The organism is Nonomuraea antimicrobica (genome assembly GCF_039536965.1).
Lineage (GTDB): Bacteria > Actinomycetota > Actinomycetes > Streptosporangiales > Streptosporangiaceae > Nonomuraea > Nonomuraea antimicrobica.
On the sequence record NZ_BAAAZP010000022.1, the window covers coordinates 57342 to 115012 of the forward strand.

The window sequence follows — 57671 nt, forward strand, 5'->3', positions numbered from 1 at the left end:
TCGTCAGGGCCGTACCGGACATCAGGCGGGAGAGCGCCGCGACCGCGCGGGCCGTGGCGAGCGTCCAGGCGGTCAAGACGAATGAGGACACGCTGGTGGCGCGGCGGCTCAAGCTGTTCAGGGAGGCGGCCGACGCCGGGGGCGACTGCGAGGCGGTGCTGAGCGCCCGCTCCGCGCTGGACGAGGGCGAGATGGCCAACAAGCACCATCTCGACCACGCGCTCATCTGGGCGCTGCCGGTCTTCGGATTCATCGGCACCGCGCTGACGATGGCCGCGATGGTGGGCTCGTTCTCCAACGCGCTCGACAGCCAGGGCGACACCGGCGTGCTGATCGCCGCGCTCAAGCAGCACGTGCTGCCCGAGCTGGCCTCGGCGTTCGGCGTGACCATGATCGCGCTGTTCCTGAGCGTGCTCGCGTTCGGCGCCATGAGCCTGGTCGAGCGGGCCGAGCGGGCCGGGGTGGCGGCGGCCGACGAGGTGTTCCTGGTCTACCTCGCGCGGCTGCCCACCCGGCAGGCCGGCCCGCTCGCCCAGACAGGTCCCGATCTGAAGGGGCTCACGCACGAGCTGGCCATGTCCAGAGGCCGGACGGAGGAACTGGTCAAGGGGCTCGACGCGCTGCGCACCGCGGTCGAGCGGCTCAGCGCCGTGGAGAGCCGTCCGCAGCGGTACACGCTGGTGAGGGAGCAGTGAGGAAGCGGGCCGTCAGGTCGTTCGCGCCGCCGCTCGACCTGCGCTTCATCGACCTGTTCATGGCCATCGTGCTCGCGCTGTCGTTCGTCGCGATCATGCTGACGGTCGTGACGCGGATGCTGCCGACGGATGACGCCACGCCGACCCCGCGCGAGCAGAAAAGCGTGGCCCAGCTCGAACGACAGCTCGACGCCGCCGTACGGGCCCAGCGCGCGGCGGAGGCCGAGCTGCGCGCGACCCAGGAGCAGATCGCCGAGCAGACCGCCTTCGCCCTGCCCTGGTGGCTGATCGGCTTCTGCGCACTGCTCGGCATGCTGGCCGTGTTCATGAACTGGCGGGTACGGCTGTGGAACAAGGGCAGCCTGCCGCGGTGGTGGACGTGGTTGCTGGTGACGCTGGTCGTGGTCGTGGTGACGGTCGTGATCCGCTCGCTGAGCGACGGCCAGGGCTACCTGCTGCTCGCCGAGATCCCCTGGTGGGCGGCCGACGTGCTCTGCCTGGGGTTGCTGCTGGTCGCGTACGTGTTGATCTCCGACATCCGCGACCGGCACCTCACACTGGGCAAGATCAGGGGCCGGTTCGCGGTGGACCGGTAGGGCGGGAGGCTGTTCAGCCGAACGTCACTCCAGTCACACCTTTACCGGATAGCGTCGCGATCATCCCCTTACGGATGGAGATGTGATGTTGCGTCGAGCCCTGGGCGTGCTGGTCGCCGCCGGAGCCCTGCTGCTGACGGCCCTCCCCGCCGCCGCCACGGCCGTCGAGCCCCTTCCCCGTGCCCACGCGCACAACGACTACGAGCACGAGCGCCCGCTCCTTGACGCGCTCGACCACGGCTTCACCAGCGTCGAGGCCGACATCTACCTGGTGGACGGCGAGCTGCGCGTCGGGCACGACCCCGAGGACCTGCGCCCTGGACGTACGCTTCAGTCCCTCTACCTCGACCCGCTGGCCCGGCGCGTCCGCCACGGCAGCGTCTACCCCGGCAGCCGCCAACAGCTCCAGCTCCTGGTGGACATCAAGAACAACGGCGCCGCGACCTACACCGAGCTGGACAAGGTGCTGCGGACCTACGACAAGATGCTCACCACCTACCACAAGGGCAAGGTCAAGCCCGGTGCGGTGACCGTCGTGATCAGCGGTGACCGACCGCGCGAGCTGATGGCGGCCCAGGAGCGGCGCCGCGCCTTCTACGACGGCCGCCTGTCCGACCTCGGCCAGGGCAACCCGGGCCTGATCCCGCTGATCAGCGACAACTGGACCAACCACTTCACCTGGACCGGCGTGGGCGAGATGCCGGCCGCCGAGCGGGACAAGCTTCGCCAGATCGTGGCCACCGCGCACCGCGACGGCCAGCGCGTACGGTTCTGGGCCACCCCCGACGCGGCCGGCCCGGCGAGGGACGCGCTCTGGCGCGAGCTGGTCGCGGCCGACGTCGACCACGTCAACACCGACGACCTGGCGGGGCTGGAGCAGTTCCTGCGCGCCAACGACCGGACGGACCGGGCACCGGCCTAATCTGATCGCATCTGCGGCTTATCCCGGGTATGGTCCGGAACCAGACTGGCCGCGGGACTTCGGTGCGACTTCCGGAAACCGCCTTTGAAGCGATGCTTCGCAGCTCGTGCCCTCATTCCCCGGCCAGTCCGCGACCCCGGGGGAGCCGATGGAGACCTTTGCCGACCTGATCGAGTGCGAGGACGTCCTGCTCTTCGCGAACGCGGCGATCACCTCGACCGGCCAGCGCGAGTTCCACAGCGCGGCCGGCGAGCAGCGGCTCTCCCTCGGCTTCCTGCACGACTACGTGCACGGCAACTACCCCGACCTGTACGCGGCGACGCTCGCGCTCGACATCAACGAGCACAACGCCGCCCTGATCATCGCCAACCTGCTCGGCAGGAAGGGCGGCGCCGGCGACGCGCGGCTGATCGCCTGGCGGCTGGGGCGCATGAGCCCGCCCCGGGTCTACCGGCTCTTCGAACGACTGCGCCGCGAGGGCGTCAACAACCGGCGCACCCGGGCGCTCGTCCGCGACTGGCTGGCCGCGCGGCCCGACCCGGCCCTCGACGCGGTCAAGTACCGTACGGCGATGAAGTCGGCCGTCCGGCACGCGCACCTGCGCCTGCCGGGCGAGCTGGGTGACTTCCTGTTCGCGCCGTTCCGCCGCACCCGCTACGACACGCCCGTCCTGGAGGCGTGGCGGCGGGCACACTACGACAAGGCCGCCCTGTACGAGCTGCCGTACACGGTCGCCGAGGGCTTCGCCGCCCGCCACGGCATCGGCCGGGCGATCTTCCTGGAGCGCATCGCGCCCCGGCTGACCCGGCTGGAGCGGCTGCGGCTGGCGGAGTCGGCCGAGCGCGACGGCGTCCGCACCGAGGTGGACCTGGCCGCGATGCCGCTGGTCAGGGTGGCCTCGTACGTGCTCTCGCTGGCTGCCGGTGTGCGGGAGCGGCGGCGGGACGAGCTGGTCGCGGCGCTGCGGGCGGCGGCGGCCAGGACGGCCGGGGCCCGGGCCGGCACCTGGGGGGACGTGGCGGCGGTGCTGGACGACAGCTTCTCCTCGTTCGGCTCCCCGGTGAAGCGCCGCCGGCCGCTGGCCGTCGCGCTGGCCTGCCACTACCTGCTGGAGGCGCTGGCCGGGTCGTACCGCGATCTGTGGCTCTCGGGCCGCGCCGACCCGCTTCAGGCGCGTCCGACCGGGCCCACGCGGCTCGGGCGGCGGATCCTCGACGGGCTGGAGGGCCGCCCCGACATGCTCGTCATCGTCTCCGACGGCTGGGACAACGCGCCGCCCGGCCTGGCGGCCGAGGTGTTGCGCGTCTGGCGGCGCAAGCTCGACCCGGCGCGCGAGGTGAGCATCGTGCACCTGAACCCGGTCTACGACGCCGAGCAGTTGGAGGTACGGCGGTTGTCGCCGGTGGTGCCGACGGCCGGCATCCGCGACGCCGAGGATCTGCCGGCCCTGGTGGAGCTGGCCAGGTTCGCCGAGGGGCGCACGGGGCCGGCGGAGCTGCGGGCCTACCTCGCCGACCGGACCGCCGACCGGACCGCCGACCGGGGGGTGCGGGGGTGATCGACCTCACCGGGCTGGACACCCGGCCCGCGCAGACCTGGGGCGCGTTGCGGCTGGTGCCGCTCGTGCGCCCCGTGCCCATCAAGGACCTGCGGCTGCACGCCAAGGTGTACGGCGACGAGCTGAGCGTGGTGTCGCTTCCCGACAGTTCGTACTACACCGCGTACGTGCCGCACGCCTTCGTCGCGTCGTGGACCGGCGACGGCAGCCCGGCGGCGGCGTACGGCACCCAGCTCGGGCAGCCGCTGCGCCACGTGGGCATCAGGACGCGGCGCAGGATGGCCCGCAGGGCCGACAAGAACCGGCTCAGGTTCCTGCCGCTGCACCTGGCCGTGGAGGGTTTCCTCGCGCTGCACTTCGGCGGGCCCGAGATCGCGTGGGAGGAGTGGTCGCGTCAGGCGGTGGCGCACGGCCTGTCGCCTCGCGTCGAGGCGGCCTACACCGGTGCGGAAGTGCGCGGGCTGGACGACGCGCTCAAGGTCTTCGAGATCTACCCGGGCCAGTGCGGGCTGTTGCTGTACGCCGGTGACACGCTGGCCAGCGCCTTCGTGGTGCCGCATCCGGAGGACTACCGGGCGCTGCACCCCACGCTCGTCCGCGACCTGTACGGCGAGCTGGTCCACGACTACGCCCTCTTCTACCCCGTGAGAGACCTCCCCGCGATGATCGACGAGAGGGCGGTCTCGTCGCCGGCCGACCTGCGGTCCGAGGCCGAGCGCGCGGAGCGCGACTGGGCCGGCTTCCACGACTCGGTCATGGCGGCCGGGCTGCTGCGTGCTCCCGCGCGGGTGGAGGAGGTCTACCGGATGGGCCGGTTCACGCTGAGCCGGTTCCTGCCCTCGTTCGAGCGGAAGGCCGAGAACCACATCGGCGAGACGATCACCGATGCGGAGGGGCGGCTGGCGTACCTGAAGACGTTCAGGCTGTCGGAGGCGCAGGTCCGGCGCGGCCACCTGCTGAGCGAGCTGGCCGCGCACGGCTGGAACCTGGCCGACACCGCGGCCGCCCTCCGGATCAGCGAGCCGATGCTCGGCTCGCGCCTGGCGCGGGCGGGGTTCGGGCACCTGCTGCGGCAGGACGTCCTCGACGGCTACCGCAGGGCGCTCAATGAGCGCACCCGGCGTACTCGTCGAGGCGGCGCAGCATCGCCACCAGCATGAGCGGGAACATCACCACGTGCGAGACCAGCATCAGCGTGCCGCTGTCGATGCCCCCGAGCCACAACAGCGGAAACAGCGGCACGGCCGGTGCGAACATGACGGCGCACATCTCCAGCGTCGGCGCCCAGCGGTGCCCGCGGACGCGCATCCACACGGCCATGCCGACGGACATGTTGAAGGCCATCGAGAGGTACCACAGCTCCGGCTGCCCGGTGTGGGAGACGCCGAGGCCGACGGCTGACTGGAGCTGGCCGAGGGCGAACATGCCGACGAACATCGCGATGATCATCTCGACGTAGTGGAGGGCGAACTTGCCCCAGCGGCGACCGGGTTTCGTCGTTGTCGTAGTCATGCTCCGACTGTGTCCGGCGGGGGTGCGCGGGGCCAAGGAACGGGGGCGAGTAGGTCCGGAAACCTGGGTTGTCGGTCCATCGAGCCCGCACCTACAGTCGGTGCCATGGACCGACGACGGGTCGTGGTGGTGGCGTACGAAGCGGCCGAGTTGCTCGACATCGCCTGCGTCACCTCGACGCTGGAGAGCGCCAACTGGCACGGCGCGCTGCCGTACTACGAGTACCGCGTGGCCACCCTCGGCGGCCGGGCCGTCACCACCGGCACCGCGATCGACCTCAACGCCCAGCTCGCCCTCGAACGGATCACCGGGCCGCTCGACACGCTCGTGGTGTCGGGCGGGATCGGCAACGAGGACGCCGCCGCCGACCCGGTGATCGTGAGCCACGTCCGGCGGCTGGCCAGGGAGAGCCGGCGGGTGGCGTCCGTCTGCACGGGAGCGTACGTGCTGGCCGCGGCGGGGCTGCTCGACGGCCGGCGCGTCACCACGCACTGGCACCAGGCGCAGACTCTGGCCGCGCGCTTCCCCGACATCGTCGTCGATCCCGACCCGATCTTCATCAGAGACGGCAACATCGCCACCTCCGCGGGCGTCACCGCCGCCCTCGACCTCACCCTCGCCTTCGTCGAGGAGGACAACGGCGCCGAGCTGGCCCGTACGGTGTCCCGGCACCTGGTCACCTACCTGCAGCGGCCCGGCAACCAGGCGCAGATGAGCATGTTCGTCAACGCGCCCTCGCCGGCCAACAGCCTGGTCAGGCGGACCGTCCAGCACATCGGGGCCAACCTGCGCGCCGACCTGAGCACGCCCGCGCTGGCCGCCGAGGCGGGGGTCAGCGAGCGGCACCTGACCCGGCTGTTCCTCAAGCACCTGGGGCAGACGCCCGGCCGCTACGTCCGGCAGGCCCGCACCGAGGCCGCCGCCCACCTGCTGGCCTCCACGTCGTTACCGATGGCCGCGATCGCGGCGCGGTGCGGGCTGGGCACCGCCGAGACGTTGCGGCAGGCGTTCATCGACAGGTACGGCATCCCGCCCTCGCGCTACCGGCTGACGCAATCGGTGAGTTGACGTGGGTTCTGGCTAGTGTGTCTGCGATGAACGGTGACCGGGTCATAGGCGGCTACACGCTGCGTCGGGCGCTGGGCCGGGGCGGCATGGGAGAGGTGCACCTCGCCGCCACGCCCACCGGTGGCCTGGCCGCGGTCAAGCTCATCCATCCCGAGCTGGCCCGCGACCCGGCGTTCCGCCGGCGGTTCGAGCGCGAGGTGGCGGCGGCCCGGCGGGTGGCCAGGTTCTGCACCGCGCCGGTGCTGGACGCCGGCATCGACGGCGACGTCGCCTATCTGGTCACCGAATACGTCAAGGGGCCCGACCTGGCGCAGGCCGTACGCGAGCAGGGGCCCCTGTCGGGCGGGAACCTGGAGGCCCTGGCGGTGGGCATCGCGACCGCGCTGAGCGCCATCCACGGCGCGGGGGTGATCCACCGCGACCTGAAGCCCTCCAACGTGCTGCTCTCGCCGCTCGGGCCCAAGGTGATCGACTTCGGCATCGCGCAGCTCGTGGACCACGACAGCCTGGCCAGTCAGGCGATACTCGGGACGCCCGCGTTCATGGCGCCCGAGCAGGTGCGCGGCGAGCCGCTCACGCCCGCCGCCGACGTGTTCGCGTGGGGTGGCGTGATCGCGTTCGCCGGGACAGGGCGGCTGCCGTTCGGCGGCGGGGCGCCTGCGGAGGTGCTGTACCGGATCGCCCACGATGAGCCCCGGCTGGACGGGCTGGACGAGGGGATCCGGAGCGTGGTCGAGCGGGCGCTGGCCAAGGACGTCCGGCGGCGTCCCACGGCGCAACAGCTTCTGGGTGAGCTGGTGGGCGGCACTCGCCTGGCCACGGCGACCGAGGTGGTGGAGCGCACGTGGACGGGGACCGTCCCTCCGGAGCCGGCCCCCGCCGCCCAGAGCCTTCCGACCGCCCAGAGCCTTCCGACTGGCCAGGGTCTTCCGGGCGGCCAGAGCCTTTCGGGCGGCCAGGCCGTCCCTCCTGCGCGGCGTCCGGTGAGGCGGCGGTGGTGGCCGTGGGCGGCGGGGGCGGGTGCGGTGGTGGTCTCCCTGGCCACCGTCGTGGCCGCGACCATGCCGGGGACCGGGCTCGGGATGGGGACGCAGACCTGGCCGTACGAGGCCGGGTTCGCCGACTCCTGGGCCGTCGGCGCCTCCGACGCCGGCAGCGCCGACCTGTCCGGCTCCGCGTACCAGCTCACCGTCAAGCCCGGGTGGCGCCTGTGGAAGTCGGCCCCGGTACGCGCGCCCGAGAACGGCGTGATCATCAGCGCGAACGCCACCCTGGAGGAGGGCACCGGGGAGTACGGTGTGTGGTGCCACGGCTCGGCGGGCTCGGGAGAGCGCTACGAGTTCGGGGTGAGCGGCACGGGCCAGGTCTCGATCGTCAAGCGCCGCACGGGCACCGAGGGCAAGGCGCTCTACGGCCCGGCGCGGGCGCAGCGGGCGGCCGTCGATCGCATCGTGGCCGAGTGCGGCCGGAGCGGGAACGAGGTGACCCTTCGCCTGTGGTTGAACGATCGCCTGGTCACCGAGGTGTCCGACGCCGAGTCCCCGTACGCGCCCGGCGAGGTGGGGGTGCACGCGGCCTCGGGCGCCACCGAGAGCAGCGCTGCCGGGTCCACGCGCGTCCGCTTCGAGTCCTTCGCCGTCAGACCGGCGAACGGCACGTGAGGCCCACCATCGGCACCATCGGCACGGTCGGCACGGTCGGCATGGTCGGCACGGTCGGCACGGTCGGCACGGTCGGCAGCGTGGGGCCGGGTGGCCGCGCGGTGCGGCTGGAGGGCCGGTGAGCACCCGGTTCGGGGTGCTCGGGCCACTGCGGATCGAGGGCGGCCAGGCGCCCGGCCCGGCCAAGCACCGGACGTTACTGGCCGCGCTGCTGCTGTCGGCGGGCGAGCGGGTGCCGGTCGACCGGCTGATGTCCGTGGTGTGGGACGACCGGCCGCCCGCCTCGGCGGAGTCGGTGCTCAGGGTGTACGTCAGCGCGTTGCGCAAGCTCGTCGCCGGCATCCGTACCGTGCCTGGCGGCTATCTCCTCGACGTGGATCCGGACGAGGTCGACAGCCACCGCTTCGGCCGGCTGGCCGCGCAGGCCAGGCGGGAACGGGCGGAGGGATCGGCGGCGCGGGCGGCCGAGGGGTTCAGGGCCGCGCTGGCGCTGTGGCGCGGCCAGGCGCTGGCGGACGTCGAGTCTTCGGTGCTGCGCCGGGCGCACGGGGTGCCGCTGGAGGAACTGCGCCTGACCGTGCTGGAGGAGCGCGTGGAGCTGGACCTGCGTCTGGGCCGGGGCGCGGAGGTCGTGGGCGAGCTGCGGGCGCTGACGGGCGCGCATCCGCTGCGCGAACGTGCCTGGGTACGCCTCATCGAGGCCCTCCACCAGGCCGGGCGCAGGTCGGAGGCGCTGGGCGCGTACCAGGAGGCGCGGCGGACGCTGGTGGAGGAGCTGGGCCTGGAGCCGGGTGCGGAGCTGGCCGCCGCGCACGGGCGGGTGCTGAGCGACGGCCCTGCGCCGGACGCGGGAGACGCCGGTCAGGCCGAGCCGGTCAACGAGCTGCCGCCGGATATTTCCGACTTTTCCGGGCGGCGGCCGGTGCTCGACTGGATCGCGCGGGTGGCCGGTGAGCGCGCTTCCGCTCCCGTTCATCTGGTGCTGCACGGGCCGCCGGGCTGTGGGAAGTCGGCGGTCGCCGTACACGCCGCCACCTCGCTGCGCTTCCCTGACGGCCGCCTCTACGCCTCGCTCGGCGCCCGGCCCCCGAGCGCCGTTCTGGAGGATCTGCTGCGCTCGCTCGGCTGTCCGGACGGCGCGGTGCCGTCCGGGCTGGACGAGCGGGTACGCCTCTACCGCAGCACCACGGCCCGCAGGAGGCTGCTCGTGGTGCTGGACGACGCCGCCGACGAGGCCCAGGTACGCCCCCTGCTCCCCACCGGGCCGGGCAGCCTCACCCTGGTGACGAGCCGGTCGCCGCTGGCCGGGCTGGAGGCGGCGCGGGCGTACGAGCTGGGGCTGCTCGACGAGGACGAGGCCGTCGCGCTGCTCGCCGGGGTGGCCGGGCACGAGCGCGTGGGCGCGGAGCCCGAGGCCGCCCTGCGGATCGTCCGGCTCTGCGGTCACCTGCCCCTGGCCCTGCGCATCGCCGGGTCCCGGCTGGCCAGGAGGCCGGGCTGGACGCTCGGCCATCTGGCGGGCCGGTTGGGCGACGAACGGCGGCGGCTCGACGAGCTGAGCGCCGGCGACCTGGCCGTACGGGGGAGCCTCGCGCTCGGCTATCAAGGGCTGCGCGACCCCGAGCGGCGGCTGCTGCGCTCGCTCGGCGCGCTGTCCGCGCCCGACGTCGCGTCGTGGGTGTTCGGGGCGGACCTGGAGCCGCTGGTGGCGGCCGGGCTGCTCCAGCCGCGCGGCCTGGACGAGGCCGGTCAGGAGCGGTACGGCTGGCACGACCTGACCCGCCTCTACGCCGCCGAGCGCCTGGCCGAGGAGGACGGCGGCCCGGCCGGGGTGCTGGCGGCCCGCGCGGGCGAGATCCTCGAACGGACCCGCCAGGCCAGGGCCGCCCTCCTCCCGGCCGAGCCCGGCACCGGCCGCACAGAGGTCCTCCCGTCCGAGCCCGGCACCGGTCGTGCGGAAGCCGTCCCGTCCCCGGCCGAGCCCGGCACCGGCCGGATGGATGTCCTTCCTTTCCGGGGCGAGCCTGGCTTCGGGGGCCGGGGGAGTCTGGAGACGGGGTGGTTGCGGCAGGAGGCGCGGTGGCTCAGCGCTGAGCGGCGCTTCCTCGTGGCGGCCGTCGAGGACTTCTCCCGAGCGGGCCTGTACGAGGCCGCATGGCGGCTGGCCTTCTACCTGACCCCGCTGTTCGAGCTGGGCGCGCACCGCGACGACTGGCACGCGACCGCGGCCACCGGCCTCGACGCGGCCAGGGCGGCCGGTCACCGCCACGGCGAGGCACTCCTGCTGCGCGGCCTGGCCGACCTGCACCGAGCGGAGGGCCGTATGGAGTCGGCCGCGGCGGCGCTGCGGGCGGCCCAGCCGCTGGTCGAAGGGCTGGAGCTGGCCCGCGTCACGCTCAGGCTCGGCCTGGTGCAAGCGGGCGGGACGCGTGCGCAGGCGATGGAGGCCGAGCGGGCGTTCGTCCGGGCGCTGCGGGTCTTCGAGGAGGCAGGTGACCGGCGCGGGCGGGCGGACGCGTTGCGCGCGCTCGGAGCCCTGCGCGGCGACGCGGGCACGGTAGAGGAGGGCCTGGCCGCCTACCGGGAGCTGGGCGACCCGCGCGGTGAGGCGGAGGCGCTGCTGGACCTGGCGCGGCTGCATCGCGCCGCCGGCCGGTACGAGCGGGCCCGCGACTGCGTGGAGCGTCGGCTGGAGATCAACCGCCGGCTCGGCGACCGGCTGCCGGAGGCGACGGCGCTGCTCGTACGGGCCGGGATCGAGTTGGACCTCGGCGATCCCGCCGGGGCGGCCGATACCCTCGCGCGTGCCAGGGCAGAGTTCGACCGCCTTGGCGACCGGCAGGGCCGCGCCGAGGCCGAACGTCTCGCGTGGGAGGCCGACAGGCGGCGCGGTCGGCGTACATAGCCAACCAATAGCGGACTATACGAATACTGAAGGTCACCTCCGTAGGGTGGAGACATAACCCCCGACAACGAAGGTGACCACATCATGCGAAAGACGTTCGTGCTGGCTGCCGCGGCCGTCGCGCTGGCAGGTTGCGGCCTGGTCCCGGGCGGGCAGGGCGGCGGCGGCGAGGAGAGACAGTCGCAGACCGCGGCGGCGGCGCGGCAGCCCACCCCGGAGGACACCCCGCCGATGGCCAAGGCGACGCCGGTGCAGACCGCCCCCGCGCAGGACGGCAAGGCCATCGCCACCCGCGAGGCCAAGATGGGCGCGGGCGGCTCGTACGGCACGGCGCGGGTGGAGATCACCGCGCTCAAGCGCCAGGGACGCACCCTCAGCCTCAACTTCACGGTCGCCGCGACCGACGGCACGGTCAACCTGCACAACGGCATGGGCACGGGCCCGTTCGACTTCACAGTCTCGGCCGTCTCGCTGATCGACCCGGTCAACGCCAAGCGCTACCGGGTGGCCCGCAACGGCACCGGCGCGAACGCGGCGTGCGTGTGCTCCGGGACACAGGGCCAGTTCCTGAAGGCCGGGGACGCCTCGACGCTCTACGCGGTGTTCGCGGCCCCGCCCGCGGACGTCACCAAGCTCAACGTCGAGATGCCGATGGTCGGCGTGTTCACCGATGTTCCGATCTCTTAGCGTGGCGCTGGCCGTCGTCCTGTCCCCGACGCCCGCGCCGAGCGCTCCGGCGGACGCGACCGGTGTGATCGAGGACCTCGTGCTGCCCGTCGAGGACATCGTCGGCGAGGTCGAGTCGATGGACGGCACCGAGAGCGAGAGCAAGCAGGACCGCCAGGTGACGGTGGCGGTGACCAGCGACGTGCTGTTCGCGCTGGACAAGTGGCAGCTCACCGGCGAGGCCAAGGAACGCCTGGCGAAGGTGGCCGGGAAGGTGAAGGCCGAGGGCGCGGGCGGCGTCGTCAAGATCGAGGGGCACACGGACGACCAGGGCACGGACGCCTACAACCGCACCCTCTCCCAGAAACGGGCGCAGGCCGTCGAGGAGGTGATGCGCGGGCTGCTGGCACCGGCCGGGGTGACGCTGCAGGCCCAGGGGTACGGCGAGAGCCGCCCCAAGCTCCCGAACATGGTGGACGGCGAGCCTGTGGAGGGCAACCGGGCCAAGAACCGGCGCGTCGAGATCGTCTTCACCGCCAAGCAGTGACCGCCCCGGCCCGCGGGCTCTGCCCGAGGCCGTCGGGAGCTGGGGCGCGGGCTGCGGCCGGGTGGTCAGTCGCCCGGGAGGCGGCCCAGGGTCACCGTGTAGGTGACCTGGTTCCCGTCCGGCTGGATCACTTCGACCTGGACCCGGTCCCCGGGCTTGAGCGCGGTGATGGTCTCGGACAGGGCCGCCATGGTCGGCGTCGACTTGCCGTTGATCGAGATGATCACGTCCCCTGCGCGGATGCCGGACTTCGCGGCGCCGCTTTCCGGCTCCACGCTGGCGACCCCCACGCCCACCGGCTGGCCGTCCGTGCCGATGACCGTGCTGCCGCGGATGCCCAGCGCGGCCCGGTGGGTGTTGGTGACCTTGCCCTTCTGGACGATCTGGCCGGCGATGTCGGTGGCGGTGTTGCTCGGGATCGCGAACCCGATGCCCGGCGCGGCGCCCCCGCCCAGTTGGGGATCGGTGGCCGCGAGCGTCGGGATGCCGATCACCTGGCCGGACAGGTCCACGAGGGCCCCGCCGCTGTTGCCGGGGTTGATCGCGGCCGAGGTCTGGATGGCCCCGGCGATGGTGGCGCCGGGGGAGCCGGGGTTCTGCGGCTCGGTGACCGTACGGCCGAGCGCCGAGACGATGCCGTTCGTCACGCTGCCGGACAGCCCCAGCGGGTTGCCCATGGCCAGCACGATCTGCCCCACCCGCAGCTTGGACGAGTCGCCGAACCGCGCCGGCTTCAGCCCGTCGGGCTTGTCCACCTTGATCACCGCCAGGTCCCCGGCGGGGAACGACTTGACCAGCCTGGCCTGCCGGGCCGGGCCGCCCGTGGCGGCGGTGACGTTGAGCTGGTTGGCCTCCCCGATCACGTGGGCGTTGGTGACGATGTGCCCGTTGCGGTCGAACACGATGCCGGAGCCCAGCCCGGTCTTCGTGTTGATCTGCACGATGGACGGCAGCACCTCGGCGATGACGCTCTCGTACGCGGACTCCAGCGACCCAAGGGAGCCCGTCGGAGCCGCGGAGGTGGGTGAGGGAGAGGCGGCGTGCGTGGTCGTGGTGCGTGCCACGGACGGCGTGGCGGTGCCCGTGGAGATGGGAGACGGCCCGCAGCCGGCGAGCAGTGCGGCGATGGTGGCCAGTCCCGCGGCGATCTCCCTCATGGGCAGGTCTCTGCCCAGCTCAGCGGGAAAGATACGTTTCCCGTACGTTTCGCCTGCTCAGCTTGCCGGTCGGCGTACGGGGCAACGACTCCCTGTACTCGATCACCCGGGGATGCTTCATCCTGGCCAGCCGGGGCGCGCAGTGCCGCAGCAGTTCCGCGGTGAGGTGCTCCCCGCCGCGGACCCCGGCCGCCGGCTGCACGAGCGCCACCACCTTGTGCCCCCACTCGGGGTCGGGTACGCCGATCACCGCCACGTCGGCCACGGAGGGGTGCTCCATCAGCGCCGCCTCGATCTCGGCCGGGTAGATGTTGACTCCGCCGGAGATGATCAGGTCGGTCCGGCGGTCCAGCAGGAACAGGTAGCCGTCCTCGTCGAGATAGCCGATGTCGCCGGGCGTGTAGTCGGGCCCGCGCATGGCGGAGGCCGTCTTGCCGGGGTCGCGGTGGTACTCGAAGCGGTTGATCCCGCCGATGTAGACCAGGCCGGGCGAGCCCCGCGGCGCCTCCTCGCCGTCCTCCCCGACGATCGTGAACGACATGCCCTCCAACGCCCGGCCGACCGTGCCGGGCCTGGCCAGCCACTCCCGCGAGGACACCATGGTCGCCACGGCCGCCTCCGTGGAGCCGTAGTACTCCCACAGCACCGGCCCCAGCCAGTCGATCATCGCCTGCTTGGTGGCCGGCGGGCAGGGGGCCGCTCCGTGGTAGAGGTGGGTGAGGGACGACAGGTCGTACGACTCGCGCCCCGGCACCGCCAGCAGCCGGTGGAACATGGTGGGCACCATGAACGCGTTCGTCACCCGGTGCCGCTCGATCAGCTCCAGCGCGGCGGTGGCCTCGAACCGCTCGGGTGCCACGATCGAGTGCCCGAGCTGCAGCGCCATCATCGCCTGCCCGTACGGCGCCGAGTGGTAGAGCTGCGAGCACACCAGGTGCACCCCGCCCGTCGGCAGCCCGAAGTGCCGCCAGCTCTTGCGCATCAGGATCGGGTACAGCTCCTCCGGCGTCAGGTCCAGCAGCCGGCGGCGCACGCCCTTCGGACGTCCGGTGGTGCCCGAGGTGTAGAGCATCATCGATCCGGCCCGGCGGTGGTCGGGCGGGGTCGCCGGCCGGCCCGTCACCAGTTCGTCCACCGTGAGGGTGTCAGGCGAGATCACCGTCTCCGCGCCGCAGTCGCCGACGATGTAGTCGATCTCCTCCTCGGTGGAGTGCCAGTTGACGGGGACGAGGTAGGCCCCGATCTGGTACGTCGCCAGCATCGTGGTCAGGGCGTCGACCCCGTTCTTCAGCACGGTCACCACGCGGTCGCCCGGCCGGGTTCCGCGGGAGGTCAGGCCGTTGGAGGCGCGGTTGACGCGGTCGAGCAGCGCGCCGTAGGTCGTGCTGCCGTCGCCGAGGAGGGCGGGGCGGTCAGGGTCGTGGGCCGCGATCTCGTAGAAACCCCTCATACTCGTGGACCTTACAGAACTTCATTCTGCTGGGGGAATAGCGGAATTATCCCGCTCTTTGGTGACGTAACCTCAAGGCCATGGCGGACGACGGCGACCAGAAACGTACGCAAGACGCACCTACCACTCCGTTCCGCAAGATCGTCCTGCCGCCGGAGGAGCCGCCCAAGAGCTCACGACCACCGGGGCCGTCCGGCCCGGTCACGCCCCCGGGTCACCCCGTCGACCAGCCTCCGCATCCTGGCCAGGGCGCGGGTCCTCGCCAGGCGATGGGGCCGATCCAGGGTCCGGTGCCGGGTCCGGGCCCGGGTCAGGGGCCAGGTCCGGGTCCCGGGCCGGGGATGAGGGCCGGTGGTGGGCCGGGGCAGCAGATCGCGCAGTCGCTGCAGCGGTCCATGCCGCAGATCCCGCCGCCGCCCCCGGCCCGCCGTCTGGGTGACATCCCGGTCAGGGTCGTCTATCTGGCCGGTGCCGTCGTGGCCACGGTCGTGGCCGTGCTGGCGGTCTTCGTCGTGTTCTCGGGCGACGTGCCCACCCGGCAGGGCTCCTCGGACCAGGTCGTACGCGTCGCGCCCGCGCCCTCGGCCAGCCCCACCCCTTCGGCCAGTCCGACCCCGTCCGAGACCCCGATCGCGCTGCCGCCGGTGCCGGAGAGCAAGGGCTACGCGACGTTGTCCGGCAAGGCGTCCGACGTCACCGGGACGATCACCGACGACAACGTCGGCATCACCTACCCGAGGCTGGACGCGCCGTGGCAGGCCAGGTCGTTCCCGCCGTTCTCGATCGCGCAGCGGATCGGCGAGGTGGCGGTCCCGCACACCGTGATCGCCTCGGCCATGTTCCCCGGCGAGTCGCCCGCGCAGAAGCCCGACTCGAACGCCGACTACCGCGAGATCGCCGCCCAGGCCGCCCGCTGGAGCCTCAGCACGCAGTTCCCCGAGGGCGCCACCCTCGACGAGTGGACCGCCTCCAAGAAGGTCCCCGTCGGCGAGGGCTGGACGCTCGGCTACAAGGTCACCTACACCTTCGACGGCGCGGAGCAGGAGGCCCAGGCCCTGGTGGCGGTGGTCGAGGTGGGCAAGACCAAGCCGGCGATGCTCGTGGCCTCGATCCCCGAGACGAACAAGGCGCGCTGGCGCGACCTCAACACCCTGGCCGCCCGGGTTCGTCCCATCTAGGCGAGGGATATGCCAGAAGCATCCTCTAGAATATGGTTCTGGGTATGACGCGGACCTGGCTGGAGGATGAGCAATGGCGATCGGGTTGAGCGAGGAGCACGAGGCGCTCCGCGAGTCGGTGAGCGGCTGGGCCGAGCGGAACCTCCCCTCGGAGCGGGCCCGCGCGGGTTCTGAGAGGCGTCCCGCGTTCTGGCCGGGCCTCGCCGAGCAGGGCCTGCTGGGCCTGCACCTGCCCGAGGAGTACGGCGGCTCCGGCTACGGCCTGCTGGAGGCGGCGGTGGCCGTCGAGGCGCTGGCCGAGCGGGTGGCCCCGGGGCCGTACGTGCCTACCGTGCTGGCCAGTGCCGTGATCAACGCCTCGAAGCGGCCCGAGCACCTGGAGTCGTTCGCCGACGGCACGCTGACCGCCGCCGTCGCGCTGACCGGTGCGCTGACCGGCACTCGTACGGAGGACGGCGCGCTCGTCGTCTCCGGCACGGCCGAGCCCGTGCTCGGCGGCTCGCTGGCCGACGCGCTGGTGTTGCCGGTCACCACGGTCGACGGCGAGGAGTGGGTGCTCGTCGACGCCTCCTCCGCCACCGTCACCGAGGTCAGGTCGCTCGACCTGACCAGGCCGGTGGCCAGGGTCGAGCTGTCGGAGGTAGTCGTGCCGGCCGAGGGCGTCCTGGGCGGCGTGGAGAGCGCCGACGTCCGCAACCTCGCCGCGATCCTGCTCGGGGCCGAGGCGGCGGGCCTGGCCTCGTGGTGCGTCACGGCCGCCGCCGACTACGCCAAGGTACGCGTCCAGTTCGGCCGCCCGATCGGCCAGTTCCAGGGCATCAAGCACAAGCTGTCGCGCATGCTCGTCGCACTGGAGCAGGCCCGCGCCACTGTCTGGGACGCCACCCGCGCCCAGGGCAAGGAGCTGGAGTTCGCCGCCGCCGTGGCCGGGGTCATGGCCCCCGACGCCGCCGTGCTGTGCGCCAAAGACGCCATCCAGACGTTCGGCGGCATCGGCTACACCTTCGAGCACGACGTGCACCTCTACTACCGCCGCGCGCTCACCCTGCGCGCCCTGCTGGGCCCGTCGGCCGAGTGGGCCGCCACCGTGACCTCGCTCGCGTTGCAGGGCGTCTCCCGCGAGATGGAGATCGACCTGCCTGAAGACGCCGAGGGACTGCGCGAGTCGATCCGCGCGGAGATCGCCGAGATCGCGCTGCTGGAGGGCAAGGAGCAGAAGCGGGCCCTGGCCGGGCGCGGGTTCGTCATGCCCCACCTGCCCAGGCCGTGGGGCCGCGCCGCCAAGCCCTTGGAGCAGGTGCTCATCGCCCAGGAGCTCAAGGCCGCCAAGGTACGCCTGCCCGCGATGATCATCGGTGCCTGGGTGGTGCCGTCCATCGCCGCGTACGGCACGCCCGAGCAGCAGGAGCGCTTCCTGCCCGCGACGCTGAGCGGCGAGCTGATCTGGTGCCAGCTCTTCTCCGAGCCGGGCGCCGGCTCCGATCTGGCCTCGTTGCAGATGAAGGCGGAGAAGGTCGAGGGCGGCTGGAAGCTCAACGGCCAGAAGATCTGGACGTCCGTCGCCCACGTGGCCGAATGGGGCATCTGCATCGCCCGCGACTCCAACGAGGGCTCCAAGCACGAGGGCATCACGTACTTCCTGGTGGACATGAAGGCCCCGGGCGTCACCGTCAGGCCGCTGACCGAGATGACCGGCGAGAACCTGTTCAACGAGGTCTTCCTCGACGACGTCTTCGTGCCGGACGACCTGGTCGTGGGCGAGGTCGGCGCGGGCTGGAAGGTGGCCCGCAACACGCTGTCCAACGAGCGCGTCTCCCTGTCGTCCGGCTCGGGCGGCAGCGGCGCGTCGGTGCCCGACCTGCTGGGCCTGATCGGCCGGCTGGGCCGGGAGCTGACGCCGGTCGAGGCGCAGCGGGTGGCCGAGGTGGTCGCCGAGGGCCACTCGATCAACGCGCTGTCGCTGCGGGTGACGCTCAAGCAGCTCGCCGGGACCGAGCCGGGCGCGGACGCCTCCGTACGCAAGCTGCTGTCCACCTCCCACGCCCAGCACGTCTCCGAGACCGCGGTCGAGCTGCTCGGGGCCGCCGCCGTGACCGCGGCCGACATGACGCTCGGCGACGCCGGCTACTGGACCAGGGCCGTGCTCGCCACCAGGGCGATGACCATCTACGGCGGCACCACCGAGGTGCAGCTCAACATCATCGGCGAGCGCATGCTGGGCCTGCCGCGCGACCCCGAGCCGGGCAGGTAGCGGCCTATCCCGTCGCGGGTCGCGGGGGGATGGGCGGGCCGTTCTCGTCGGGGACGGGGCGGCCGATCCTGATCTCCCCGAGGCAGGCGGCAGGGCCGCCGGTCGTGCGGACGGCCAGCTCGCCGCCCTCGCCGTGGACCTGGGTGAACGTCCTGCCCAGGTCCCTGCCGGCGGGCGCCTGGGCGACGCCGAGGCCGAGGCGTACCGACAGGTTGGTCTCGGCGCCGTTCAGGTAGGAGAGCTGCACCGTGTACTCGCCGCCCGCCAGCGGGTACGGGAGCCGGAAGCGCACCTCCTGACCGCCGACCGGCACGCAGGACGAGCCCTGCGGGATCGTGACCCCCTCGACGGCCACCGGGCGCAGGCGTCCCCTGGCGTCGAACACCATCGGGTTCGGCAGCGGGCCGGACAACCGGCGGACCCACGTCACCGGCCACGGGTCAGGCACGCCGAGCACCTTGGAGTGCAGCGCGTAGTCGTGGAAGAAGGCGGGGGCGGCGACCTCGGGCGGCACGTGCGTGTCGAGCACGACCGTGCCCTCGGGCACGCGGGACAGCGCGAGCCTGGCCGTCTCCACGTAGCCGCGTACGGTACGGCCCAGCGGCCGATCGGCGTAGGCGGCCACCGACCAGACCGAGCCCGCCGTGACGGCGGCGGCCAGCGGCACCCACGCCCATCTGAGGCGCGAGCGCGGGCGCAGCCACGGGCGCTCCTCGCCGTCGAGCGGGATGAAGGCCAGCCCGATCACCACGGACACGACGGTGGCGGTGGCGGCCAGGTAGCGCAGTTCGTGGCCGAGCACGTCCGGCCCGAGCAGCTCGATCCGGCCGAGCAGCACCGGCACCACGTCGGCCAGCAGGAAGTAGCCGAGCAGCACCAGCCACGCCAGCCAGGCCCGCCGCCGGTAGAGCACCGACACGGACACCACGACCGCCGCCACGCCCAGCCCGGCCCACACCAGCGGCTCCGGCGTGGCCGCCATCGCGTAGTCGTCCCCGATCGGCTGCCACCGCCACGGCCCGCCCAGCGCCGACGGCACCAGCCCGCGCGAGCCCAGCAGCCACGCGAACGCGCCCGCCACCCCGGCCTCCGGCAGGCCCGGGGTCTGCGTCGCGTCGTTGATCTGGACGGACCCGTACAGCCCGGTGAAGAAGATCCACGAGTACGCCGCCAGGATCACGGCGTACGGCACCCACGCCCGCCACAGCCGTCTCCACCCGGGCGTCAGCCAGATCGCGGTGATCACCAGCATCAGCACGGGGACGAACGCCGCCTTGACGAAGAACAGCAGCCCGAACACCGTCCACGCGCACGCCGCCACCACGTGCCGCGTCCGGCCCTCGCGCACGTAGCGGACGTGGGACGACAGCGCCATCGGCAGCGCCAGTTGCAGCGGCAGCGTCTCCAGCACCGCCGCCCACCACGACAGGGACGGGATCGTCATCGGCGTCACGAGGTAGAGGCCGAGCGGGACCAGGATCGCGGGCCGGGCCCCGAACAGCAGCCGGAGCAGCCGCAGCAGCGCCAGGCCGGCCGCCGCCTGGAGGGTCATCGTCGTCGCGTGCGCGAGCAGCTCGTTGTAGCCGCCGAGGCGGGCCATCGCCCAGGAGATGCCGAAGCCGCCGGGCAGCAGGTGGCCGACGTCGACCCACATGAGGTAGTCCCAGGTGAGCGGGCTCTCCTGGGCCCTGATGAGGTAGTGGAAGTCGTCCTGGCGGAAGTAGGTCCGCCTGACCAGTTCGAACTTCCAGACGAGCTGGAGCGCCACCATCGCCAGGCCGGTGGCCAGCACCGCGTCACCAGCGCGTAAGCGGGGACGCGCCCCTTCGACCGTCATCGCCGTCATCGCCCCGTTCCTCCCGCCGCAGCGTAACAAGCCGCCCCGCTCCGCCGTCCCGCCGTGCGTCGCCTGATGGTGTGCGGTCGGCTGCGTGGCGTGCCGGGGACAGGGGTGGTTGTGGTGTTATGGCGGGATGCCGTACACGGCCCGCGCCGGGCTCGCCGCCGCCCTTCTCGGGCTGGTCCTCGGCTGCCTGGCGCTCGGGCCCGCCCTGGGGTGGGGGTTCACGCTGCTCCAGGACATGGTGTTCGTGCCGGAGCCGGAGTTCTCCAGGTTCACGTTCGGGCTGGCGGGCGGGGCGGCGCGGGTGGTGCCGAGTGACGCCGTGGTGACCGCGCTGGCGTACGTGCTGCCGGCCGAGCTGGTGCAGAAGCTGATCCTGCTGGGGATCTTCGTGCTGGGCTGCTCGGGGGCGGCGCTGCTGGTGCCGTCCGGGTCGCTGGGGCCGCGGCTCGTGGCGGGGGCGTTCTACGTGTGGAACCCGTACGTGGCCGAGCGGCTGCTCATCGGGCAGTGGGCGCTGCTGCTCGGGTACGCGGGGCTGCCCTGGGTGGTGCGGGCCGTGTGGTCGCGGCGGCGGGTGGTGGCGGCCATGGTGCCCGCGGCGGTGGGCGGGTTCGCGGCGATGACAGTTACCGCGATCACGGCGCTCCCGGTCGCCGCACTGAGCGTCCCGTCGGGTGCCGGGCCCGACGCTCGACCAGGGGCCCGGCTCGCCGCGCTGCCGCGTCGGCGGGTCGTGGTGTGGGTGGCGGTGGTGCTGGGGATGTTCAGCCTGCCGTGGCTGGTGCCGACCGCGCTGCGGCCGTACGGGATCGAGGGCGATCCGGCCGGTGTGGACGCGTTCGCGGCGCGGGCGGACACCCCGTTCGGTGCGGTGGGCAGCCTGCTGTCGCTGGGCGGGATCTGGAACGCCTACGCGGTCCCGCCCGGCTACGAGAGCGTGGTGGGGGTCGTGGCCAGGCTGGCGCTCACGCTCGCCGGGGTCGTGGCCTTCCTGCGGGCGGACGTCCCGTACAAGAGGGGGCTGGCCGTGGCGGCGGGGATCGGGCTCGGCGTGGCGTGCGTGGGGGTGAGCGGGCCGGGCCGGGAGGCGTTCAAGCAGGTGGTGGGGCTCTGGGGCGGGTTCGCGGTGTTCCGTGACGCTCAGCAGTACGTCGCGCCGCTGGCCCTGGCGGCGGCCGTCGGGCTGGGCCTGCTGGCCGAGCACGTGGCCCGCCGCCGGGTCTGGGTGGCCGCGCTGGCGCTGGTGCCGGTGGCCGTGCTGCCGACCATGGCGTGGGGCTCGCTCGGGCGGCTCGGGTCGGTCTCCTACCCGCAGAGCTGGACGGCCGCCCGCGAGGTCATCGCGCGCGATCCCGCGCCGGGTGACGTGCTGGTGCTGCCGTTCGAGTCGTACCGGCGTTTCCCGTGGAACGGGGGGCGGGCGGTGCTGGATCCCGCACAGCGCTTCTTCGCGGTGGCGGGCCGCCGGGTGGTCTCGAACGACGCCGTACGGGTGGGCGACCTGGTCGTGGGAAGCGAGGACCCACGGGCGCAGGCGGTAGAACACGTACTACAAGAGCCGTCGCCGAACCTGCCGGGAGCGGGGTTTCTGTACGTCATAGTCGACGCGGGGACCGGGGAGGAGCGGGAGCGGTTCGCGGGGTGGCTCCGGGCTGCGCGCCTCGTGGTCGAGGGGGATGACCTGCGACTGTACCGATTCGACGGTCCGGTGGCGGGGGTTTCGCCCCAATAGGTAAGCTCATCAGCGGCTTTGTTAAGCTTTCGCAGAGCTACTTCCCAGTAGCAAGAATTGGTTCTAAGTTGGGTGACGCCCGCACCACTCGCCCGCTCCCGGAGGAACCCCCGTGATCAAGATCCTCTTAGCAGCGATCATCGGCGTAGCCGTGGCGGCACTCGTGGCGACGGTCACCACCGTCACGTTCACCGGCGCCACCGCCACGCCGGTCAACCAGCCGCTCTACAACTACGGCGACCGGTAACCCGAGCCGACATGCCGCCCTCTCCACTTGGGGACGAGGGGACGAGCCGACGACCACTGCTGGAGATCGTCATTCCCGCCTACAACGAGGAAGGACGACTCCCCGGGGGGCTCCTGCAGATGTGCGCGAAGCTCGCCCGCCTGCCGTTCCCCACCTCGGTCATCGTCGTGGACAACGCCAGCACGGACCGTACGGCCGAGATCGTCAGGACCTGGCCGCGCGGCCAGGTGCCCGTCCGCCTGGTCCAGTGCGCGATCCCCGGCAAGGGCGCCGCCGTGCGCGCCGGGCTGCTCGGCACGAGCGCTCCCTTCGTCGGCTTCTGCGACGCCGACATGGCCACCGACCTGGCGGCCGTCGACGTGGCGCTCGGCCTGCTGCTGTCCGGTGAGCGGGTGGTCATCGGCTCCAGAGGGCACCGGGGCTCCCACGTGGAGAACCGGCACAGCCGGGTCCGCGAGCTGGGCGCCTTCGGGTTCCGTGCGCTGGCGCGCGTGCTCGTGCCCGGGGTGAGCGACACCCAGTGCGGCTTCAAGTTCTTCGACGGCGCGATGGCCCGCGAGATCGCCGCGCGGCTGCGTACCCCCGGCTTCGCCTTCGACGTGGAGTTGCTCGCGCGCTGCGCCGAGCGGGGCGCGCGGGTGCGGGAGATCGCCGTGCGCTGGCGTGACATGCCCGGCTCGCGCTTCTCCCCGGCCCGGCACACGTTCGGCATCGTGCTGGAGCTGGGGCGGATCTGGCTGCGGCTGCGCGTCCCTTCCCGGCCCGCCGCGCATCCGGCCTGGGAGCCGCCGCTCGACCCCGTCGGCTCTCCGTGAAGATCGCGGTCGTCAACTGGCGTGATCCCTGGCATCCGCGCGCGGGCGGCGCGGAGACGTTCGCCTGGGAGTTGGCCCGCCGCTTCGCGCGGAACGGCCACGAGGTGTGCTTCGTCACCGCGCGGGCCCCGGGGCAGCGGCGGCGCGAGAGCGTGGAAGGCGTCCTGTTCGTGCGGATGGGCGGGGTCCTGTCCGTCTATCCGCTGGTGCTGGGCTGGCTGCTGCCGCGTGGGGGCCGCTTCGACGTGGTGCTCGACTGCCAGAACGGGATTCCGTTCTTCACCCCGTGGGTCGTGCGGCGGCGTACCCGGGTGCTGTGCGTGGTGCACCACGTGCACGACCGGCAGTTCGGGGTGCATCTCCCGCGCTGGATGGCGGCCTTCGGGCGGTTCCTCGAAGGGCCGGTGTCGCGGTGGAGCTATCGGCGGCACGAGAGCGTGGCCGTCTCGCCGTCCACGGTGCTGGCCATGCGGGAACGGCTCCGCTGGCGCGGCCCCGTGCACATCGTGCCGAACGGGGTGACCGTCGCCGCGCCCGCCGACCTGGTCAGGAGCCCGGTCCCGCGGCTCGTCTGCCTCGGGCGGCTGGTCGCGCACAAGCGCGTGCACCTGCTCATCGACGCCGTGGCGGAGCTGCGCAAACGCCGGCCAGGACTGGTCGTGGACGTCGTCGGCCGAGGGCCGGAGGAGGCGGCGCTGCGTTCCCGGCTGCCCGAGGGAGTGATCCTGCACGGCTACCTGCCGGAGGAGGACAAGGCGCGCGTCGTCGCGCGGGCGTGGCTGCACGTGAGCGCCTCCCAGGGTGAGGGGTGGGGGCTGAGCGTGCTGGAGGCCGCCGCGCTGGGCGTTCCCACGGTGGCCTTCGACGTGGACGGGCTGCGCGACGCCGTACGCCATGGGGAGACGGGCTGGCTGCTGCCCGAGGGGACCGACCTGGCCAAGGGCATAGCCGCGGCACTCGATGATCTGGACCACACTTATACCGTGAAATGTCGGGAATGGGCGGGCCGTTTCTCCTGGGACCGCAGCGCTGACCGTCTCACCGCCCTCATGCTCGGCCACGACCACGACAACGACCACGGCCCCGGCTGGGAGCAGGAGCAGCGGTGAGCCGGGTCAAGGCCCTGCTGCCGACCGACAAACTCGTGGCGGGCCGGCGTACGGGCGGCGGGCGGCCGGTCGGCGAGTCCGCCAGACGCCGGCTCTGGCTGCTGCTGTGCTGCTTCGGCTTCGGCCTGCTGGCGTTCACCACCAAGCCGGGCCACCTCATCTCCGACACCAAGATGGACCTCGCGCTCAACCCGCTCGGCTGGCTGGAGCGCGCCGCCCACCTGTGGGACCTGCAACACTTCGGCCAGCTCCAGAACCAGGTGGCCGGCTACGTCTTCCCGATGGGGCCGTTCTTCGCCCTGGGCGACCTGGCCGGCGTCGAGCCGTGGGTGACGCAGCGGCTCTGGCTCATGCTGCTGTTGTGCGTGGCCTTCCTCGGCGTGGAGCGGCTGGCCGGGCGGCTCGGCATCGGCACGCCGGGCACCAGGATCGCCGGGGCCCTGGCGTACGCGCTGGCCCCGCGCGCGCTGTCGATCCTCGGCGAGATCTCCATCGAGTGGCTGCCCGCCGCGATGCTGCCGTGGGTCCTCCTCCCGCTGCTCACCGCCGCGGAGACGGGCCAGCGCGCCCGCGGGGCGATCAGGTCGGCGCTGGCGGTGGCGCTGTGCGGCGGCGTGAACGCGGTCGCCGTGCTGGCCGTGCTGGTCGCGCCCGTGCTGTACATCCTGACGCGGCCGCGCCCGGTGCCGCGCTGGCGGCTGCTCGGCTGGTGGTCGGCGGCGGTCGTGGTGGCCACCCTGTTCTGGTCGCTGCCGCTGGTGCTCGTGGGCCGCTACGCGTTCTCCTTCCTGCCGTACACCGAGACCGCCGAGACCACCACGGCGGTCACCTCGCTCACGAACGTGCTGCGCGGCGCCTCCGACTGGGTGCGTTACCTGCCGCTGAACGGCGTCTTCGAGCAGCCGCCCGGGTTCGCGATCGCCACCTCGGCCACGATGGTCGTGGTCACCGGGGTGATCGCGGCGCTCGGCCTGGCCGGGCTGGCCCGCGGTGACCTGCCCGCCAAGGGGTTCGTGGTGGCGCTGTTCGTGGTGGGCGTGGCGGCGCTGGTGGCGGGGCACGCGAGCGTGCTGGAGCCGGTCGTGGCCGAGCCCGTGCGCTGGCTGCTGGACGGCCCGCTCGCGCCGCTGCGCAACCTGCGCAAGTTCGACCCCCTCGTCCGACTCGCGCTCGCCTTCGGCCTGGCCCACCTGCTGGTCAGGGCCCGGATCCCGGTGCGTACGCTCACGGCGGCGGCCTGCGCCGCGCTCGTGCTGCCCGTCTTCAACCAGGGCCTGGCCGCGCCCGGCGACTTCAAGGAGGTGCCCGCGTACTGGCGCGAGGCCGCGGACTGGCTCAACCGCAACGCCGGCGACGACGGCGTGCTGATCGTGCCGGGCGCCAAGTTCGCCGAGTACGCCTGGGGCCGCCCCATGGACGAGCCCATGCAGGCCCTGTCGCTCTCCCGCTGGACCACCCGGCAGATCACGCCGCCCGGCTCGGTCGGCCTGACCAGGCTGCTGGACGCCATCGACCAGCGGCTCACCGCGGGCCACGGCTCGGCGGGGGTGACCGACGTGCTGCGCCGCCTCGGCGTGCGCTATCTGCTCGTCCGCAACGACCTGCTCAGGCAGAACCTCCAGGGCGCCTGGCCGTCGCGGGTCTTCGAGGCGCTGCGCGAGTCGCCGGGCATCACGAAGGTGCGCTCGTTCGGCGAGCCGATCGGCGACAGGGAGACCGACGACGCGGTGAACCAGGTCGACCCGCCGTTCCCCGCGCTCGACCTCTACGAGGTGCCGGGCGGCTCCGACCTGGTCTCCGTGCAGTCGGCGGCCGACGCGGTGGCCGTGCGCGGCGGGCCCGACTCGCTGCTCGCCATGGGCGACCTCGGCCTCCTGGGCGACGGCCCGGTGCTGGTGAATGGTGACGCGGGCACGCGCGAGACGCCGACCGTGGTGAGCGACGCGTTGCGGCTGCGGGAGCGCTCGTTCGGCGAGATCCGGACGAACTGGTCGCCCACGCTGACGGCCGACAGGAAGCGGGACTTCTCCGGGGTCAGGGAGCTCGACCTGCTGGAGGACGGCTGGCTGGACGAGACCGCCGTGGCCGAGTACCACGGCATCGCGGGGATCAGCGCCTCCTCCTCGGTGGCCGGCCCGTATACGATCGCCGGGATCAGCAGCGCCGGACGCGGCCCGTGGGCGGCCATGGACGGCAACGTGGACACCGCCTGGGAGAGCGACGGCTCCACGGCCCCGCAGGGCGAGTGGCTGCGGGTGGACCTGCCGGGCCCGGTGCGGATTCCGTACCTGGACGTCATGTTCGCCCCCGACCTGCTGCTCGGCCAGACGATCACGCGGGTGGCCGTGGAGACCGAGGGCGGCAGCCTGGTCCAGGACGTCCGGCGCAGCACCGACCCGCAGCGGCTGCGCGTGCCCGCCGGGCCCACCGGCTGGGTGCGGATGAAGGTGGTCGCGACCGGGACCGCCGGGTGGAGCTACGGGCAGCGGGTCGGCGTCGTCGAGCTGTCGATCCCCGGTGTCACGCCCGAGCGGTCGATCCGGCTGCCGGGCCGCAGCGGTGACGCGTACGTGATGGACCGAGGGCTCGACGAGCGGCCCGCCTGCATGCGCAACCAGTACCGGTGGGTCTGCAACGAGGTGGTCCTGGCCAAGCAGGGCGAGGAGACCGGGTTCGACCGGACCTTCCAGGCTGAGACCGCCTCGACCGTGGACGTGCGGGGAACGGCAGTGCTGACCGACCCTGAGCTGATCGACCGCTTCACCCGCATTCGTGCGGACCTGACGACCGTGACCGGCTCGTCCCAGCTCAGCGAGGACGCCGTGGTCTCGCCCAGGTCGGCGTTCGACGCGGACGGGAGCACCACCTGGATCCCGGACCCGGCCGACGCCGAGCCCACGCTCACCATCGCCTGGAAGGGCAAGCAGACGATCTCCAGCCTCCAGATCGGCCGCCCGGGAGGCGACCAGGCGGCCCTGGATGTGATCGTGAGCGGCGACGGCGGCGCGGTGCGCGGCGGGCGGGTGGACGAGCGGGGCAACCTCACGTTCAAGGCCATGTCCACCAGCCGGCTCCAGCTCCGCTTCGCCCCCTTCTCCCAGCGGCTGCAGGTGACCGAGCTGGTGGTGCCCGGCGTCGACCCGGTGGGTCGGCCCGCCGACGTCCCGCTGCGGCTGGACTGCGGGCTCGGGCCGCAGATCGAGGTGAACGGCCGCAAGATCCCGACCAAGGTCACCGGCAGCCACACCGACCTGCTCGAACAGCGGCCGGTGGAGATCGTGGGCTGTTCGGAGGCCGAGCTGGCCGCGGGCGACAACCGGGTGCGGGTGGCGGGCTGGGACCCGTTCGAGATCGACTCGCTCGTGGTCGGCGCGCTGCCCGAGGAGCCGCGCGGTGTGGCGGGGGCCGCGGTGCGGGGCACCTGGACCGCCTCCGTGCGCGAGGTCGAGGTGAGCGCGCCCAAGGACTCCTACCTCGTCGTCAACGAGAACCACAACGCGGGCTGGCGGGCCCAGATCAACGGCGAGACGCTCAAACCCATCAGGATCGACGGTTGGAAGCAGGGCTGGGAGCTGCCCGCGGGCACGTCGGGGACCGTCCGGCTGGAATACCTGCCCGATCGCGCCTACCGGCTCGCGCTCGTGCTCGGGCTGGCCGGGATCGCGCTGCTCGCGCTGGCCGCCCTGGTGCTGCGGGGGCCGCGGCCCGAGCACGTACGCGAGACCGCCCCGGCCTCGGCGGCCCGGATGTCGCGGGCGCGGGCGCCGTACGTGGTGGTGCTGGCGCTGGCGTTCGGCGGCTGGGTGGCGAACTGGCCCGGCATGGTCGCGGTGGTCGCCGCCGTGCTGGTGACCCTGCTGCCCCGCGCCCGCGGGCTGCCCGCGCACTGGGCGGCGGCCGGCCTGTTCGGCGCCGCCACGGCGTCGCTGGCGGCGGGCCTGGTGCTGCGCGACCACGGGATCGGCCTGCCCGGGATCGTCGTGGAGGTGCTCATGGACCAGGCGCCGCAGCTCGCCGCCTGCGCGGCCGTGGGCGTGCTGTTCGGCCGCCTCGTCACGGAGCCGGCGCGGCCGGAACCGGAGCCGGAGCGCCCGGCGGTGGAACAGGTGCTGACCGGTGCCGGCCGAGCTTGAGCGCGCCCACCTCGACCAGGTGGTGGGTGCCGACGCTCAGCACCATCGTGACCACGAACGACACCACCGCCACGCTGAGGAAGTCGCCCTGGAACGGCTGCGCGCCGGTCAGCTTGAGCTGCAGCGTGATCACGGGCGCGTGCCAGAGGAAGAAGCTGTAGGAGATGCGCCCGAGGTAGGCGCTCACGGGGTTGCCGAGCACCCGGTTCCTGAGCGAGCCGGGCCTGGAGGCCAGCGCGAACGGCGCCACCAGCAGCACCGCCACGGCCGCCTCCAGGCTCAGCCGCCACAGCGACTGCGACAGGGTGGGCAGCGTGAGCGTGCGCGGGCCGGCCAGCTCGGTGCTCAGCAGCGCGTACAGCAGGGCCGCCAGCACGAGGAGCTGCGGCGCCAGCGAGTCGACCACGCGGCTGTGCCCGATCCACACCGACAGCACCGCCATCGCCATGCCGCAGGCGAAGAACATCAGATGGTACGGCAGCAGCAGGGCGAGCTGCGGCTGCTCGAACAGCCGGGCCACGGTCACGGTGACCAGCGAGACCCCCGCCAGCACCGCGATGCCCGCCAGCAGCCGGACCGGCCGGTTCCCGCCGCGCGCCCACCGGTGCAGCACCCAGGCCAGCACCGGCAGCAGCACGTAGAAGGACATCTCGATGGGCAGTGTCCACATCTGGTAGAGCCCGTCGGGCACCGGGTCGCCGGGGAAGAAGTTCTGCGCCAGCAGCATCCACTTCAGCCGGCCCGTCCAGTCGAACGAGCTCCACGCCCACAACGCCAGCCCGGCGACCAGCCAGTAGGCCGGCATGACCCGCAGCACCCTGCGCCACAGGTAACGCAGCGGCCGCGGCCGTGGCGTATCCTCGATCACCGCGCGCGCCCACGGGCGGTAGAGCAGCAGGCCCGACAGGAGGAAGAAGATGGGTACGGCGATGCCCAGGCGACTGATCATCCACGGGACCATGCCCTCGCGGTACATGACGCCCGTGTTGCTGCCGACGTGCAGCAGCCAGACGCCGAGCGCGGCGATCGCCCGGATGCCGTCGAGGGCGGCGTCCCTGCTCCTCATCGCTGCTCCCACTGCTCGCTCCCGAATGCGGAAACCAGGATAGAACTTGTTTCTATCGATTTGGTTGCGGTGGTATGCCCGCCGATGACGGGTCGCACCCCCTGGCATACTTTGTTGCTCGACGATCGGACCTGACGACAACATGTTCTACAAAATGCGGAGGCCTCGATGGGTCGTATCTCCACGCTCGTCCTCATCGGGTTCGGGGCATTCTTCATCGCGCTGGCGCCGCTGCTGAAATTCTGGGCGGCCGGTCAGATCATCTCCGCGCCGGCCGACCAGTTCGGCATCTCGCGGCTGGAGGCCAAGAGCGCCCAGTACTTCTCTTTGCAGGACCTCAAGGTGCTCACCGGCGACCTCGACATCATCGTCACCACGCGCGGCGACGTGAAGGAGGCCACCGCCGACCGGGTGGTCTGGGACGAGGCCACGGTCGTCAACGACGTGACCAACAGCCGCCCGCAGATCGACATCACCGAGCGGCGCAGCGCCTTCGACCGCTACACGGGGCTGGGCCTCAACTGCTGCGGCACCAGCGTCGAGAAGGCGCCGGTCACGCTGGAGGGGCAGATCTACAAGTTCCCGTTCGACGTGGAGAAGAAGACGTACAAGGTGTTCAACGCCACGGCGCAGAAGGCGTTCGACGCCGCCTTCGTCCGCGAGGACAACGTCAACGGCCTGCCCGTCTACGTCTTCGAGCAGAGCGTGCCCCCGACCAAGACCGAGACTCGCACCGCCCCCGCCAACGTGCTCGGCATCACCGACACCACCGGCGACGTGCAGGTGGACCGCTGGTACGACGGCAAGACGACGTTCTGGGTGGAGCCGGTGACCGGCTCGCCGGTCCGGCAGGAGGTGCAGCGCCACGAGGTGCTGAAGACCCAGGACGGCGTGGAGCGCTCGGCGGCCTTCATCGCCACCGCGAAGATGACCGAGCAGACCGTGAACGACCTGGTCAAGAACGCGCAGGAGGGCAAGAACACCATCAACCTGCTGCGTAGCGTCATCCCGCTGGTGCTGCTGGTCGTCGGCGTCGTGCTGGTCCTGGCCGGCGTGGTCGTGGGCCGCCGCCGCCCGGCCGGCGACGAGTAATCCGCGCGCATTTCCAGGGCCCGTGAGAACGGGCCCTTTTCGTTGACTGCGATTCCTGCTAGAACGAGTTATAAATCAAGGTTACTCACCGGTACCAGACCAAAGGTTCTAGTCTAGAACGCGTTGCAGTTAGCTGGTCAGCGGACGTATTGTCGGGCCATGCGGACCCGTGTCACGGACATGTTCGGAATCGAGCTCCCGATCTTCGCGTTCAGCCATTGCAGGGACGTGGTCGCCGCCGTCAGCCGGGCCGGGGGCATGGGGGTGCTCGGGGCGCTCTACTTCACGCCGGAAGAGCTGGAGACCGAGCTCGCGTGGATCGACGAGCACGTGGACGGCAGGCCTTACGGGGTGGACGTCGTCATGCCGGCCTCGTACGAAGGCGCGCACTTCGCCCCCGATGAGCTGGTCGGCCGCCTGCGGTCCATGATCCCGGACGGGCACCGGGCGTTCGTCGAGAACCTCCTGACCAGGCACGGGGTCCCGCCCCTGTCGGCCGACGCCGACGCGGGGAAGGTCCTGCTCGGCTGGACCGACGCCACCGCGCGCCCCCAGGTCGAGGTGGCCCTGCGTCACCCCATCGCGCTCCTGGCCAACGCGCTCGGCCCGCCGCCCGCCGACATCGTCGAGCTGGCGCACGCCCACGGAGTGAAGGTCGCCGCCCTCGCCTCGACCCCGCGCCACGCGCTCAAGCAGGTGGAGGTGGGCGTGGACGTGGTGGTCGCCCAGGGCACCGAGGCCGGCGGGCACACCGGCGAGATCTCCACCATGGTGCTCATCCCCCAGGTCGTGGACGCCGTGGACGTGCCCGTGCTGGCCGCGGGCGGCATCGGCAACGGCCGCCAGATGGCCGCGGGGCTCGCGCTCGGTGCCGAGGGCGTGTGGACCGGCTCCCTGTGGCTCACGGTCGAGGAGGCGGACACCCCGGAGCTGGCCAGGCGGCGCATCCTCGCGGCCACGTCCCGCGACACCGTGCGCTCGCGGAGCTGGACGGGCAAGCCCGCCCGGCTGCTCAGGAACGAGTGGACACAGGCGTGGGAGTCGGAGGAGTCGCCGGGGACGCTGCCGATGCCGCTGCAGTTCATGCTGGTGTCGGACGCCCTGCGCCGCATCGGCCGCTCGGACGCCGCCGAGCTGGCCACGTTCCCCGCGGGTCAGATCATCGGCGTGCTGAACCAGGTGCGCTCGGCGAAGGACGTGGTCTACGGCCTCGTGGAGGAGTACGCCGAGGCCATGGAGCGCCTCGGACGCCTCACCGCCGACTGAACAGGTGCCCGTCCCCGGGGCCGTGACGCCCGTCAGCGTCCCTGGAAGACGGCCGGACGCTTGTCGCGGAAGGCGCGGGCGCCCTCCTTGGCATCCTCCGAGCCGATCACCGGCCAGCCCAGCTCGTCCGACACCTTCAGCGCGTCCGCCTCCGCCAGGCCCAGCGTGTCCCGGTACGTCCGCAGGATCGCCCGCACCGCCAGCGGGCCGGCGGCGGCCACGTCGTCGGCCAGCTCGCGCGCCGCGGCCAGCGCCTGCCCGTCCGGCACCACGCGGTTGACCAGGCCCATCGACAGCGCCTCCGCCGCCGTGACCGCGCGGCCCGTGAGCAGCAGGTCCATGGCGTGGCAGTACGGGATCTGCCGGGGCAGCCGCACCGCGCTGCCGCCCATCGGGAACAGCGCCCGCCTGGCCTCGAACAGGCCCAGCGTGGCCGACTCCGCCACCACCCGCAGGTCCGTGCCGACCAGCAGCTCCGTGCCGCCCGCGACCGCGTAGCCCTCGACCGCGCAGATGACCGGCTTGGTGGGCAGGTCCTCCCGCAGCAAGCCCTTCCAGTGGAAGTTCGGGATCTGCGCGGCCCTGGCCTGCACCTCCGGGTCCGTGGACGGCGTGCCCATGGCCTTGAGGTCGGCCCCGGAGCAGAACGTGCCCTGCGCGCCCGTCAGGATCGCCACCCGGATCCCGGGCTCCGCCGACGCGTACGCCCACGCCGAAGCCAGGCCGACCAGCATGTCCGAGGACAGCGCGTTGCGGGCCTCCGGCCGGTCCATGGTGACGGTCAGGACGTGGCCGTCGCGTTCGATCCGGCAGTGCGGCGTGCTGATCGGCAGGAGCTCCACGGGTGCCTCCGAAGTCGCTAAATCAAGCGCTTGCTACGAACTTTGGCCCAGGATACGCTCCCACCAGCAAACGAGAACAGGTTCCTGTTTGGCACGCCCTGAGCTGAGGAGATCAGATGGGCACGCTCGGTTTCTGGAGGCTCGCGCAGGCGGATCCCGAGTGGATCGCGGCCGTGGATCCCGACGGCACGCGGCACCGCGCGGGCGACCTCCTGGCCCGCTCGAACCGTCTCGTCCACGGCCTGCGCGCGCTCGGCCTCCGGCCCGGCGACGGCATCAGCGGCCTGGTCCCGAACGGCGCCGACGGTCTCGTCCTCTACCTCGCCGCCCTACAGGCCGGCTGGTACTACACGCCGATCAACTGGCACCTCACCGGCCCCGAGATCGCCTACGTCGTCTCCGACAGCGAGGCCCAGGCGTTCTTCGTGCACCCCCGCTTCCTGACGGAGGGCGCCCGCGCGGCCGAGGCCATCGCGCCCGAGCGCCGCTTCCTGACCGGGGGAGAGTCGCAGGGGTTTCGGACCCTGAGCGAGCTGACGGACGGGCGCCAGGACACCGCCCCCGCCGACCGCACCGCCGGCGCCACCATGCACTACACCTCCGGCACCACCGGCAAGCCCAAAGGCGTCAGACGGCCGCTCAGCGGCCTGGACCCGGACGACTCCGCCGAGCTGATGACGTTCCTGCTCGGGTTGTTCGGCATCACCCAGGGCCGCCCGAACGCCCACCTGGTGACCGCCCCGAACTACCACACGGCCGTGACCCAGTTCGGCGGCACGGCCCTGCACATGGGCCACACCCTCGTCTACATGGACAAGTGGGACGCCGAGGAGATGCTCGCGCTCTGCGAGCGCCACCGGGTCACCAACTCCCACCTCGTCCCGACCCACTTCAAGCGGCTGCTCGCGCTCCCGGAACAGACCCGCGCCAGGTACGACCTCTCCTCGCTCACCTGGATGATCCACGCCGCCGCCCCCTGTCCCGTCCCGGTCAAGTGGGCGATGCTCGACTGGTGGGGCGACTGCGTGTACGAGTACTACGCGGCCACCGAGGGCGGCGGCACCCTGGCCACGCCCGAGGAGTGGAAGGCGCATCCCGGCACGGTCGGGCGGGCCTGGCCGATCAGCGAGCTGCTGATCACCGACGAGCAGGGCGAACCCGTCCCCACCGGCACCCCCGGGACGATCTACATGAAGATGATGGGCGCCTCGTTCGAGTACAAGGGCGACCCCGCCAAGACCGCCGCGAACCGCCTCAAGGACCACTTCACCGTCGGCGACATCGGCTACCTGGACGAGGACGGCTTCCTCTACCTCTGCGACCGCAAGGCCGACATGATCATCTCCGGCGGGGCGAACATCTACCCGGCCGAGATCGAGAACGAGCTGATGATCCACCCCAAGGTGGCCGACGTGGCCGTGTTCGGCATCCCGGACGAGGAGTGGGGCGAGCAGATCAAGGCCGTCGTCGAGCCCGCGCCCGGCGTCGAGCCGGGCCCCGAGCTGGCCGCCGAGCTGCTGGCCTCGCTGGAGGGCCGGCTGTCCAGGATGAAGTGGCCCAAGAGCATCGACTTCATCGCCGAGATGCCCCGCGAGCCCAACGGCAAGCTGCTCAAGCGCAGGCTCCGCGACCCGTACTGGGAGGGACACGACCGTGCCATCTGATCCGCTGGTCGCTCAGCACGTCCTGGAGTTCCCCGGCGGCTACACGCGTACGACGGGGCCGGTGATCGGCCGGTTCCTCAGCGAGCTGCGCGCCCGCCGCATCGTCGGGGTGCGCACGGCGGAGGGCCGGGTGCTCGTCCCGCCCCTGGAGTACGACCCCGCCACCGGCGAGCCCGTCACCGGCGAGTACGCCGAGGTCGGCCCGGCCGGCACGGTCACCACGTGGGCGTGGGTGGACGAGCCGCTCGACGCGCACCCCCTCGACCGCCCCTTCGCCTGGGCGCTGATCCGGCTCGACGGCGCGGACACGGCACTCGTGCACGCCCTGGACCCGGGAGACCCCAAGGCGCTCAAGGCGGGCATGCGCGTCTGGCCGGTCTGGCGCGACCGGCCCACCGGTCACATCACCGACATCTCCCACTTCGTCCCCGAGGTCACGAAGATCGTGTCCAACGTGCGCGCCGAGTACCGCCTCCAGGCGGGTGGCGCGCTGCGGGTCTTCCTGGCGGGCATCGAGCGCGGCGTCTTCCTCGGCGGCCGGTGCGAGCGCTGCCAGAAGGTGTACGTGCCCTACCGGCTCTCCTGCCCCGAATGCGGAGCGGCCATCCCGGAGACGCTCGAACTCCCCGACACCGGGACGATCACCACGTTCGCCATCAACAACCTGCCCGATCCCCGGGCCCCGCAGGTGCCGTTCGTGTCGGCGTACATCCTGCTCGACACCACCGACATCCCCCTCATCGCGCTCATCGGGGACGTTCCCGTCCACGCGGTGCGCCAGGGCATGCGGGTCAGGGCGGTCTGGGTCCCCGAGAGCGAGCGCACGGCGTCGATGGCGAACGTCCGCTGGTTCGCCCCCACCGGCGAGCCCGACGTGGAGCTGTCATGAGAGAGGTCGCCATCGTCGCGTTCGCCCAGACGCGGCACACCGCCCACGACACCGGCCTGACCGAGCCCGAGCTGATCGCGCCCGTGATCGACGAGGTCAAGGAGCGCACGGGGCTCACCCGCTTCGGCTTCACCTGCTCAGGGAGCTGCGACTACCTGGCCGGGGCCCCGTTCTCGTTCGTGTCGGCGCTCGACGCGCTGGCCGCCTGGCCGCCGATCTCGGAGAGCCACGTCGAGATGGACGGCGCCTGGGCCTTGTACGAGGCGTGGGTCCGCCTCCAGCACGGTGACGTGGACTCCGCCCTGGTCTACGGGTTCGGCAAGTCGTCGCTGGGCGACCTGCGGACGATCATGACCCTCCAGCTCGACCCGTACTACCTGGCGCCGCTGGGGCTCGACCAGCTCTCCTACGCCGCCCTCCAGGCCAACGCGGTGGGCGCCGACAGGAAGGAGCTGGACGAGATCGTCCGGCGGAGCCGGGCCGACGGGCGGAGCAACCCGTACGCGCTCGACCTGCCCGAGCCCGACGGCGAGGACTTCGCGGTGCGACCGCTCAAGCGGACCGACGTCCCGCCACTCACCGACGGGGCCGCCGCGATCGTGCTCGCCACCGGCGACCTGGCCAGGCGCCTGTGCGCGAACCCGGCCTACGTCACCGGCATCGCCCACCGCACAGAACCGCACTACCTGGGCATGCGTGACCTGGCCAGATCCGTCTCCGCGGCCGACGCCGCACGGGCCGCGGGCGTCGGCAAGGGCCCCGTGGAGGTGGCCGAGCTGCACGCCCAGTTCCCGCACGAGGAGATCCTCCTGCGCCGGGCCCTGGAGCTGGGCGGCGACACCCGGATCAACCCCTCCGGCGGCCCGCTGGCCGCCAACCCCGTCATGGCCACCGGCCTCATCCGCATCGGCGAGGCCGCGCGGCGCATCCACGACGGCGCCGCGAACCGTACGGTCGGGCACGCCGCGGGCGGCCCCTGCCTGCAGCAGAACCTCGTGACCGTCCTGGAGGGATGACGATGGGAAACCGGTGCGCGGTCATCGGCGTCGGCCAGACGCACTACACCACCAAGCGGAGCGACGTCTCCATCGCCGGGCTGGTGCGCGAGGCGGCGCTGCGGGCGCTGGCGGACGCCGGACTGACGTTCAAGGACATCGACGCCGTGGTCATCGGCAAGGCGCCCGACCTGTTCGAGGGCGTGATGATGCCGGAGGCGTACCTGGCGGACGCGCTCGGCGCGGCGGGCAAGCCCATGATGCGCGTGCACACGGCCGGCAGCGTGGGCGGCTCGACGGCGCTGGTCGGCGCGAGCCTCATCCAGGGCGGCGTGCACGAGCGCGTCCTCGTGGTGGCGTTCGAGAAGCAGTCGGAGTCCAACGCCACCTGGGCGCTCTCCACCCACCTGCCGTTCAGCTCGTCGCTGGTGGTGGGCGCGGGCGGCTACTTCGCGCCGCACATCCGCGAGTACATGCGCAGGTCCGGCGCGCCCGGCCACATCGGCACGCTGGTGGCGGTCAAGGACCGGCTGAACGCGCTGAAGAACCCGTACGCGCACCTCAAGATCCCCGGCATCGACCAGAAGATGGTCGAGTCCACGCCCATGCTCTGGGAGCCGATCCGCTACCTGGAGACCTGCCCCTCCAGCGACGGCGCCTGCGCGATCGTGCTGTCCTCGGAGTCGGCGGTCACCGGCACCCCCGCCTGGGTGCACGGGACGGCCATGCGCTCCGAGCCGATCTTCCGCGCGGCGCGCGACACGGTCAGCCCGCAGGCGGGCAAGGACTGCGCCGCCGACGTCTACCGCCAGGCCGGCATCGCCGACCCGCGACGGCAGATCGACGTGGCCGAGATCTACGTGCCCTTCTCCTGGTACGAGCCCATGTGGCTGGAGAACCTGGGGTTCGCCGCGGAGGGCGAGGGCTGGAAGCTCACCGAGTCGGGCGCCACCGCGCTCGACGGCGACATCCCGTGGAACGCCTCGGGCGGGGTGTTGTCCAGCAACCCGATCGGGGCGTCCGGGCTGATCAGGTTCGCCGAGGCCGCGATGCAGGTACGCGGGACGGCCGGCGAGCACCAGGTGGACGGCGCCCGTACGGCGCTCGGCCATGCCTACGGCGGGGGAGCCCAGTTCTTCGCGATGTGGATCGTCGGACGGGAGAGACCCTGATGGAGTTCAACCACGCTGACCTGTTCGAAGGGCTCGCGGACGCGATCGGGGACCGGACGGCCGTCGTCTGCGGCCAGGAGCGGCGCACCTACGCCGAGCTGGAGGCCGAGTCGAACCGGCTCGCCCACTACCTGCTCGACCTGGGCATCCGGCCGGGCCACCACGTCGGCCTGCACCTCTGCAACGGCATCGAGTACGTCGCCGGCCTGCTCGCCGCACTCAAGATCAGGGCCGTGCCCATCAACGTGAACTACCGCTACGTCGAGGCCGAGCTGCTCTACCTCTACCGCGACTCCGACCTGCGGGCGCTCGTCTACGACGTCGAGTTCGAGCCGCGGGTGGCCGCCGTGGCCGACGAGGCGCCGCGGCTGGAGCACCTCGTCGCGGTGGGCGGGCCGCCGTCGATCGGCTCCGCGGTGCCGTACGCGACCGCCCTGCGGCTCGGCAAGCCGGAACGGGGCTTCGCGCCGCGCTCCGGCCAGGACGTCTACATCATCTACACCGGCGGCACCACCGGCCTGCCCAAGGGCGCGATGTGGCACGTCGAGGACCTGTTCATGGGCTTCGGCGGCGGCAACCCGTACGGCGAGCCGCGCACCACCCCGCAGGAGGTCGTCGACGAGGCCGTCAAGGCCAACCCCATGGTGATGATGGCCGCGCCGCCGCTCATGCACGGGGCCGCGCAGATGGCCACGTTCATCGCCTGGTGGATGGGCTCGGCCATGGTGTACGTGCGCAAGTTCGACGCCGCGGAGGTGTGGCGGGCGGTCGAGCGGGAGCGCGTGTTCACCCTCAACATCACCGGCGACGCCATGGCCAGGCCGCTGGCCGAGGCCCTGGAGGGCGGCGGCTACGACGTCTCCTCGCTGTTCGTGGTCAGCTCGACCGGGGCGATCCTGTCCGGCGCGGTCCGCGACCGCCTCCAGGAACTCCTCCCCAACGTCATGATCCTGGACAGCTTCGGCTCCACCGAGTCCGGCTACACCGCCTCCGGCGTGGCCGGCTCCTCGCCCGAGAAGGGCCTGCGCTACCAGCCGAACACCATGGTCAGACTGGCCGTGCTGGATGAGCGGCACCGGCCCGTCGAGCCAGGCTCCGGGCAGCTCGGCACGGTCGCCAGGTCGGGACGGGTGGCGTTCGGCTACTACAACGACCCCGGCAAGACCGCCCGCACGTTCGTCACCGACGAGGACGGCACCCGCTGGCTGCTCACCGGCGACCTGGCCACGGTCGACACCGACGGCACCGTGAACATCTTCGGCCGCGGCTCCCAGTGCATCAACACCGGCGGGGAGAAGGTGTTCCCCGAGGAGGTCGAGGCCGTGCTCAAGGGGCATCGGGCGGTGTTCGACGCGGTCGTGACCGGGGTGCCCGACGAGCGCTGGGGGAGCAGGGTGGCCGCCGTCGTCGAGGCGCGGCCGGGCGTCGAGGTCACCGCCGCCGACCTGGACGCGCACTGCAGGAAGCTGCTGTCGGGGTACAAGGTGCCGCGCACGTACGCGTTCGTCCCGGAGATGGTGCGCTCACCGGCAGGCAAGGCCGACTACCGGTGGGCGCGCGAGATCGTCGAGAACGCCGAGCGCTGAAAGCGTGCGGTACGTTCACCCGGTGGGCGGGACCTGCGCCAAATAGGCGGCCAGCTCGCCCGGCCGCGACAACGGCACCATGTGGCCGCCGGGCAGCTCGTCCGGGGTGATGCCGAGCCGCTCCTGCACGTGCCGGCGGACGAACTCGGGAGTGAAGAGGCGGTCGTCGCGGCAGAGCAGGTATCTCGTCGGCACCTCCGGCCAGGCCGCCAGCGGCCACGGTTCGCCACTGGCGCGGTCCATGCTCATCTTCTCGGCGAGCGGGCCGTCGTGGGCCAGCACCCGGTCGGCCAGATCGCGCGGGACGTCGTTGAAGTAGAGCTCGTACTCGTCCTCGATGCCGGATGTCTGGTAGCCGCTGCGTTCCCACCACTCTTCCGGCGACTCGCCGGGACTCGGGATCATGGCGGTCACCAGGACGAGCGCGGCCGCCTCCACGCGCGCGCAGACGAGCGGGCCGACGAAACCACCCCAGGAGTGGGCCACCACCACGAGAGGCCGGCGCTCGCCGATCGCCTGGACGACGGTGTCGGCGTAGTCCCACAGCCCTGCCCGGGGGTCGGACATCGGCAGGTCCACCGCGACCGTGTCGTGCCCGCGGTCACGCAGTTCCGCTTCGAGCAGGTGCCAGTCGAAGGAGCTCCCGCCGCCGCCGTGAATGAGAGCGAAGGTTGTCATGACGGTTCTGACCGGCGGCGGCGGGAAAACTCATCGGCGCAGCTCGTCCTCGACGGCCTGGGCCTCCTCGCTGCGGCCGGCCTTCTCCAGCAGCTTCAGCCGGGCCAGCAGCACGTCACGGCGCAGGTCGCCGCCCTCCGCCTGGGGCACCTCGCGCAGCAGGTCCGCCGAGACGCGCAGGGCCGCGTCGGCGGCGTCGTCCCGGCCCAGCTCCCGCTGGCAGAAACCGAGCCGGGCGTGCGCCACCGCCCGGGAGAGGGCGTCCCGCGCCACCTGCGTACTGCGGTGGAAGACCAGCCCGGCCTCCAGCGCCCGGTCCGCCTCCATCAGCGCGTCGCCCAGCATGAGCATGGCCCTGGACAACAGCCCCGCCTGCAGCGGATTGCCCGGCGAGAACCGCTCCAGCGCCGCCACCGCCTCCCGCAGCGGCAGTACGGCCTCGGCCGCCAGCTCCCGCGTCCTGAGCGCCGAGGCCAGTGAGAGACAGGCGCCCGCGCGGCTGACGTGCAGGGCCTGCGCGTTCACGCCGGTGGTCAGCAGCTCGTCGTAGATCGCGATGGCCTCGCGCGCCCGTGTCTCCGCCTCCACGCCGCCGTCCGGCCGCAGCAGGGGCAGCAGCTCGGAGCTCTGCGCCAGCGAGTCGGCCAGGATCGCCCGGTACGTCAGATCGTCCGGCGACCGCCTGGCCACCCGGATCAGCTCCCCGACCAGGACGTCGGCCTCGATGTACGCGCCGAGCATCATGTGGCACCCGGCCAGCCGCTGGGTGGCCAGGGCGTGCTTGACCGTGCCGGGTTCGTGGCCGGTCGTGGCGATCCTGGCGTACCCGGCGGCCTCCTGCGGGCGTCCCGCGGCCAGCAGGTCGTCCGCGATCAGCGCGGCGGTCTCGGCGGCGGCCGTTGGCTCCGGCAGTTCCGTGAACAGCCGCAGCGCCTCCACCAGGTGCGTCATCGCCTCCTGCCCCTGCCCGAACACCCGCAGCATCCGCCCCCGCACCTGGATCGCCCGCGCCCGCACGCGCCGCAGCTCCCGGCCCGCCTCTCCCGCCCGGTCCAGCTCGGCCAGCGACCAGGCGATCGCCTCCAGGGCGGCCCGCGGGCGGTCCAGCGCGGCCAGGGTGCGGCCGAGCTGGGCGTAGACGACGGCGGCGACGGCCGGGTCCTCCAGCTCGTCGCACAGGTCCGCGGCGCGCTCGCAGTGCGCCAGGGCCTCGACGGCCCGGCCCTGGTCGAGCAGCTCGGCCGCGTAGCGGTGCAGGGTTTCGACGAGCGTCCGGTCCTGGCGGTCGCCGAGCAGGTCGACGGCCTGCTCCAGAACGGCGAGCCCGGGGGCGGCCAGGGTGGCGAGGGCCGTGCCGAGCGGCTCGCGGTAGGCGCCGGAGACGGCGGCGAGACCACGGTGGACGCGCACGTTCAGCTCGGCGACCTGGTCGGCGGTGGCGGTGTCGCCCGCCCGCGCCGCGGCGGCCGAGAACGCCGCCAGGCACCGGCCGTACCGCTCGTACGTCTCCAGCCCTCCGGCCCCGCTCAGCGACACCTCCCGCGCCAGCGCCTCGGTGAACGCGGTGAGCGGCCCCACCAGCTCGGCCACGGCCGTGACCTCGTTCGCGAAGTTCGCGAAGTTCGCGAACCAGGAAAGCGCCTCGATGAGCGCGTCGAGCGCATCCGCGCCGGGCAGTGGCCGGAGGTCCAGAACCCGCCGGTACAGGGCGATGGCGGCGGCCGGTCCCTCTCCCTCCACCCGCAGCCTCGCCAGCCGGATCAACGCCAGCAGATGCACCCCGACCAGGTCGCGGGGGACCGGCGCGAGTCGCGCCATGGCCGCCGTGCCCTCCGCCAGCCTGGCCTCGGCCGCGTCGCTCTCGCGCAACTCGGCCAGGCACAGCCCGCCCAGCTCCAGGCAGGTGGCGGCGAGCAGGCGTTCCCGCTCACCGGGCGATGACGGGATGAGGTCGAGCGCCCGGTTGACCGACTGGAGCGCGCCCTCGGTGTCGCGCCGGGCGAAGCGGATGCCGCCCTGCAGACGGAGCGCTCCGGCCAGGGCCAGGGGGCTCTGGAGCTGTTCGGCCACCAGCTCGCCGTACACCCCGACCAGGCGATCGGCCGCCGCCTCCACCTCGGGCGGGCTCGCGGTGCGGGACAGCGCGACCGTCTCCAGGGTCATCAGCTCGGCCAGCTCCGTACGGATCGCGGCGCTCGTCCCGGTGTGCGGCTCGTACGACTCCATGGCGGTGCGCAGGTGCCCGACGGCCTCGTCATGGCGGCCGAGTCCCACGAGCGAACGTCCGAGCGCGGCGGCGACCATGCCCACGGCGATCGCGTGCGGCCCGTCGGGCGCGGCATGCCGTTGGAGCAGCTCGGCCGCCTGTGCGGCCAGCGCGTACCCGTCCGCGGCCCGCCCCGTGTCGGCCCAGGCCCGCGCGAGCACGGCCTGCGCGGACAGATACGCATGAACGTGCTCGATCTCCGGCGTGTCGACGCCTTCGACGGCCTGCCTGCACTCGGCCAGCCGCCGTTCCGCCCTGCCCACGGCCTCCTCCGGCCGGTCGGCGACCATCGCCGGCAGCCACGGCTCACCGTCGTCGCGGTCATGGCCGGACGCCGTCCGCCCGCGCCCCGGGCGCAGCCTCAGCATGGCCCGTACCTCGCGGCCGTGGGCCTGGAAGGAGGCGTCGCCGGCGCTCAGCTCGTCGTACAACTCGGCGGCCAGTACGAGCTGGGCCGATCCGTCCTCGGTGCGGCCCAGGCCGTCGAGGCAGAGGCCGAGCAGCCGCCTGCCCCTCGCCCGTGTGGCCGGGCGCCCCTCGCCCGCCATGGCCATGGCCTCCTGCACCGGCTCCAGCGCCGCCTCCGGCCGGTCGTCCACCAGCAGCAGTTCGCCGAGGTCGAGGAGCTGCCCGGCCAGGGCGGGGCGGTGCTCGCCCGGGTCGAGCGTGACGAGGGCGCGCAGGTTCCGTACGGACTCGGCGGCGGACCGCACGGCCGCGTCCAGATCCTCCACGGACGTGTGCAGCCGGGACAGCGCGGCGGCGGCGGACGCCAGCAGGGCCCGCAGCACGGGCTCCTCGGCGGCCAGACCGCGCAGCCGCGCCACCGCCTCGGCCGCCGGCACGAGGGCGTCGGACGGCCTGGCACGCGTCTCCAGCCAGGCGGCGATCAGGTGGAGCCGGTGGGCCACGTCCCTGTTGGTCCTGGCCACGTTCCCGACGGCGGCGGCGGCCGCGACGGCGAGACACCCGGCCAGCTCGGGCAGCGCGTCGGCGACGCCGGTCCCCTCGAACGGCGTCATCGGGTCGGGGACCTGCACAGGTGCCGCGACGCCTGACGCCCTCCCCTGCCCGCCTCCCGACACCACGACCTGGGACGGCTGAACGTAGTCCGACCTGGCCGAAGCGGGCGACGGCGGAGGCGAGTGCGGTGCAGGTCGTTCAGCGGCGGAGTGCGCAGGCGGCAGGGGGAGTCGTTCATCGGCGAACGCCCGTGCGCCTCCGGCGACCGGCGCGGACGGCCCCAGGCCGAGCACGTCGCGGATGGGCGGGGTCGGGTGGTCGTCCGGCGAGCCCCAACCGGACTCGCCCGCCACCGGAGTCGGGGGGAACACCCGGCGGTCTCCCCTCGACCCTCCGGAAGGTCGCGCCTCGTCCCTCGCCGGGGACCGAGGCCCCACCCCGGCGTCTTCGGGCACCACGGCCAGGACACCCGACACGTGTGCCGCGAAAGCGCCGTCGCCACCCGCCGCCTCGAACGCCGCCACGGCCGCACCCAGCCGCCCGCTCCCCAGCAGCGCGCACGCGACGTTGTACTGCGCCCGCGCGGCCCGCTCCCCGTAGCGGGGGTCGTCCTCGGCCAGGACGCGGAACCTAGCCGCCGCCTCCTGCGCCGGTTTCAGCGCGCCCTCGGCCTCACCGCCGAGCAACAGGCACGCTGCCAGCCCGAACAGCGCCTCCGCCCGCCCGGCGGCCTCCTCGTACGGGGGAGCGCCCGCGTAGACGTCCACCGCCTGGGCCGCCGCGACGACCGCCTCACCCACCCGCCCGGCGGCCGTCAGCGCGCCCGACAGCCACGTCAGCGCCCCGGCCGAGGCGAGCCGCTCACCGGTACCGTGCCGATGCCGCACGGCCAGCTCGGCGAGCGTCACGTTGAGCGCCCGCAGCCCCAGCCCACCCGCGCCCAGCCCAAGCCGACCCTCCTGCGGTCCCAGGTCGTCCGTCCGCAGCGCCTCCTGCAACGCCGACCCGCCCTCCCGTGGGTCCGGCCTGGTCGCGTGGGGTGGCAGCATCGGCAGCGCGGCCACGGCCTCGGCGAGCTGCCGATCGTCGGAGAACGACCTGAACGCGGCGTCGAGCACGTCGCCGAGCCGCGTGCCGGGGTTGGCCACCGCCTCCGCGACCAGCCTCCCGGTCCGGCTGGCGATCAGCGACCACAGCGCCGACCTGGCCCGCTCCGCGCCGACCGAGCGCCGCAGGACGTCCAGCATGCGTACGAGATGCCCGGTCGTACGGCCCTCGTGGTCGTGCACGGCGAGCACTAGCGCGTCCAGGTCCTCGACCTCGCCGAGGAACTGCTCGGCCACCAGGTCCGGCCCGAGCGACGCCAACCGTTCACCACGACGGCCCAACGCGCCGGGCAGTCCGGTCACGGCGGGCGATCCAGGCGGTTCGGGCGGTCCAGCGAAGACGCGCCCCAGCCAGCGAGCCACGCTCACGGCGCTACTGGCCGTCCGATCGCCGACCGTCGCCCCAGTGTCGGGGGCGGGTGTGGTCGGGGTGCGGTTGCGGATCCCGGGCACGGTCGTCAGCAGGCCGGGCAGCTCGGCCGGGGTGGGCGCGGTGAGCGCGAGCACCGCCACGGCCCGCCGCGCGGTCACGTCGCCCAGCCGCTCCTCGCCGTCCGGCCAGACCCGCGCCCACTGATCCCACTCCCGCGCGACGAACCGCCCGAGCAACCCACCCCTGACCGCCGCCGCCCCTCCACTACCGCCGGGCACGCTGTCGCCGGGTGCGGCGGCGTTCTCCTTCGCGTCATGGCCGCGGGCGCCGGACGCCCCCGGTTCCTCGCCGTTCGCGTCGTGCAGTCGCAGCAGGGCGGCCAGGTGGACGTGGAGGGGAAGGCCGTACTCCGGGTCGTCGAGGCGTGGCGGGGCGGGGAGCGCGGCCCGGCTCGGCGCGTACGCCTTCATCGCCGCCAGCGCGTGCTCCCCGCGCTCGGCCAGCGTGAGCGGGTGGGCGTTGAGCGGCACGGTCGTGGTGTTGAGTCGCCTGAGGCGGCCACCGGCCGCCGTGTCCAGCCGCCGCCACCAGTCCATCTCCCCTGGCTCCCGGACCAGCAGCAACAGCCGTACGCGGGGATTGTGCCCGTGCTCGGCCAGATGCCGGATCAGCTCGCCCACCAGCGGCGACGACCCCTCTGGCCGATCGACCACGACCAGCGTCGGCCGTGGCGCGTCGAGGCGGACGTTCCTGGACAGCAGGCCGCACACCGTGTCGAGCGGCAGGAACCTGGTGTCCCAGCCCGCCGCCGCCAGCTCCGCGCACAGCTCGCCCGCCAGCCTGGACTTCCCGATTCCCGCGCGGCCGGTCACGACGGCGATCGACAGGGCGATCGACAGGGTGTCCGGCCCGGCCGCCCACGACCGCAGCTCACCCAGCTCCTCGTCCCGCCCCAGGAACGGCACCACCGCGTGCCGCGCCATCAGCACCGTCCAGTCCGCACGGTCCTCCGGCAACGGCTCGCGCGCGGGCGTCAGCAGGCCGGGCAGGGGCACCCGGGAGCCGTCCTCCGCCACGGTTTCGAGGCACCCGGGAGGTACGCCCACCAACTCCCGGAAGCGCTCGTCGACCAGCAGTGCGCTCACGGGTACGGCATCGAGCCGCCGCTCGGCGTACCCCGCGGGACTCGGGGTGACCACGCCGACGATCTGCCCGGCGGGCTCGGCGAGCAGGGCGGCCCCCGACAGTCCCCGCCAGAGCGAGATCGGCATGCCGTCGGGCTCCCGGCCGGGCAGGCTTGCCGTCAGCGCCGTGGTCACCGCACCCGTGGGCGTCTCCACCAGGCCCGACACCGGCTCCGCGGCCCGGGACCCGGCCCGCCGCCCCGCCTGCTCGAACCCCCTGGCCACGCAGCGCACCCGCTGATCGCCGGAGGCGGCGACCCGGGCCCAGCGGGTGTGCTCGACACCCGGTGACGAGGCCCACGCCGGTTCGGCGGCCCGCAGCAGTACGGCGTCGCCGCGCCCCCGCCACACCGGCTCGGCCCGCAGCCACCGCGCCGACCCCGCCGGCCGTACGTGACAGGGGACGCCGGGCGCCACCACCTGGCCGGAGGTCAGCACCAGGTCGGCGCCGATCGCGTATCCGGAGCCGGTCACGCCGACGTGGTCGTCATGACCGGAGAAGACCTCGACGACCCGTTCGAGCCCGAGGCGGTGCGGTGCCGTGTCCAGGTGCGGTGCCGTGTCCATGGGTCCGCCTATTACCTACGTGCCGACGTGCCGTCTCCCTGATCAGTGGGTGATCTCGTTCTCACTATTGCACTATGGGCCGGAAATTTCCTGCCTTGTCATGCCTTCTCAGTTGTGAGCCAGGCGGCCAGTCCCAGGTAGACGATCCCGCTGCCGACATTCAGCCGCCGCCTCGCGAGTGCCGACCCGCGGATCCGTCCGGCCAGGGCGGAGGCGAGCATCGCGTACGTGCCGTCGGAGGCCATGCCCAGCAGCATCCACAGCAGGCCGAGCACGAGGATCTGCGGCCCGACCGGCCCGAGGTGCGGCTGGGCGAACTGCGGCAGGAACGCCAGGAAGAAGATGGCCGTCTTCGGGTTGAGCACGTTGACCACGAAGCCCTCCCAGAACAGCCGCCGCTTCGACTGCACCCGGATCTCGACGGCTTCCTCGGCCTTCTCCCTGCTCATCAGCTTGCGTACGCCGAGCCAGACCAGGTAGGCCACGCCCACGTACTTGACCACGGTGAACGCCGTGGCCGAGGCCGACAGCAGGGCGCTGATGCCCAGCGCCGCCGCGGCCGCGTGGACGAGGGAGCCCGCGTGCACGCCCAGCACGGAGATCAGGCCGGCGCCGCGGCCCTGGGAGACGCTTCTGGTGACGATGTAGAGGACCGCGGGCCCGGGTACCACCAGCAGGCCCAGGGTGGCCGCGCAGAAGACGGCGAGTGTCGAGATGTCCGGCATGGGGCCATGGTAGAGGCGACGTCAAAGGCTTTCTCTGAGCGCCTTCAGCAGGGCTTCGGTGGCCGGTGGGTGGGGTGGTTCGCCGTAGACGGCCGCGTACACGTGCCTGATCGAGCCCGGCACCTCGCGAGCCTCCACCTCCGGGTGGCGGTGGGCGGCGAGGGCGAGCCCCGGCAGCAGCGTGAGCCCGAGCCCGGCCGCGACCAGGGCCTGCACCGCCACGATGTCGTCGCTGGTGAACGTGATGCGCGGCTCGAAGCCGGCCTTCTCGCAGACGTCGAGCAGGTGGCTGCGGCACCGGTCGCACCCGGCGATCCAGGCGGAGTCGGCGTGGTCGGCCAGCTCGCCGGGCCGGGCGTTCGAGAGCAGGAAGCTGGGGTCGTCGAGGAGGTGGACCAGGTGCAGGCCGCTGTCCTCTGGGTCGGTGTCGTCGTAGCGGAACATCACCGCCACGTCCACCCGCCCGGCCCGCAGCAGCCGCAGCGCCTCCGGCGGCTCGGTCTCGGTGAGGTGCAGGCGCAGCCCGGGATGCTCGGTGGCGAGCCGCCGGGCCGCGTGCGGGATGAACGTGCCCAGCGCCGAGGGAAAGGCCCCCAGCCGCACGCGGCCGGAACGCAGCCCCACGTGGGCGGCCAGCTCTTCGGCGGTGGCGTCGAGCCGGCCGATGATCTCCGCGGCGCGCTCGGCCAGCAGCCGGCCCGCCTCGGTGAGCCGGATGCCGCGCCCGGCCCGCTGGACGAGCTTGGCCCCGGTCTCGGCCTCCAGCCGGGCCAGGTGGTGGCTGACCGAGGGCTGGGAGTAGTGCAACTCCTTGGCCGCCGCGGTCAGCGAGCCCTTGCGGGCCACCGCGACCAGGACGCGCAGGCGTACGACGTCGAGCATCTATCAATCGTATCTATCGATTGCCCATAAGACTTCTGTTGGACCTATCGGTTGAAATGCAGGACCGTGGAAGGGGAAGCCCGATTATTGATTTTCCCTAGGGGAATACCATGAATATCACAGCCACCACGGTCGCCAGGCCGGGGCTCGACGTCCTCGTGTCGGGGGTGTCGAGGATCGTCGCCCGCGGGCTCGGCGGCCGCGAGACCGCCTTCGCCGTCGCCGGGCTCATGCGCGAGCACCTTCCCGGCCTCGACATCCTCACGCCCGAGGAGCGCGCGGGCTCACCCGAGCGGTACGTCTCCCACATCCTGCACGCCGAACGCGACTTCTCGGTCGTCGGCGTCGTGTGGCGGCCCGGCCAGGACACGGTCGTCCACGACCACGTGTCGTGGTGCACGTTCGGGATCATCAGCGGGATCGAGCACGAGACCCTCTACCAGGACATGGGCGACCACCTGGTGGAGATCGGGCGGACCGACAACCGGCCTGGGGAGGTCAGCGGCTTCGCGCCGCCCGGCGACATCCACACGGTCCGCAACACCAGCTCGGAGATCGGCGTCTCGCTCCACGTGTACGGGGCCGACGTGTCCAGGCTCGGCAGCAGCGTACGCCGCGTCTACGACCTCCCGGTCAGGTAGGGGCCGGGGCCGCCCGTTCGGGCCGCTCCGCTCGCGCCGCGATGAGTTCTCGCCGTCCTCCAGGTCTGCCCGGGTAGAACCACCCGACATCGCATCGCCCCGGCCGAACGGGGCAAGGGAGCCGACCATGGAGCCGATCACCGATCTGGACGCGCGTTTCAGCGCCGCCGACGCCGCCCCCACGCCCTGGGCCGAGGCGCGGGCCCAGCTTGAGCGGGCGGAGACGTACTGGCTGAGCACCGTACGCGCGGACGGTCGTCCGCACGTCACCACATTGCTGGCCGTCTGGCGGGACGGCGCGCTCTACTTCTGCACCGGCGGCGAGGAGCAGAAGGCCAGGAACCTGGAGTCCAACCGCCACTGCGCGCTCACGACCGGGGCCGGCGCCCTGCACGAGGGCCTGGACCTGGTGGTGGAGGGCCCGGCGGAGCGCGTCACGGATCCGGGCAGGCTTAAGGAGCTGGCCGCGGCCTGGGAGGCCAAGTACGGCCAGGACTGGCACTTCGAGGTGGGCGACGGCGGGTTCGTCAACCAGGCGGGAGGCCCGGCCCTGGTCTTCGAGGTCAAGCCGGTCAAGGTGCTGGGCTTCCGCAAGGGCGACTACGCACAGACCCGCTGGCGCTTCTGAGCCGCCGGAATCACCACCAGGGACGCGGACTTCGACGACGCCCCCGAGCGGGCCTCCGTCCACACCGCCGTCTCACGCCTCTACGCCCGCCAGCGCGGCGAGATGTACGACGAGTACCTCGACGGGAAGCAGTCCTGGAGCACCGGCTGGCGCGGCGCGGCCTTCAGCTCCGAGTACCTGCTGCCGCTCACCGCCGACGAGCTGGGGGAGCTGGTCCAGGAGCTCAACGACCTGGTCGTGAGGTGGCGCAGGCGCGGGGAGGCGGCTCGCGAGGCGGGCGACACGGCGGGCCGGGAGAACGTCGCCGTGCACGCGTACGGCTTCCCGTTCCGCACCTGACGGCCCGATCCGAGGGCGCGGCGCCACTCCGGCCTGATCTGAGGAGACCACCGATGTATCCGGACTCATACCTGTACGTGGAGCGAGTGAGAGCCCGCGAGCTGAGGGCCGACGCCGACCACCACCGCCTGTCCCGCTCCCGGGCCACCGGTCCGGTGGCCCGGGAGTGGGAGATCCGCCTGGGCTGGGCGCTGGTGGAGACCGGCCTGCGGCTCATCCACGGGCGCGCCGTGAACCACTGACGAGCCGCCCGCCCGGCCGGACGCCGTCACGAGGACGTCTCCCCGCCCGGTCCTGTGAGATTCACCACGCGGGGCCGGACCCGCGGGGGAGGGGCCGGGCTACACCCCGAGCGCCGAGGGCAGGCTCAGCTCGCGCAGGAACAGCGCCTCGGTGGTGGCCACCCTGCGCAGCTCCTCCAGGTCGACGCGCTCGTTGGGGGCGTGGATGGCCGCCTCCTCGTCCTCGGCGCCGAACAGCAGGATCTCGGCCGCGGGGAACTGCTTGAGCAGCGTGCTCACCAGCGGGATCGAGCCGCCCGCGCCCACGTCGCGCGGTGGGCGGCCGAAGGCGCGCTCCATGGCGCGGTTGAGTGCCGCGCGGGCCTTGCCGCCCGAGTCGGCCTGGAAGCCGGAACCGACGGTGAAGTCGCCGAAGGCCACCTGCACGTCCCACGGCGCGACCTGCCGCAGGAACTCCACGACCGCGTTGACCGTCGTCTTCGGGTCGCCGGTCGGAGGTACGCGGACGGTGACCCGGGCCCGCGCCACCGGCTGGACCGCGTTGACCGCCCCGGAGACCGAGGGTACGTCGAGCCCCGTGACCGTGATCGCGTACGACGACCACAGCCGGTCCGCCAGCGACCCGGAGCCCACCAGTGAGACGCCGTCGAGCACCCCGGACGTCCGCCTGAACTCCTCCTCGGACGGCCCGTGCCCGAGGAACGACCCCCGCGGCAGCCCCGGCACGCGGACGTCGCCGTTGTCGTCGTGCAGGGAGGTCAGCATGCGCATGAGCGCGGCCAGCGCGTCGGGCGCGGCGCCGCCGAACGAGCCGCTGTGCACGGCCTCCCGCAGCGTGCGCACCTCGATGGTGAAGGCGGCCATGCCGCGCAGCGACGTGGTCACCGCCGGGTCGCCCACCCGCGGGTTGCCCGTGTCGGCCACCACGATGGCGTCGGCCCGCAGCAGGTCGGGGTTGCGCTCGACGAACGCCTCCAGCCGGTCGCCCGCGTATTCCTCCTGGCCCTCGATGATGACCTTGATGCCGACGGGGAAGCGGCCCTGGAAGGCGCGCAGGGCGGTGACGTGCGAGATGACGCCGGACTTGTCGTCGGCGCAGCCCCGCCCGTAGAGACGGCCGTCGATCAGGGTCGGCTCGAACGGCGGGGTGCGCCACGCGGCCGGGTCGCCGGCCGGCTGCACGTCGTAGTGGGCGTAGAGCAGGACGGTCGGCATCCCGGGCGGGGCGGGCGCCTCGCCGTAGACGGCCGGGAAGCTGCCCTCCACCGGCAACTGCTGCACCCGCGGCAGGCCGGTGGAACGCAGCAGTTCCTCCGTCATGGTGGCGGCGGCGAACACGGGCTCTTCCGGGTGCCCGGGGAAGGCCACCGAGGGAATGGCGGCCAGCCGCTTGAGCTCCTCGACGGCCTGCGGCATCGCGGCGGAGACGGCGTTCTCGATCTGGTCAGGAGTCACGGGACGGTCCCCCGGGGGTCGTTCTCAACAGGTCACGGGTCAACGGTTCGCGGGCGGACGGCGGGCTCGCCCGGTGGGTGACCAGGCGTCCGGCAGTTCGCGGCGGTTCGTCTCATTGGATCACAACCGGCCCTGCGCTGCGGAAACGGGGCGTGCGCGATTTTGACCCGCGCGCTAATCTACATGCGGATTTCGTTGCCCCTACATAGCGGTTCTGCGGATCTCGGATTTCTTGCAGAATGCGGCGACCGATTCGCTTGGCAATCCGCAGGTGAGCATGCAGACTGTGGGAAGTTGAGACACGAGGGAAGATAACCATGACGCAGCCGGAACACGACGTCCTGAAGGCCGCGCAGGACAACCTGTGGTTGCACTTCACCAGGCACAGCGCCTACCAGCAGTCCGAGATCCCGACCATCGTGCGCGGTGAGGGATCCTACGTCTACGACATCCACGGCAAGCGCTACCTCGACGGCCTGGCCGGGCTCTTCGTGGTCCAGGTGGGCCACGGGCGCCACGAGCTGGCCGAGGCCGCCGCCAAGCAGGCCCAGGAGCTGGCGTTCTTCCCGCTGTGGTCCTACGCCCACCCCAAGGCGGCTGAGCTGGCGCAGCGCCTGGCCTCCTACACCCCCGGTGAGCTGAACCGTGTCTTCTTCACCACGGGCGGCGGCGAGGCGGTCGAGACCGCCTGGAAACTCGCCAAGCAGTACTACAAGCTCGTCGGCAAGCCGCTCAAGCACAAGGTCATCAGCCGCCAGATCGCCTACCACGGCACCCCGCAGGGCGCGCTGTCGATCACCGGCATCCCGGCGTTCAAGCAGATGTTCGAGCCGCTGGTGCCGGGCTCGGTCCGGGTGCCCAACACCAACCACTACCGCGCCGACGAGATCACCGGCGTCAAGGGCATGACCCCCGAGGAGTACGGCATCTGGGCGGCCGACCGCGTGGCCCGCGCCATCGAGATGGAGGGGCCCGACACCGTGGCCGCCGTCTTCGCCGAGCCCGTCCAGAACGCCGGCGGCTGCTTCCCGCCGCCCCCCGGCTACTTCCAGCGCCTGCGCGAGATCTGCGACGAGTACGACGTCCTGCTCGTCTCCGACGAGGTCATCTGCGCCTTCGGCCGGCTGGGCACCATGTTCGGCGGTCAGAAGTTCGACTACGTGCCCGACATCATCACCTGTGCCAAGGGCATGACCAGCGGTTATTCCCCGATCGGGGCCATGATCGCGCACGAGCGGCTGTTCGAGCCGTTCAAGAACGGCGACACCATGTTCGCCCACGGCTACACGTTCGGCGGTCACCCCGTCTCGGCGGCCGTGGCGCTGGCCAACCTCGACATCTTCGAGCGAGAAGACCTGCTCGGCCACGTGAGCGCGAACGAGCCGCGCTTCCACCAGGCCCTCGACGGCCTGCGCGACCTGCCGATCGTCGGCGACGTACGCGGCTCCGGCTACTTCTGGGGCATCGAGTTGGTCAAGGACAAGGCCACCAAGGAGACGTTCGACGCGGACGAGTCCGAGCGGCTGCTGCGCGGCTTCCTGTCGAAGGCCCTGTTCGACGCCGGCCTCTACTGCCGCGCCGACGACCGCGGCGACCCCGTCATTCAGCTCTCCCCGCCACTGATCGCCGGACAGAAGGAGTTCGACGAGATCGCACAGATCCTGCGCGGCGTGCTCAGTGAGGCATGGGCGCGGCTCTAGCCCCTTCACCTGGGGCCTACCACCCCTTCCGGCACGACGGAGTGCCGGTTCCCGAAAGGATCCACCGCCATGAAGATCGGCGTCCCCGCCGAGGTCAAAAACCACGAATATCGCGTCGCCGCCACTCCGGCGGGCGTGCACGAGTTGGTGCGCAACGGGCACGACGTCACCGTGCAGCGGGGCGCGGGCCTGGGCTCGCAGATCCCGGACGAGGAGTACCTCTCGGCCGGTGCGAAGATCCGCGACAGCGCCGACGAGGTCTGGGCCGACGCGGACATGGTGCTCAAGGTGAAGGAACCGATCGCCGAGGAGTACCACCGGCTGCGCGAGGGGCTGGTGCTGTTCACGTACCTGCACCTGGCCGCCTCCCGGCCGTGCACCGAGGCGCTGCTCCAGGCCGGGACGACCGGCATCGCGTACGAGACCGTTCAGGTCGGCAACGCGCTGCCGCTGCTCGCCCCCATGTCGGAGGTCGCGGGCCGGCTGGCGCCGCAGGTGGGGGCGTACAACCTGATGCGCTTCAACGGCGGCCGTGGCGTGCTGCCCGGCGGCGTGCCCGGTGTGGCCCCGGCCAGGGTGGTCGTCATCGGCGGCGGCGTCTCCGGGCTGAACGCCGCGCAGATCGCGGTCGGCATGGGCGCGGACGTCACCGTCCTCGACACCAACGTCGACCGCCTGCGCTTCATCGACGCCGTCTACCAGGGACGGCTCAAGACGCTGGTGTCCACCTCGTACGCGATCGAGCAGGAGGTCCTCCAGGCCGACCTGGTCATCGGCGCGGTGCTGATCCCCGGTGCCAAGGCCCCGACTCTCGTCTCGAACGCCCTCGTCGCGCGTATGAAGCCGGGCTCCGTGCTCGTCGACATCGCCATCGACCAGGGCGGCTGCTTCGAGGACTCGCGGCCGACCACGCACGCCGACCCCACCTACAAGGTGCACGAGTCGGTCTTCTACTGCGTGGCCAACATGCCGGGCTCGGTGGCCAACACCTCCACGTACGCGCTGACCAACGCGACGCTCCCGTACGCGGTCAAGCTGGCCAACCTGGGCTGGCGCGCGGCCGTCAAGGCCGACGCCGGCCTGGCGGGCGGGCTCAACACCCACGCGGGGCGGCTCACGAACGAGCCGGTCGCCCAGGCGCTCGGCCTGCCCTGCACGCCGGTCTCCGAACTGGTCTGACCGCTCTGAGGGCACGGCCACGCCGCCGTGCCCTCGCGTCGTGCCCTCGCACCGTGCCCTCGCACCGTGCCCTCGCACCGTGCCCTCGCACCGTGCCCTCGCACCGTGCCCTCGCACCGTGCCCTCGCACCGTGCCCTCGCGCTGTGGCGTCGATCGGGGTCAGCGCACTCCGAGGCGGCGGCGCAGGTCGCGGGCCGTGGTCAGGACGTGCTGGAGCTCGCCCGGGCTGGGCCACGGCGCGCTGCCCGGGCGTACCAGCGTGCCGCGTACCGAGGCCAGGTGCTCCACCGCGCTGGCGTGCACGCCGCTGCGCGCCACCAGCCAGGCCAGCACGTCGGGGTGGCGGTGCAGCGGCCGGGTCACCAGGTCCCACGTGGCCAGCACCTCGGCGAGGTCGGCCGCCGCCAGCGGCACCCCGCCCCGGCGGCCGGTGGCGATGGCGGCCAGCTCCGCGCGGGCGGTCAGCTCGGGCTCGGCGGGACGGTCCCAGGCGGCCGGCGGCGGGTCGGACAGCCACTCCTTCGCCTCCCCGTGCTCGCCCGCCACCGACAGCAGCCCGCCCAGCTCCACCGCGGCCCCGTGGTGCCCGGCCCGCGCCGCCTGACGGAACCAGTGCTCGCCGCCCACCAGGTCGCCGAACTCGGCGATGAGCAGCAGCCCGTAGTCGAAGGCCGCCTCGGCGTCGCCGCCGGCCGCCGCCCGGCCGAACCAGTGGCTGGCCGCCGCCGGGTCGCCCAGCTCCACGCAGACGAACCCGGCCATCCGCTGGTCCTCCGCCCGCCCCGCGCCCGCCGCCTGCTCGAACCAGCCCCGCGCCGTACGCAGGTCGCCCCGGGACAGCGCGACCCCGCCGAGCCGCGAGGCCGCGCCGGGATGCTCGCTCCTGGCGGCCAGCCGGTAGTACGCCTCGGCGCCCTCGGGATCACGGCTGGCGTGCAGATAGAGCCCCAGACAGTACGCCGACTCGGCGTGCCCGCCCCGGGCCGCGCACTCCCACCGCCGCACGGCCTCCGCGTCGTCGCCCGAGCCGTAGGCCAGGAACCCCAGGTCGTGGGCGGAGGCCACGTCGCCGTCGTCGGCCGCCCGCCGGTACCAGTCGCGGGCCGTGCCCAGCTCGCCCGCGTCCTCGCAGATCAGCGCCAGCCTGCGCGCGGCCGTACGGGACCCGGCCGCGGCGGCGGTCTCGAACCAGGCGCGGGCGGCCACCGCGTCGCCGCGCTGCTCCAGTAGGAGCGTGGCCAGGTTCGTGGCGGCCTCGGCGTCGCCGGTGCCGGCGGCGGCCTCGTACCAGGTGAGGGCCTCCTCCAGGCTGCCGTGCTTCTCGTGCCAGATGCCCAGGTTGTAGGCGCTGTCGACGTTGCCGCCCGCCGCCGCCCGCTCCCACCAGAGCCGGGCGGCCGCACGGTCGCCGTGCTGGGCGTAGAGCTTGCCGAGCCGGTGCGCGGCCCGCGCGTCGCCCGCCCGCGCGGCGGCCAGCAACTCGGGCTCGTCTCCCACGCGCGGCGCCGGTACCGCCACCTCTCCTTGCCAGGCCATGGCGACAGACTGGCACGTGATCACCCGATCGCGAACCGTAATCGCCGACAAGGTCCTACGAGAAGTCGATGAAGCCGGTGTACATGCCCATGCCGCACACGTACCGCAACGTGCCGGGGGGTTGCGGCGGCAGCCGTACGGTGGCCGGCAGCGGCACGTCGCGCCCGTCGATCGTGACGGTGCCGGTGCACCCCCGGTCCGCCACCTTGAAGACCACCTCGACGGGCACACCCGCGCGCGCCGACACCATCGCGGGCCGGTAGCCCTCGCGCGTGGCCCACACGGTGACCGACTGCGTGCCGTCGACCATCCGCGCCGCCGCGAGGCCAGGGCCCGCCGCCGGCGCCGGGGCGGAGAGCCAGCCGCCCAGGTTGAGCCCGGCGCCGACGGTCCAGAGCCCGGCGGCGACGGCCACGACCCCGGCCAGCCGCGCCAGACGGGTGCGGGAGACGTGCCGCAGCACGTACCCGAGCAGGGCGAACGCGGGCGCGGTGCCGACGACGAACCCCGCCATGGCCGCCGCGCCCGCCACCGGCGAGCCGCTGGAGACGGCGAGCATCTCGATGCCGAGCGTGACGCCGCAGGGCACCAGGATGGTGGCCGCCCCCAGGAGGGGCGCCCGGTAGCGGGCCGCGTTCCGTACCTGGGCCGTCGGCGTCGCGGGGGCGCAGGCGGCCCGTCCCCGCCGCATGATCCTGACGGCGTACGCGACGACCGTGAGGCCGGCCGCGACGAGCAGCACGGCCCTGGCCTGGGGCGGCGGGCTGACGGCCGAGCCGAGCAGCCCGAGCAGCGCCCCCGCCGCGCCGTACGAGGCCAGCCGCCCCGCCAGGAACCAGGCCACCAGCGCGGGATCGCGCCCGTGGCCGTCGCCCGCGAGGCCCATCATGAGCCCGCCCTGGGTCGCGGTGCAGGTGGCGGTCCCGGCCACGAGACCGGCGGCCAGGCCGCCGGCCATCAGGGAGACGGCCTGCGCGCTCAGCGGACGAGCACCGTACGGTCAGCAGCGGCGCGCCCCGCGAACGGCCAGGGGCGACCGCAGCCGCACCGGCCGCGGGACGTGGCGATGGCGTGCATGGCCGACCCCGCTCTCTACGAAGGCGCATACGCAACGTAACGCGGGGCCGGGAACGCGGCCAGTGACAGTTGTCCCACCCTGGGTGACGTTTGGGGCGGGCCGCCCCGGAGCGCGGACCTTCTTCGGGCGGAGGCGGGCCGTCATGCGGCCTGGCCGGTGGGCCTCCTCGCCTCGATGAGCACCCGGGCGGAGTGGGCCACGAACGGCCCCTCCGACTCGATCAGCTCGTGCAGCTCCCGCAACCTGTCGCGGTAACGCTCGACCGAGAACCCGGGCACCGTCCAGATCACCTTCCGCAGGAAGTAGACCACCGCCCCGATGTCGCCGAACTCCATCCGCAGCCGCTCGTGGCGCAGGTCGAGGACCTCCAGCCCGGCGGACTCGGCCTCCTCCCCGGCCAGGACCCGCTCGTCCGCCGCGCCCTCGCGCGGCCCCATGAAGTAGTCGCGCAGCTCAGCGACGCTGCGCGGCCCGATCTGCTGGGAGAGGAAGGTGCCGCCGGGTCGCAGCACGCGGGCGATCTCCGCCCACCACGTCCGCACCGGATGGCGGCTGCTCACCAGGTCGAAGACCCCGTCGGCGAACGGCAGGCGCGGCTCGTCGTCGTCGGCCACCACCCAGGCCCCGCGCGGGCGCAGCCGGGCCGCGGCCAGCGCCAGGTTGGGCGGCCAGGACTCGGTGGCGACGGTCATCGGCGGCAGGGTGGGCAGCCCGGCCAGGACCTCGCCCCCGCCGGTCTCGACGTCGAGCGCGGCCCGCGCCCGCGCCATGCGCTCGCCCAGCCGCCGGGCGTAGCCCCATGAGGGCCGCCGCTCGGTGGCCCGGCCGTCGAGCCAGGAGAAGTCCCAGCCCGCCACGGAGACCTCGTCGGCCTCCTGGACCAGCTCTTCGAACGTGCGTCGCATCCTTCGACGATCTCAGCGGCCCGCCCCGCGTTCAATCCAATTTCGTTCGGCGAAGCGGTCGCGGACGGTCGCGCGGTCGAGCCCGAGCTGGTCGATGAGCTGGGCGACGGGGTCGGGCCGCCTGCGCTCCAGCAGGTTGAGCGCCAGGTGCCGGGGCATCTGGGCGTTCCTCGTCTTCGCCGTGGTGGCCTTGATGGACTCGTTGAGCACGGCGCGGGCGCTGGAGGTGAGCGCGGTGGAGGGAACGGCGGGATGCTTGCGCGGGGTCTCGGGCAGCTCGCCGACCTCCAGGCCGAGCAGGCGCAGCGCCGCCCGGTCCAGCTCGTCCAGCGCCGTGCGGGCGGCCGCCAGGTCCACGCCCATGGTGTGGGCCGACTCCTCGTGGTGCAGGAGGCCGAGCAGCAGGTGCTCGGTGCCCAGCCGCCGGTCGCCGCGCAGCCGGGCCTCCTCGAACCCGGCCTTGACGATCACCGCCACCGCGCTCTTCTGCCTGCCGAACATCGTCAGCTCCTCACTTCCCGTATTTGGCGTGCACCGACTGCCGTGACATGCCGAGCGCGTCGCCGATCTGCTCCCATGTCCAGCCCTGCTCCCTGGCCAGCG

Annotated in this window: 47 protein-coding genes (2 of these 47 cut by a window edge); 31 read left to right on the forward strand and 16 right to left on the reverse strand. The window is 72.9% G+C overall.

From position 1 onward, the window contains the following. From ABD844_RS07690 to ABD844_RS07710, 5 genes are all read left to right on the forward strand, one after another. Positions 1–695 carry the 3' portion of a hypothetical protein gene (locus tag ABD844_RS07690; protein ID WP_344874407.1) on the forward strand. Its footprint begins 187 nt before the window's first position, so the window shows 695 of its 882 coding nt (coding positions 188–882); the start codon falls outside the window, past its left edge; its stop codon occupies positions 693–695. Then, positions 692–1291: a hypothetical protein gene (locus ABD844_RS07695; RefSeq protein WP_344874408.1), complete on the forward strand. Its 600-nt coding sequence runs from the start codon at positions 692–694 to the stop codon at positions 1289–1291. The genes ABD844_RS07690 and ABD844_RS07695 overlap by 4 nt, the downstream gene beginning before the upstream one ends. Before the next feature lie 85 nt (positions 1292–1376). Beyond that, the gene (locus ABD844_RS07700; RefSeq protein ID WP_344874409.1) at positions 1377–2213 is read left to right on the forward strand and encodes a phosphatidylinositol-specific phospholipase C/glycerophosphodiester phosphodiesterase family protein; all 837 of its coding nucleotides are present in this window, start codon (positions 1377–1379) and stop codon (positions 2211–2213) included. Between the two features lie 148 nt (positions 2214–2361). After that, entirely contained in the window at positions 2362–3771 is a 1410-nt protein-coding gene (locus tag ABD844_RS07705) for a hypothetical protein (RefSeq protein ID WP_344874410.1), read from the forward strand. Continuing rightward, positions 3768–4931, forward strand: a complete 1164-nt coding sequence (locus ABD844_RS07710) for an ARPP-2 domain-containing protein (RefSeq protein WP_344874412.1) — start codon at positions 3768–3770, stop codon at positions 4929–4931. Before ABD844_RS07705 ends, ABD844_RS07710 begins: the two co-directional genes overlap by 4 nt. Here the strand turns inward: ABD844_RS07710 and ABD844_RS07715 are convergent. Next, positions 4876–5283: a hypothetical protein gene (locus tag ABD844_RS07715; RefSeq protein WP_344874414.1), complete on the reverse strand. Its 408-nt coding sequence runs from the start codon at positions 5281–5283 to the stop codon at positions 4876–4878. The genes ABD844_RS07710 and ABD844_RS07715 overlap by 56 nt on opposite strands. A gap of 105 nt (positions 5284–5388) precedes the next feature. On the opposite strand from ABD844_RS07715, the gene ABD844_RS07720 reads away from it, so the two are divergent. The 6 genes from ABD844_RS07720 to ABD844_RS07745 all read left to right on the forward strand — a co-directional run bounded on the left by ABD844_RS07720 (position 5389) and on the right by ABD844_RS07745 (position 12130). Beyond that, positions 5389–6351: a GlxA family transcriptional regulator gene (locus ABD844_RS07720; RefSeq protein WP_344874416.1), complete on the forward strand. Its 963-nt coding sequence runs from the start codon at positions 5389–5391 to the stop codon at positions 6349–6351. Positions 6352–6377: 26 nt separating this feature from the next. Then, a complete protein-coding gene (locus tag ABD844_RS07725; protein WP_344874418.1) occupies positions 6378–8012 on the forward strand; it encodes a serine/threonine-protein kinase in 1635 nt (544 codons plus the stop codon). Then, positions 8009–8134 carry a hypothetical protein gene (locus ABD844_RS07730; RefSeq protein WP_344874420.1) on the forward strand — a complete coding sequence of 42 codons (126 nt, stop codon included), beginning with the start codon at positions 8009–8011 and terminating at the stop codon, positions 8132–8134. Before ABD844_RS07725 ends, ABD844_RS07730 begins: the two co-directional genes overlap by 4 nt. Continuing rightward, positions 8131–10917 (forward strand): AfsR/SARP family transcriptional regulator, encoded by a 2787-nt coding sequence (locus tag ABD844_RS07735; RefSeq protein WP_344874422.1) that lies wholly within the window; start codon positions 8131–8133, stop codon positions 10915–10917. Before ABD844_RS07730 ends, ABD844_RS07735 begins: the two co-directional genes overlap by 4 nt. Positions 10918–11001: 84 nt before the next feature. After that, positions 11002–11604, forward strand: coding sequence for a hypothetical protein (locus ABD844_RS07740; protein ID WP_344874424.1), 603 nt, complete (start codon positions 11002–11004; stop codon positions 11602–11604). Then, entirely contained in the window at positions 11588–12130 is a 543-nt protein-coding gene (locus ABD844_RS07745) for an OmpA family protein (protein WP_344874426.1), read from the forward strand. The genes ABD844_RS07740 and ABD844_RS07745 overlap by 17 nt, the downstream gene beginning before the upstream one ends. A gap of 65 nt (positions 12131–12195) precedes the next feature. Here ABD844_RS07745 and ABD844_RS07750 read toward each other — a convergent pair whose 3' ends face one another. Then, complete coding sequence (locus ABD844_RS07750) at positions 12196–13287, reverse strand: S1C family serine protease (protein WP_344874428.1); 1092 nt, start codon at positions 13285–13287, stop codon at positions 12196–12198. Between the two features lie 19 nt (positions 13288–13306). Beyond that, positions 13307–14737, reverse strand: coding sequence for an AMP-binding protein (locus ABD844_RS07755; RefSeq protein WP_344874430.1), 1431 nt, complete (start codon positions 14735–14737; stop codon positions 13307–13309). A gap of 341 nt (positions 14738–15078) precedes the next feature. Here ABD844_RS07755 and ABD844_RS07760 point away from each other — a divergent pair, with 341 nt between their 5' ends. Together ABD844_RS07760 and ABD844_RS07765 are read left to right on the forward strand one after the other, a co-directional pair. After that, on the forward strand, positions 15079–15915 hold the full coding sequence (locus ABD844_RS07760; protein WP_344874432.1) for a hypothetical protein: 837 nt from the start codon (positions 15079–15081) through the stop codon (positions 15913–15915). A gap of 73 nt (positions 15916–15988) precedes the next feature. After that, entirely contained in the window at positions 15989–18166 is a 2178-nt protein-coding gene (locus ABD844_RS07765; protein WP_344874433.1) for an acyl-CoA dehydrogenase family protein, read from the forward strand. Positions 18167–18170: 4 nt separating this feature from the next. Here the strand turns inward: ABD844_RS07765 and ABD844_RS07770 are convergent, their stop codons facing one another. Beyond that, the gene (locus ABD844_RS07770) at positions 18171–20012 is read right to left on the reverse strand and encodes a hypothetical protein (RefSeq protein WP_344874434.1); all 1842 of its coding nucleotides are present in this window, start codon (positions 20010–20012) and stop codon (positions 18171–18173) included. 127 nt (positions 20013–20139) lie between these two features. Between ABD844_RS07770 and ABD844_RS07775 the strand changes: the two genes are divergently transcribed. The 5 genes from ABD844_RS07775 (at position 20140) to ABD844_RS07795 (ending at position 28048) form a co-directional block, all read left to right on the forward strand. After that, on the forward strand, positions 20140–21744 hold the full coding sequence (locus ABD844_RS07775) for an MmpA family trehalose lipid delivery protein (RefSeq protein ID WP_344874435.1): 1605 nt from the start codon (positions 20140–20142) through the stop codon (positions 21742–21744). 112 nt (positions 21745–21856) lie between these two features. Continuing rightward, a complete protein-coding gene (locus ABD844_RS07780; RefSeq protein WP_344874437.1) occupies positions 21857–21991 on the forward strand; it encodes a hypothetical protein in 135 nt (44 codons plus the stop codon). Between the two features lie 11 nt (positions 21992–22002). Next, the gene (locus ABD844_RS07785) at positions 22003–22806 is read left to right on the forward strand and encodes a glycosyltransferase (RefSeq protein ID WP_344874438.1); all 804 of its coding nucleotides are present in this window, start codon (positions 22003–22005) and stop codon (positions 22804–22806) included. Beyond that, a complete protein-coding gene (locus ABD844_RS07790) occupies positions 22803–23915 on the forward strand; it encodes a glycosyltransferase family 4 protein (protein ID WP_344874440.1) in 1113 nt (370 codons plus the stop codon). The genes ABD844_RS07785 and ABD844_RS07790 overlap by 4 nt, the downstream gene beginning before the upstream one ends. Continuing rightward, positions 23912–28048, forward strand: coding sequence for an alpha-(1->3)-arabinofuranosyltransferase domain-containing protein (locus ABD844_RS07795; protein WP_344874442.1), 4137 nt, complete (start codon positions 23912–23914; stop codon positions 28046–28048). Before ABD844_RS07790 ends, ABD844_RS07795 begins: the two co-directional genes overlap by 4 nt. On the opposite strand, the gene ABD844_RS07800 is transcribed toward ABD844_RS07795, so the two are convergent. After that, positions 27969–29114: an acyltransferase family protein gene (locus ABD844_RS07800; protein WP_344874444.1), complete on the reverse strand. Its 1146-nt coding sequence runs from the start codon at positions 29112–29114 to the stop codon at positions 27969–27971. The two genes, ABD844_RS07795 and ABD844_RS07800, sit on opposite strands and share 80 nt — an antisense overlap. A gap of 168 nt (positions 29115–29282) precedes the next feature. On the opposite strand from ABD844_RS07800, the gene pgfA reads away from it, so the two are divergent. Beyond that, on the forward strand, positions 29283–30206 hold the full coding sequence (gene pgfA / locus ABD844_RS07805) for a cell envelope lipid trafficking protein PgfA (RefSeq protein WP_344874446.1): 924 nt from the start codon (positions 29283–29285) through the stop codon (positions 30204–30206). 159 nt (positions 30207–30365) lie between these two features. Next, positions 30366–31472, forward strand: a complete 1107-nt coding sequence (locus ABD844_RS07810; protein ID WP_344874448.1) for an NAD(P)H-dependent flavin oxidoreductase — start codon at positions 30366–30368, stop codon at positions 31470–31472. 32 nt (positions 31473–31504) lie between these two features. On the opposite strand, the gene ABD844_RS07815 is transcribed toward ABD844_RS07810, so the two are convergent. Further along, a complete protein-coding gene (locus ABD844_RS07815; RefSeq protein WP_344874450.1) occupies positions 31505–32314 on the reverse strand; it encodes a crotonase/enoyl-CoA hydratase family protein in 810 nt (269 codons plus the stop codon). A gap of 116 nt (positions 32315–32430) precedes the next feature. Between ABD844_RS07815 and ABD844_RS07820 the strand changes: the two genes are divergently transcribed. The 5 genes from ABD844_RS07820 to ABD844_RS07840 are packed head-to-tail and all read left to right on the forward strand — an operon-like array spanning position 32431 to position 38620. After that, complete coding sequence (locus ABD844_RS07820; RefSeq protein ID WP_344874452.1) at positions 32431–33978, forward strand: acyl-CoA synthetase; 1548 nt, start codon at positions 32431–32433, stop codon at positions 33976–33978. After that, on the forward strand, positions 33968–34867 hold the full coding sequence (locus ABD844_RS07825) for a Zn-ribbon domain-containing OB-fold protein (RefSeq protein WP_344874454.1): 900 nt from the start codon (positions 33968–33970) through the stop codon (positions 34865–34867). Before ABD844_RS07820 ends, ABD844_RS07825 begins: the two co-directional genes overlap by 11 nt. After that, complete coding sequence (locus ABD844_RS07830; RefSeq protein WP_344874456.1) at positions 34864–35883, forward strand: thiolase domain-containing protein; 1020 nt, start codon at positions 34864–34866, stop codon at positions 35881–35883. The genes ABD844_RS07825 and ABD844_RS07830 overlap by 4 nt, the downstream gene beginning before the upstream one ends. A 2-nt stretch (positions 35884–35885) precedes the next feature. Then, positions 35886–37034, forward strand: coding sequence for a thiolase domain-containing protein (locus tag ABD844_RS07835; RefSeq protein WP_344874544.1), 1149 nt, complete (start codon positions 35886–35888; stop codon positions 37032–37034). Then, on the forward strand, positions 37034–38620 hold the full coding sequence (locus ABD844_RS07840) for an acyl-CoA synthetase (protein ID WP_344874458.1): 1587 nt from the start codon (positions 37034–37036) through the stop codon (positions 38618–38620). The genes ABD844_RS07835 and ABD844_RS07840 overlap by 1 nt, the downstream gene beginning before the upstream one ends. A gap of 15 nt (positions 38621–38635) precedes the next feature. On the opposite strand, the gene ABD844_RS07845 is transcribed toward ABD844_RS07840, so the two are convergent. The 4 genes from ABD844_RS07845 to ABD844_RS07860 all read right to left on the reverse strand — a co-directional run bounded on the left by ABD844_RS07845 (position 38636) and on the right by ABD844_RS07860 (position 47364). Further along, a complete protein-coding gene (locus ABD844_RS07845) occupies positions 38636–39298 on the reverse strand; it encodes an alpha/beta fold hydrolase (RefSeq protein ID WP_344874460.1) in 663 nt (220 codons plus the stop codon). 30 nt (positions 39299–39328) lie between these two features. Continuing rightward, positions 39329–45757, reverse strand: a complete 6429-nt coding sequence (locus ABD844_RS07850) for a tetratricopeptide repeat protein (RefSeq protein ID WP_344874462.1) — start codon at positions 45755–45757, stop codon at positions 39329–39331. Between the two features lie 98 nt (positions 45758–45855). Continuing rightward, a complete protein-coding gene (locus ABD844_RS07855; protein ID WP_344874464.1) occupies positions 45856–46482 on the reverse strand; it encodes a LysE family translocator in 627 nt (208 codons plus the stop codon). A gap of 21 nt (positions 46483–46503) precedes the next feature. After that, positions 46504–47364, reverse strand: a complete 861-nt coding sequence (locus tag ABD844_RS07860; RefSeq protein ID WP_344874466.1) for a LysR family transcriptional regulator — start codon at positions 47362–47364, stop codon at positions 46504–46506. 110 nt (positions 47365–47474) lie between these two features. On the opposite strand from ABD844_RS07860, the gene ABD844_RS07865 reads away from it, so the two are divergent. The 4 genes from ABD844_RS07865 to ABD844_RS07880 all read left to right on the forward strand — a co-directional run bounded on the left by ABD844_RS07865 (position 47475) and on the right by ABD844_RS07880 (position 49214). Next, complete coding sequence (locus ABD844_RS07865; RefSeq protein WP_344874468.1) at positions 47475–48005, forward strand: cysteine dioxygenase family protein; 531 nt, start codon at positions 47475–47477, stop codon at positions 48003–48005. Between the two features lie 127 nt (positions 48006–48132). Continuing rightward, complete coding sequence (locus ABD844_RS07870) at positions 48133–48633, forward strand: pyridoxamine 5'-phosphate oxidase family protein (protein ID WP_344874470.1); 501 nt, start codon at positions 48133–48135, stop codon at positions 48631–48633. A 102-nt stretch (positions 48634–48735) separates the two neighbouring features. After that, positions 48736–48972, forward strand: coding sequence for a hypothetical protein (locus ABD844_RS07875; protein ID WP_344874472.1), 237 nt, complete (start codon positions 48736–48738; stop codon positions 48970–48972). A gap of 53 nt (positions 48973–49025) precedes the next feature. Further along, a complete protein-coding gene (locus ABD844_RS07880; protein WP_344874474.1) occupies positions 49026–49214 on the forward strand; it encodes a hypothetical protein in 189 nt (62 codons plus the stop codon). Between the two features lie 99 nt (positions 49215–49313). Here ABD844_RS07880 and ABD844_RS07885 read toward each other — a convergent pair whose 3' ends face one another. Continuing rightward, positions 49314–50669: a dipeptidase gene (locus ABD844_RS07885; protein WP_344874476.1), complete on the reverse strand. Its 1356-nt coding sequence runs from the start codon at positions 50667–50669 to the stop codon at positions 49314–49316. Between the two features lie 317 nt (positions 50670–50986). On the opposite strand from ABD844_RS07885, the gene ABD844_RS07890 reads away from it, so the two are divergent. After that, positions 50987–52369, forward strand: coding sequence for an aspartate aminotransferase family protein (locus ABD844_RS07890; RefSeq protein ID WP_344874478.1), 1383 nt, complete (start codon positions 50987–50989; stop codon positions 52367–52369). Positions 52370–52438: 69 nt separating this feature from the next. Continuing rightward, positions 52439–53548: an alanine dehydrogenase gene (gene ald, locus ABD844_RS07895; RefSeq protein ID WP_344874480.1), complete on the forward strand. Its 1110-nt coding sequence runs from the start codon at positions 52439–52441 to the stop codon at positions 53546–53548. Between the two features lie 160 nt (positions 53549–53708). On the opposite strand, the gene ABD844_RS07900 is transcribed toward ald, so the two are convergent. The 5 genes from ABD844_RS07900 to ABD844_RS07920 form a co-directional block, all read right to left on the reverse strand. After that, positions 53709–55085: a tetratricopeptide repeat protein gene (locus tag ABD844_RS07900; RefSeq protein ID WP_344874482.1), complete on the reverse strand. Its 1377-nt coding sequence runs from the start codon at positions 55083–55085 to the stop codon at positions 53709–53711. 55 nt (positions 55086–55140) lie between these two features. Beyond that, positions 55141–56043 (reverse strand): sulfite exporter TauE/SafE family protein, encoded by a 903-nt coding sequence (locus ABD844_RS07905; protein ID WP_344874484.1) that lies wholly within the window; start codon positions 56041–56043, stop codon positions 55141–55143. Between the two features lie 260 nt (positions 56044–56303). Next, a complete protein-coding gene (locus ABD844_RS07910) occupies positions 56304–57068 on the reverse strand; it encodes a methyltransferase domain-containing protein (RefSeq protein WP_344874486.1) in 765 nt (254 codons plus the stop codon). Between the two features lie 12 nt (positions 57069–57080). Next, positions 57081–57569 carry a Clp protease N-terminal domain-containing protein gene (locus ABD844_RS07915; RefSeq protein WP_344874488.1) on the reverse strand — a complete coding sequence of 163 codons (489 nt, stop codon included), beginning with the start codon at positions 57567–57569 and terminating at the stop codon, positions 57081–57083. A gap of 10 nt (positions 57570–57579) precedes the next feature. Further along, on the reverse strand, positions 57580–57671 hold the 3' end of the coding sequence (locus ABD844_RS07920) for a hypothetical protein (protein ID WP_425568518.1). It continues 112 nt past the right edge of the window; 92 of the gene's 204 nt are visible here — the last part of the coding sequence; its start codon lies beyond the right edge, outside the window; the stop codon is at positions 57580–57582.

Excerpts from the sequence above, each read along its gene's own strand:
- ABD844_RS07700 (WP_344874409.1), top strand. The coding sequence starts at position 1,377 with ATGTTGCGTCGAGCCCTGGGCGTGCTGGTCGCCGCCGGAGCCCTGCTG.
- ABD844_RS07705 (WP_344874410.1), top strand. The coding sequence starts at position 2,362 with ATGGAGACCTTTGCCGACCTGATCGAGTGCGAGGACGTCCTGCTCTTC.
- ABD844_RS07715 (WP_344874414.1), bottom strand. The coding sequence starts at position 5,283 with ATGACTACGACAACGACGAAACCCGGTCGCCGCTGGGGCAAGTTCGCC.
- ABD844_RS07720 (WP_344874416.1), top strand. The coding sequence starts at position 5,389 with ATGGACCGACGACGGGTCGTGGTGGTGGCGTACGAAGCGGCCGAGTTG.
- ABD844_RS07725 (WP_344874418.1), top strand. The coding sequence starts at position 6,378 with ATGAACGGTGACCGGGTCATAGGCGGCTACACGCTGCGTCGGGCGCTG.
- ABD844_RS07740 (WP_344874424.1), top strand. The coding sequence starts at position 11,002 with ATGCGAAAGACGTTCGTGCTGGCTGCCGCGGCCGTCGCGCTGGCAGGT.
- ABD844_RS07745 (WP_344874426.1), top strand. The coding sequence starts at position 11,588 with ATGTTCCGATCTCTTAGCGTGGCGCTGGCCGTCGTCCTGTCCCCGACG.
- ABD844_RS07750 (WP_344874428.1), bottom strand. The coding sequence starts at position 13,287 with ATGAGGGAGATCGCCGCGGGACTGGCCACCATCGCCGCACTGCTCGCC.
- ABD844_RS07755 (WP_344874430.1), bottom strand. The coding sequence starts at position 14,737 with ATGAGGGGTTTCTACGAGATCGCGGCCCACGACCCTGACCGCCCCGCC.
- ABD844_RS07760 (WP_344874432.1), top strand. The coding sequence starts at position 15,079 with ATGAGGGCCGGTGGTGGGCCGGGGCAGCAGATCGCGCAGTCGCTGCAG.
- ABD844_RS07765 (WP_344874433.1), top strand. The coding sequence starts at position 15,989 with ATGGCGATCGGGTTGAGCGAGGAGCACGAGGCGCTCCGCGAGTCGGTG.
- ABD844_RS07770 (WP_344874434.1), bottom strand. The coding sequence starts at position 20,012 with ATGACGGCGATGACGGTCGAAGGGGCGCGTCCCCGCTTACGCGCTGGT.
- ABD844_RS07775 (WP_344874435.1), top strand. The coding sequence starts at position 20,140 with ATGCCGTACACGGCCCGCGCCGGGCTCGCCGCCGCCCTTCTCGGGCTG.
- ABD844_RS07785 (WP_344874438.1), top strand. The coding sequence starts at position 22,003 with ATGCCGCCCTCTCCACTTGGGGACGAGGGGACGAGCCGACGACCACTG.
- ABD844_RS07800 (WP_344874444.1), bottom strand. The coding sequence starts at position 29,114 with ATGAGGAGCAGGGACGCCGCCCTCGACGGCATCCGGGCGATCGCCGCG.
- pgfA (WP_344874446.1), top strand. The coding sequence starts at position 29,283 with ATGGGTCGTATCTCCACGCTCGTCCTCATCGGGTTCGGGGCATTCTTC.
- ABD844_RS07810 (WP_344874448.1), top strand. The coding sequence starts at position 30,366 with ATGCGGACCCGTGTCACGGACATGTTCGGAATCGAGCTCCCGATCTTC.
- ABD844_RS07820 (WP_344874452.1), top strand. The coding sequence starts at position 32,431 with ATGGGCACGCTCGGTTTCTGGAGGCTCGCGCAGGCGGATCCCGAGTGG.
- ABD844_RS07830 (WP_344874456.1), top strand. The coding sequence starts at position 34,864 with ATGAGAGAGGTCGCCATCGTCGCGTTCGCCCAGACGCGGCACACCGCC.
- ABD844_RS07835 (WP_344874544.1), top strand. The coding sequence starts at position 35,886 with ATGGGAAACCGGTGCGCGGTCATCGGCGTCGGCCAGACGCACTACACC.
- ABD844_RS07840 (WP_344874458.1), top strand. The coding sequence starts at position 37,034 with ATGGAGTTCAACCACGCTGACCTGTTCGAAGGGCTCGCGGACGCGATC.
- ABD844_RS07845 (WP_344874460.1), bottom strand. The coding sequence starts at position 39,298 with ATGACAACCTTCGCTCTCATTCACGGCGGCGGCGGGAGCTCCTTCGAC.
- ABD844_RS07850 (WP_344874462.1), bottom strand. The coding sequence starts at position 45,757 with ATGGACACGGCACCGCACCTGGACACGGCACCGCACCGCCTCGGGCTC.
- ABD844_RS07855 (WP_344874464.1), bottom strand. The coding sequence starts at position 46,482 with ATGCCGGACATCTCGACACTCGCCGTCTTCTGCGCGGCCACCCTGGGC.
- ABD844_RS07860 (WP_344874466.1), bottom strand. The coding sequence starts at position 47,364 with ATGCTCGACGTCGTACGCCTGCGCGTCCTGGTCGCGGTGGCCCGCAAG.
- ABD844_RS07865 (WP_344874468.1), top strand. The coding sequence starts at position 47,475 with ATGAATATCACAGCCACCACGGTCGCCAGGCCGGGGCTCGACGTCCTC.
- ABD844_RS07870 (WP_344874470.1), top strand. The coding sequence starts at position 48,133 with ATGGAGCCGATCACCGATCTGGACGCGCGTTTCAGCGCCGCCGACGCC.
- ABD844_RS07875 (WP_344874472.1), top strand. The coding sequence starts at position 48,736 with ATGTACGACGAGTACCTCGACGGGAAGCAGTCCTGGAGCACCGGCTGG.
- ABD844_RS07880 (WP_344874474.1), top strand. The coding sequence starts at position 49,026 with ATGTATCCGGACTCATACCTGTACGTGGAGCGAGTGAGAGCCCGCGAG.
- ABD844_RS07890 (WP_344874478.1), top strand. The coding sequence starts at position 50,987 with ATGACGCAGCCGGAACACGACGTCCTGAAGGCCGCGCAGGACAACCTG.
- ald (WP_344874480.1), top strand. The coding sequence starts at position 52,439 with ATGAAGATCGGCGTCCCCGCCGAGGTCAAAAACCACGAATATCGCGTC.
- ABD844_RS07900 (WP_344874482.1), bottom strand. The coding sequence starts at position 55,085 with ATGGCCTGGCAAGGAGAGGTGGCGGTACCGGCGCCGCGCGTGGGAGAC.
- ABD844_RS07905 (WP_344874484.1), bottom strand. The coding sequence starts at position 56,043 with ATGGCCGGCGGCCTGGCCGCCGGTCTCGTGGCCGGGACCGCCACCTGC.
- ABD844_RS07910 (WP_344874486.1), bottom strand. The coding sequence starts at position 57,068 with ATGCGACGCACGTTCGAAGAGCTGGTCCAGGAGGCCGACGAGGTCTCC.
- ABD844_RS07915 (WP_344874488.1), bottom strand. The coding sequence starts at position 57,569 with ATGTTCGGCAGGCAGAAGAGCGCGGTGGCGGTGATCGTCAAGGCCGGG.